The 45,105-nt window shown below is 62.8% G+C and carries 31 protein-coding genes and 1 pseudogene; 20 read left to right on the forward strand and 12 right to left on the reverse strand.

The features are described from left to right. Window positions 1–34 precede the first annotated feature (34 nt). Window positions 35–1,279, reverse strand: a complete 1,245-nt coding sequence (locus XcyCFBP4188_RS19030; RefSeq protein WP_104592645.1) for a Shedu immune nuclease family protein — start codon at window positions 1,277–1,279, stop codon at window positions 35–37. A gap of 7 nt (window positions 1,280–1,286) precedes the next feature. On the opposite strand from XcyCFBP4188_RS19030, the gene XcyCFBP4188_RS19035 reads away from it, so the two are divergent. After that, complete coding sequence (locus XcyCFBP4188_RS19035; protein ID WP_160113184.1) at window positions 1,287–2,222, forward strand: S41 family peptidase; 936 nt, start codon at window positions 1,287–1,289, stop codon at window positions 2,220–2,222. A 13-nt stretch (window positions 2,223–2,235) separates the two neighbouring features. Here XcyCFBP4188_RS19035 and XcyCFBP4188_RS19040 read toward each other — a convergent pair whose 3' ends face one another. Next, window positions 2,236–3,111, reverse strand: coding sequence for a LysR family transcriptional regulator (locus tag XcyCFBP4188_RS19040; RefSeq protein WP_104592646.1), 876 nt, complete (start codon window positions 3,109–3,111; stop codon window positions 2,236–2,238). 142 nt (window positions 3,112–3,253) lie between these two features. On the opposite strand from XcyCFBP4188_RS19040, the gene XcyCFBP4188_RS19045 reads away from it, so the two are divergent. From XcyCFBP4188_RS19045 to XcyCFBP4188_RS19070, 6 genes and pseudogenes are all read left to right on the forward strand, one after another. After that, window positions 3,254–4,123 carry an NmrA/HSCARG family protein gene (locus XcyCFBP4188_RS19045; RefSeq protein WP_006448775.1) on the forward strand — a complete coding sequence of 290 codons (870 nt, stop codon included), beginning with the start codon at window positions 3,254–3,256 and terminating at the stop codon, window positions 4,121–4,123. 270 nt (window positions 4,124–4,393) lie between these two features. Further along, a complete protein-coding gene (locus XcyCFBP4188_RS19050; protein ID WP_104592638.1) occupies window positions 4,394–6,655 on the forward strand; it encodes a methyl-accepting chemotaxis protein in 2,262 nt (753 codons plus the stop codon). A gap of 246 nt (window positions 6,656–6,901) precedes the next feature. Then, window positions 6,902–7,178, forward strand: a pseudogene (locus tag XcyCFBP4188_RS19055) (hypothetical protein). Between the two features lie 249 nt (window positions 7,179–7,427). Then, window positions 7,428–8,579 (forward strand): SPFH domain-containing protein, encoded by a 1,152-nt coding sequence (locus XcyCFBP4188_RS19060; RefSeq protein WP_006448778.1) that lies wholly within the window; start codon window positions 7,428–7,430, stop codon window positions 8,577–8,579. An 18-nt stretch (window positions 8,580–8,597) separates the two neighbouring features. After that, complete coding sequence (locus XcyCFBP4188_RS19065) at window positions 8,598–9,944, forward strand: membrane protein (RefSeq protein WP_043907276.1); 1,347 nt, start codon at window positions 8,598–8,600, stop codon at window positions 9,942–9,944. Beyond that, complete coding sequence (locus XcyCFBP4188_RS19070) at window positions 9,941–10,192, forward strand: hypothetical protein (RefSeq protein ID WP_006448780.1); 252 nt, start codon at window positions 9,941–9,943, stop codon at window positions 10,190–10,192. Before XcyCFBP4188_RS19065 ends, XcyCFBP4188_RS19070 begins: the two co-directional genes overlap by 4 nt. An 18-nt stretch (window positions 10,193–10,210) precedes the next feature. On the opposite strand, the gene XcyCFBP4188_RS19075 is transcribed toward XcyCFBP4188_RS19070, so the two are convergent. The 3 genes from XcyCFBP4188_RS19075 to XcyCFBP4188_RS19085 all read right to left on the reverse strand — a co-directional run bounded on the left by XcyCFBP4188_RS19075 (window position 10,211) and on the right by XcyCFBP4188_RS19085 (window position 13,400). Continuing rightward, on the reverse strand, window positions 10,211–11,254 hold the full coding sequence (locus XcyCFBP4188_RS19075; protein ID WP_104592639.1) for a Gfo/Idh/MocA family protein: 1,044 nt from the start codon (window positions 11,252–11,254) through the stop codon (window positions 10,211–10,213). Window positions 11,255–11,323: 69 nt separating this feature from the next. After that, a complete protein-coding gene (locus XcyCFBP4188_RS19080) occupies window positions 11,324–11,968 on the reverse strand; it encodes a LuxR C-terminal-related transcriptional regulator (protein ID WP_006448782.1) in 645 nt (214 codons plus the stop codon). Further along, window positions 11,961–13,400, reverse strand: coding sequence for an ATP-binding protein (locus XcyCFBP4188_RS19085; RefSeq protein ID WP_006448783.1), 1,440 nt, complete (start codon window positions 13,398–13,400; stop codon window positions 11,961–11,963). Before XcyCFBP4188_RS19085 ends, XcyCFBP4188_RS19080 begins: the two co-directional genes overlap by 8 nt. Before the next feature lie 200 nt (window positions 13,401–13,600). Here XcyCFBP4188_RS19085 and XcyCFBP4188_RS19090 point away from each other — a divergent pair, with 200 nt between their 5' ends. Continuing rightward, window positions 13,601–14,509, forward strand: a complete 909-nt coding sequence (locus XcyCFBP4188_RS19090; protein ID WP_043907278.1) for a bestrophin family protein — start codon at window positions 13,601–13,603, stop codon at window positions 14,507–14,509. A gap of 14 nt (window positions 14,510–14,523) precedes the next feature. Then, window positions 14,524–15,462: a universal stress protein gene (locus XcyCFBP4188_RS19095; RefSeq protein WP_006448785.1), complete on the forward strand. Its 939-nt coding sequence runs from the start codon at window positions 14,524–14,526 to the stop codon at window positions 15,460–15,462. A gap of 92 nt (window positions 15,463–15,554) precedes the next feature. On the opposite strand, the gene XcyCFBP4188_RS19100 is transcribed toward XcyCFBP4188_RS19095, so the two are convergent. The 3 genes from XcyCFBP4188_RS19100 to XcyCFBP4188_RS19110 all read right to left on the reverse strand — a co-directional run bounded on the left by XcyCFBP4188_RS19100 (window position 15,555) and on the right by XcyCFBP4188_RS19110 (window position 17,716). Beyond that, a complete protein-coding gene (locus tag XcyCFBP4188_RS19100; RefSeq protein ID WP_006448786.1) occupies window positions 15,555–16,904 on the reverse strand; it encodes a PQQ-dependent sugar dehydrogenase in 1,350 nt (449 codons plus the stop codon). Then, window positions 16,901–17,317 carry a hypothetical protein gene (locus XcyCFBP4188_RS19105; protein WP_104592640.1) on the reverse strand — a complete coding sequence of 139 codons (417 nt, stop codon included), beginning with the start codon at window positions 17,315–17,317 and terminating at the stop codon, window positions 16,901–16,903. Before XcyCFBP4188_RS19105 ends, XcyCFBP4188_RS19100 begins: the two co-directional genes overlap by 4 nt. A gap of 78 nt (window positions 17,318–17,395) precedes the next feature. After that, the gene (locus tag XcyCFBP4188_RS19110; protein ID WP_006448788.1) at window positions 17,396–17,716 is read right to left on the reverse strand and encodes a hypothetical protein; all 321 of its coding nucleotides are present in this window, start codon (window positions 17,714–17,716) and stop codon (window positions 17,396–17,398) included. A gap of 467 nt (window positions 17,717–18,183) precedes the next feature. On the opposite strand from XcyCFBP4188_RS19110, the gene XcyCFBP4188_RS19115 reads away from it, so the two are divergent. Beyond that, window positions 18,184–18,471 carry a hypothetical protein gene (locus XcyCFBP4188_RS19115; protein ID WP_043907281.1) on the forward strand — a complete coding sequence of 96 codons (288 nt, stop codon included), beginning with the start codon at window positions 18,184–18,186 and terminating at the stop codon, window positions 18,469–18,471. A 113-nt stretch (window positions 18,472–18,584) separates the two neighbouring features. Here the strand turns inward: XcyCFBP4188_RS19115 and XcyCFBP4188_RS19120 are convergent, their stop codons facing one another. Continuing rightward, complete coding sequence (locus XcyCFBP4188_RS19120; protein WP_006448790.1) at window positions 18,585–19,853, reverse strand: two-component system sensor histidine kinase NtrB; 1,269 nt, start codon at window positions 19,851–19,853, stop codon at window positions 18,585–18,587. Window positions 19,854–20,027: 174 nt separating this feature from the next. Here XcyCFBP4188_RS19120 and XcyCFBP4188_RS19125 point away from each other — a divergent pair, with 174 nt between their 5' ends. The 6 genes from XcyCFBP4188_RS19125 to XcyCFBP4188_RS19150 all read left to right on the forward strand — a co-directional run bounded on the left by XcyCFBP4188_RS19125 (window position 20,028) and on the right by XcyCFBP4188_RS19150 (window position 24,057). Further along, window positions 20,028–20,297, forward strand: coding sequence for a response regulator (locus tag XcyCFBP4188_RS19125; protein ID WP_428977248.1), 270 nt, complete (start codon window positions 20,028–20,030; stop codon window positions 20,295–20,297). A 109-nt stretch (window positions 20,298–20,406) separates the two neighbouring features. Beyond that, a complete protein-coding gene (locus tag XcyCFBP4188_RS19130; protein WP_043907283.1) occupies window positions 20,407–21,402 on the forward strand; it encodes an acyl-CoA dehydrogenase middle domain-containing protein in 996 nt (331 codons plus the stop codon). Beyond that, window positions 21,390–22,151: a PIG-L deacetylase family protein gene (locus XcyCFBP4188_RS19135; RefSeq protein ID WP_006448793.1), complete on the forward strand. Its 762-nt coding sequence runs from the start codon at window positions 21,390–21,392 to the stop codon at window positions 22,149–22,151. Before XcyCFBP4188_RS19130 ends, XcyCFBP4188_RS19135 begins: the two co-directional genes overlap by 13 nt. Next, window positions 22,148–22,744, forward strand: coding sequence for a class I SAM-dependent DNA methyltransferase (locus XcyCFBP4188_RS19140; RefSeq protein WP_006448794.1), 597 nt, complete (start codon window positions 22,148–22,150; stop codon window positions 22,742–22,744). Before XcyCFBP4188_RS19135 ends, XcyCFBP4188_RS19140 begins: the two co-directional genes overlap by 4 nt. Beyond that, a complete protein-coding gene (locus XcyCFBP4188_RS19145) occupies window positions 22,741–23,427 on the forward strand; it encodes a glycosyltransferase family 2 protein (protein WP_043889218.1) in 687 nt (228 codons plus the stop codon). The genes XcyCFBP4188_RS19140 and XcyCFBP4188_RS19145 overlap by 4 nt, the downstream gene beginning before the upstream one ends. A 54-nt stretch (window positions 23,428–23,481) precedes the next feature. Further along, window positions 23,482–24,057, forward strand: coding sequence for a MarR family winged helix-turn-helix transcriptional regulator (locus tag XcyCFBP4188_RS19150; RefSeq protein WP_228995975.1), 576 nt, complete (start codon window positions 23,482–23,484; stop codon window positions 24,055–24,057). 68 nt (window positions 24,058–24,125) lie between these two features. On the opposite strand, the gene XcyCFBP4188_RS19155 is transcribed toward XcyCFBP4188_RS19150, so the two are convergent. Then, the gene (locus XcyCFBP4188_RS19155; RefSeq protein WP_043907293.1) at window positions 24,126–25,643 is read right to left on the reverse strand and encodes an FAD-dependent oxidoreductase; all 1,518 of its coding nucleotides are present in this window, start codon (window positions 25,641–25,643) and stop codon (window positions 24,126–24,128) included. A gap of 139 nt (window positions 25,644–25,782) precedes the next feature. Further along, window positions 25,783–25,971 carry a hypothetical protein gene (locus XcyCFBP4188_RS19160; protein WP_006448798.1) on the reverse strand — a complete coding sequence of 63 codons (189 nt, stop codon included), beginning with the start codon at window positions 25,969–25,971 and terminating at the stop codon, window positions 25,783–25,785. Between the two features lie 121 nt (window positions 25,972–26,092). Here XcyCFBP4188_RS19160 and XcyCFBP4188_RS23695 point away from each other — a divergent pair, with 121 nt between their 5' ends. From XcyCFBP4188_RS23695 to XcyCFBP4188_RS19180, 3 genes are all read left to right on the forward strand, one after another. Continuing rightward, window positions 26,093–28,354 carry an ATP-binding response regulator gene (locus tag XcyCFBP4188_RS23695; protein ID WP_325176183.1) on the forward strand — a complete coding sequence of 754 codons (2,262 nt, stop codon included), beginning with the start codon at window positions 26,093–26,095 and terminating at the stop codon, window positions 28,352–28,354. Window positions 28,355–28,715: 361 nt separating this feature from the next. Then, window positions 28,716–29,390: a hypothetical protein gene (locus XcyCFBP4188_RS19175; RefSeq protein ID WP_006448800.1), complete on the forward strand. Its 675-nt coding sequence runs from the start codon at window positions 28,716–28,718 to the stop codon at window positions 29,388–29,390. A gap of 787 nt (window positions 29,391–30,177) precedes the next feature. Continuing rightward, complete coding sequence (locus XcyCFBP4188_RS19180; RefSeq protein ID WP_104592643.1) at window positions 30,178–33,033, forward strand: S8 family serine peptidase; 2,856 nt, start codon at window positions 30,178–30,180, stop codon at window positions 33,031–33,033. 214 nt (window positions 33,034–33,247) lie between these two features. Here XcyCFBP4188_RS19180 and XcyCFBP4188_RS19185 read toward each other — a convergent pair whose 3' ends face one another. Beyond that, window positions 33,248–44,284, reverse strand: coding sequence for an autotransporter-associated beta strand repeat-containing protein (locus tag XcyCFBP4188_RS19185; RefSeq protein WP_104592644.1), 11,037 nt, complete (start codon window positions 44,282–44,284; stop codon window positions 33,248–33,250). A gap of 282 nt (window positions 44,285–44,566) precedes the next feature. Between XcyCFBP4188_RS19185 and XcyCFBP4188_RS22695 the strand changes: the two genes are divergently transcribed. Continuing rightward, window positions 44,567–44,842, forward strand: coding sequence for a hypothetical protein (locus tag XcyCFBP4188_RS22695; RefSeq protein WP_152666631.1), 276 nt, complete (start codon window positions 44,567–44,569; stop codon window positions 44,840–44,842). Window positions 44,843–45,105 lie beyond the last annotated feature (263 nt).

Below are 45,105 nucleotides of genomic sequence, written 5' to 3' on the forward strand. Positions count from 1 at the left end.
GCGGGCTAACACCCGCCGAGTTCCATGAGCAACATCAACCGCAGACCTCTAGTTTTAGCTGGCATTGAATTGCGGGGAGTCGACAGAAGGAGCTGTACTTGTCATAGTTGACTCCGTGTTCGCCGCTAAATTCCGCGAGATCCCCACAGACAACGACCGATCTGGGACGTATTAGGAAAACGTCGGAGGACGTTGGATTGCCGAGGTTGTCAACGATCTTCAGCTGCCTCTGGATTGATTGCTCAGCCAGCTGGACAGTTCTATGTGCTTGCGTTACTGCAGAACTGAGCTCGTCTGAGACAGGCCACGTTCCAGGCCGATAAGGACGACCCGCTTTGCGCAACGTTGTTCTATGCGTTTTCAGCTCCACGAAGCAAAGCGCGCCAATTCTGCCTTTTGAGTTCAGAAGGGCATCCGCACGTTTTCCTGGTGCTGCAACCGATGCGCCTGCCACAGTTCGCTCAAGCTTGCCCTCATCAAGCGCGCCGGTTGAAGATAAGAAGAGTGCGCCGCCGAAGATCCACTGATTCTCTTCGAAGAAGGCCTGCCACAGGCGTTCGTCACTTAGGCCCGTATGCTCCTTCTCGCTGTCAAAGTACGATCCATCAAGGAGCAGACGCTCAAAACGTTTTATCTGAGCGCGGCGAAATGCAACCGCAACCATGTCATGCTGGGTTACTTCGGTCCGCAGCACCTCTTCCATCAAAGCAGAATTGCTTCCAACGAGGGCGCGAACGGCGTCAGAGGTCAAATCCAGACGCTGCAGCTGGTCCACACCAATTCGAAACTTCCCGCTGACTTGAAAGTCACCCTCTTTTGCCAAAGCTGCGATTTCCAGTAGATCATCTATCTCTGTACCGCTTAGAACGAAGTGGCTACGTCGGCTCGGAACATCTTTGCCGTCACTCATATCGAAGGACTGCAGGTAGAGCGATCGGACCTTCCGGGGATCTTCCACAACCAGTAGCTTTATTTGCCTCTTACCGGTCGGCGTAGCGCGAAGGACGAATTCCTCCTTTACGATTGCCAAGGCCTCACCTTCGACATCAGGGAAGACACGGTCTATGTACCTTGCGGTGCGAACTATGCGCTCTGGCTTTCCATCGATCATCTTGTAAGCGCCCACGTCGAATGAGCGTGAGCCGTAGAGTTTGCCCGGCACTTTGTTTGCAACATAGTTTGCGTCATCGTCTGACATGATCCCGCCCTCCTTGACAATCGTTGGACCGAGCTTATACGCGAAGCATAGCGCTTGCCTGTCTAGATACGTGTCAATCATTGCGAGCTTGTCTGATTTCACGAAGAGGAGCAGCTTAGCTGGCGACTGCGACCATATAGAAGATCGGTCGTTCCATGCTCTTCGTTACGTGCGGTCGATCCTGGCCGCTGCGGTCGACAAGCCGGATTTGCCGACGGTCATGCGTGTGGGCAAGCGGCAGATCGGTACGCTCCGCATAGGTGCCTTTGCACCCCAATACGATCCCGTTTTCACAGCCGCTGCGGAGGCTGTGGAGACGTCTTCCGCTGGCAGCGAGGAAACCGACGCTCCCATGCTCGCTGGATTTTGTGCGGTCACCCAGAAATTGATCGAACGCTATGACGCGCTGTCCAGCAAGACTGATTTCATCCTGATCGACTTGCGCGGCAACATGGGCGGCTTTGCGCGCGAGGTCAGGGGATTCGCCTGGGCATTGACGGGCAAAAAACCCGAGAAAACCTACGACATGGTGGTCTCCGGCCAGCCCGGCACCGTCCGCTTGCAGGAGCTGCCGGAGGATCCAAGCTGTGGCGTAGTCCGCACGCCCAAGCCCTTGCTAGTGTTGATTGATGCTGGCACGCGTTCCTCTGGCGAACTGCTCGCGACCTATCTCTGGGAGTCTGGAGCGACCGTTGTTGGCGAGCGGACCATAGGTGCTGGTGGCGGTCGCGACTCTCAAAGCAAAGGAATTCCGGTCGGCGACTCCGGCTACAACGCCTTGGTCAGCGAAGACTTTTACGTGTTCGATCCAACCAGCGAACTGCATCCTGGTGAAATCGACGAGCAACGGCTGATCGACCGTGTCGCTGCGGATCGCTTCGCCCCGAGCCACCTGCGGCCCTACATGACGCAGGCTGTGGGTGTGCTGCCTGACATCGTGCAGCTGATTGAGGCGAGCGATCTTGAGGATGGTGGACAGCGGCTTGTCGAGCGCAGCATCGCTGGCATGCGGCCTGCGCTTTGAACAGCGCGCCGCCCTACCCCTTCAGCACCAGCGACACATCCGGGTATCTGTCGCACATGAAGTCCACGAAGGCGCGCACCTTGGGTGCGGCCAGACGCCTGGAGGTGTGCAACACCCACAGCGCGGGCTCTACGCCCGCGATCGTGCCCCACTGCACCAGTTCGCCGCGCGCGAGTTGGTTCCATGCAATCGACTGCGGAAGCAGCGCCACGCCACCGCCTGCAATCGCCGCGTCGCGGACCATCAGGAATGAGGAAAACCGCAGACGTGGAATGGGTTCCAGGACCAGGCGCCCGTCATCGAGCACCCATGTGGTCGGCTGGAAGCTCGACATCACCACAGCGGGAACTGATGTGAGCGCGCCGCTGATTGGCATGGCGAAGCCGGGCGCAGCCACGACAACCAGCCGATCCTTGGCGAAGCAGCGCCCGACCAGGCTGCTGTCCGGGCTTGGGTTAATCCGGATGGCCACATCGAACTGCTCTTCCACCAGATCGACCGTGCGGTCTTCTGCAATCACCTCGAGCATGATCTCCGGATAGGCCGCGCAGAACTCTGCGCCAATCCGTCCCATCGCCAATTGCGAGAACAGCACGGGAGACGCCACCCGCAAGCGTCCGCGTGGTGTCGAAAGTCCTTCGCGCGCGGCGGCCATGGCCTCGGCCACCTCGCTCAACGGCACTTCGGTGCGGTCCATCAGCAACTGCCCGGCTTCGGTGAGCCTGAGCCCACGGGCGCTGCGCTCGACCAGTCGCACCCCCAGCTGCTCCTCCAGATCGGCAATGCGCCGCGACAAGGTCGCCTTCGACCTGCCGCTGGCACGGCTCGCCTTTCCCAGGCCCTGGTTCGCTGCGACCAGCGCGAAATCGATCAATGCATTCAGATCCATGGCGTTCCAGATTTGAAACCACGCGTCCACATCTTGGCGTCTTCGTATTGACGATGCAACGGCCTATCGTCTGGTCACCGCAACGTCAATCGCGGCGGAGATGTCGGACTGACGCCTCTTCCATCCACAGCAGGAGATTCACATGAGCATTCTCGTCACCGGTGCCACCGGCACCATCGGTTCTCTCATCACCCAGGGCCTTGCCGATGCAGGCGCAGCGGTGAAGGCATTGGTTCGCCAACCGGGCAAGCGCGTTTTCCCGGCGGGTGTGACTGAAGTTGTCGCAGACCTCACCGATGTTGCATCGATGCGTGCCGCGTTGTCGTCGGCGCACACGCTGTTCCTGTTGAATGCGGTCACTCCCGATGAAGTGACGCAGGCGCTGATCGCACTGAATCTGGCGCAGGAGGCAGGGATCGAGCGCATCGTGTACCTGTCGGTCATCCATGCCGATAAGTTCACCAACGTGCCCCACTTCACCGGCAAGCACACGGTGGAGCGCATGATCGAAAGCCTGGATATTCCTGCAACGATTCTGCGTCCTGCGTACTTCATGCAGAACGAAGCGATGATCCAGCAGACGATTCAGGACTACGGTGTCTACCCGATGCCGATCGGCTCGGCAGGTGTGGCCATGATCGATGCGCGCGATATCGCAGACATCGCGGTCGTCGAGCTGCTGCGGCGCGACCGTGCACCTGCCGCGCTCGCGCGTGTCACGCTCGAACTGGTTGGCCCGCATGCCGTCACGGGCAGCTCCGTTGCGAAGGTCTGGAGTGCAGCGCTTGGACGCGAGATCGCCTATGCGGGCGACGACGTTGCTGCCTTCGAAGCGCAGATGGCCGCGTACGGCCCATCCTGGCTGGCCTACGACATGCGCCTGATGATGGCCGGCATCCAGATATTCGGCATGCAGGCGGCCGACGGCACGGTGGAAAAACTGCAGGCCATGCTGGGGCGCCCGTTGCGCACCTATGAAGACTTCGTGCGCGAGGCGACGGCTCGGGCTTGATCGCATGCGACGCAACAAGCGTGGGAAACCCCGCTTGTTGCGTGCTGGAGGTGAACGGATCAGTGGTATCAGCATTCTCATGCACATAATCACTGCGCTGCCAGTCGGTTTTTTCCTGACGTACGTGAACGAAAATGCAAGCTAAATGCAGCCTGGAGCGCGCGGTTCAAGTTTCCGATTTTCGCGTCGTTATCACGTTGCCGAGGCACTCACGCGAACATCACGCGGCCTGCTAGCCGGTGCCACTTACTGGACATCAGGACGATTCGCATGACTGCCTATTTGCAACGCTATAACGTCGGTCGCCGTCTCGGCGTCGCCTTTGGAATTCTGATTCTCCTGTCGAGCCTGCTGGTGGCGACGGGCTTGATCACCATGGCCAACGCACGACAACAGTTCGATTTCATCGTGCTCGATCGTATGGCCAAGATCCAGATCGGCAACGGCATGCTGGATGCCAATTCATCGATCCTGATCGCGCTGGGCACGTATGCCATGGCCACCAGCGACGAACTCAACAGCGAAGCGGTTGCCACTATCAAGGCGCAACGTCAGCGTTACAACGCGTTGCGGGCCAAGCTGGACACATTGCCCAGCTCTGAGGAAGGCCGCAAGATTCGTTCCGAGATGGATGCGCGACGCGCCATTTCGGGAAAAATCAACGACCAGGTCATGGCGCTCGCTGCTCAAAACGACAACACGCCGGCGCAGACGTTGCTCAGCGAAAAAGCGCGCCCGGCGACGATTGCATGGCAGGACAAAATCCGCGAGCTGGTGACGCGTCAGGAAGGTCAGAGCCAGCAAGCCTATGCCGATGCAGTGGCGTCGATGAATCGCGGCAAGCTGCTGATCGTCTCCGGTGGCATTGCCGTGGTGGTGATCAGCAGCCTGCTTGCCTGGCTCATCACCCGCAGCCTGACCCAGCCGCTCGCACGTGCAACCAAGGCTGCAGAGGCAATTGCCAACGGGCAGCTGGACAACAACGTGGAAAGCGACGCCAAGGATGAAACCGGCCGCCTGCTGCGTGCCATGCGTGGCATGCAGACGCAGCTGCAATCCTTGCTCACTGCACAGAGCGACATGGCCAAGCGCCACGATGATGGCCAGGTCAGTTTCCGTATCGACGCCAAGGCGTTTCCCGGCGACTACGGCCGCATGGCCAAGGACACCAATACGCTGGTGGCCTCGCATCTGGCCGTGCAGACAAATCTGGCGCGCATCATGGGGCGTTACGCCATCGGCGACCTCAGCGAAAGCATGGACCGCCTGCCCGGCGAGAAGGCGGTGCTGACGCAGACCATGGACGAGGTGAAGGCCAACCTGTCTGCAATGAATCACGAGATCAAACAGCTGGCACAATCTGCGGCCAATGGCGACTTCACCGCACGCGGCGACGCCGATCGTTTCCAATACGATTTCCATGTGATGGTCGATAGCCTCAACCAGCTCATGGCCACGGCCGATGGCAACCTGCAATCGCTGTCGTCGCTGCTGCAATCGATCGCCGCAGGCGACCTGACCGCGCGGATGAGTGGCGAGTTCAAGGGCGTGTTTGCGCAGATGCGCGACGACGCCAATGCCACTGCTGCACAACTTGCAGAGATTGTCGGCCGCATCCAGCACTCGGCCATATCCATCAACTCGGCCGCCAGCGAAATCGCCGCCGGCAATCAGGACCTGTCGCAGCGTACCGAGCAACAAGCGGCCAATCTGGAAGAAACCGCCGCTTCGATGGAAGAACTGACCTCCACCGTGCGCCAGAATGCCGAGCACGCCCGTCAAGCCAACCAGTTGGCGATCGGTGCGGCAAGCGTCGCGTCACAGGGTGGCGAGATCGTGAGCAAGGTCGTGGGCACCATGTCTGGTATCGAAGCTTCGTCCAAGAAGATTGCCGACATCATCTCGGTCATCGACGGTATCTCGTTCCAGACCAACATCCTCGCGTTGAATGCCGCGGTGGAAGCCGCACGTGCCGGCGAACAAGGCCGCGGCTTTGCGGTGGTGGCGTCGGAAGTGCGCACCCTCGCCCAGCGTTCCACTGCTGCGGCGAAGGAGATCAAGAGTCTGATCGATGATTCGGTCGAGCGGGTTGCCGAAGGCTCGACGCTGGTGCATACGGCGGGCTCCACGATGGCGGAGATCGTTGCCAGCGTGCAGCGCGTGACCGACATCATGGGCGAGATTTCTGCGGCATCGCAGGAACAGTCGGCCGGCATCGAACAAGTCAACACCACCGTGACGCAGATGGACGAAACCACCCAGCAAAACGCAGCATTGGTGGAAGAAGCCACTGCCGCCGCACGCTCGATGGAAGAACAGGCTGTGCAGCTGACGCAGGCAGTGTCCGTGTTCAAGATCAGCGACGACAGCACGCGCACCCCGCGTTCGACAACGCCGGTTGCTGCAAAGCTCAGTGTGATTGCTGGACGAACTGTTGCCGCTGCCAAAAGCCCGGTACGCCCGGCGGCTGCACCGAAGCGCGCGGTGGCCGCAGGCGCCTCGCACGATGCAAGCGACTGGCAGGAGTTCTGATCTTGCGCGTCGCAAACGGCCCGGCTTGTCCGGGCCGTTTGCGTTTGAGAGGTGATCGAATCTGCAGATGGCCAACACGTTGAGGCGATCCGCTACGGCGCATACGCGCGTATGCACGATGCCTTAACTCGACCGGCCTACGCTGCGCCGGGCTGGACAGCTCGCGGCGCCCTGTTTCGCCAAGCCTCGATCGCCGCTGGCGTGCATGACCCCCGGAAGATCTAAAGACATCGCAAAGGAGATTGTATGAAGAAGCTGCACGCTCTTATGGTTGTTGCTGGCTTGTTGGGTATGAGTTCGCCGGCATTTGCCGAGGTCGCCAATCTGACCAACAGCGCCGACGGCGCCAATCGCGATGCTGGCATCGCGTCAGTCAAGAAGAAATTGCAGGATGCCTGCACGGGGGCGTCAGGGCACGCCGGATCCTGATTCGTTCGAGGTGGTGTTCGAAAAGACCAGCAAGAATCCCGAGGTTCCCAAGCCCTATTACGTGGACGCGAAACTCAAGTGCGATCTGCCATAAGGCTGATAGCGGCTGCTACGCCATTGTGCGATTGGCGGCGATAACACCGCGATAGAGCCCCGCGCATGCGGGGCTTTTTGTGTCTGTCGCATCGTGCGCTAGCTCGCACCGCGACACGTTGTTGCACCACCACCACGCCATGCCTGATGGGCAAGGCCATAACGCCAGTGCGCTGCTGATATAGTGCGGCGAACGCGATGGGCGCAACACCCATCATCAATATCTCGTCACCAATTACAGGGAGTTGTCATGGGTCTTTTGCAGGCGGTAGCAGGTGCAGTCGGCGGTGTGTTGGCCGACCAGTGGAAGGACTTCTACACCGTGCCGGCTGGCCTGCCGTCCACCGCCGCGCTGTTCGCTGCGGTGCCGAGTGGAAGCAACGCCGGGCGCGGCGCCAACACCAACGCGTCTTCGAACATCATCAGCAACGGCTCGAAGATCGTCGTGCCCGAGGGTTACGGACTGCTGTTGTTGCAGGACGGTGCGATTACCGGGTTTGTCGCCGAGCCGGGTGGTTATGAGTGGCGCTCCGACGATGTCAATGCGCAGTCGATCTTCGCTGGCGATGGCCTGGTCACGCCGCTGATCCGGCAGAGCTGGGAGCGCTTCAAGTTCGGTGGTCAGCCGGGCGCGCAACAGGCCGCATTCTTCGTGTCGCTGAAGGAGCTGCCCGACAACCGATTCGGCACGCAATCGGAGATCTATTGGGACGATGGTTTTCTTGGAACACAGGTCGGCGCGATCACGCGTGGCTCGTATACATTGAAAATTGTCGACCCCATTTTGTTCGTGAAGAACTTCGTGCCTGCGCGCTACATGCAGCCGGGTCAGGTGTTCGACTTCACCGATCTGGATAACGCTGCTGCCAGCCAGCTGTTCAACGAGGTGGTGAGTGCGCTTGCGCCGGCCTTCAGCCTGTATACGAACGATCCGGGCAAAGGCAACCGTATCGCGCGGCTGCAGCAGGATTCGCTGGGCTTTGCCAAGAGTCTGTCCGATGCGGTCGAGCAGGCGTATCAGTGGAACTCCGAGCGTGGTCTGGCCATCGTCAAGACGGCCATCGTGTCGATCGAATACGACGCGAACACGCGGGAACTGCTCAAGACCGTACAGCGCGCCGACGCACTGGCGGGCGCACGCGGCAACTCCAATTTGCAGGCGAGTGTGGCGCAAGGCATCCAGTCTGCGGGCGAGCATGGCGGCGCTGCAGGTTTGGTGGGCGTGGGCATGGCGACTGGCATGGTGGGTGGCGTTGGCGGGCTGCAACAGCCGGTCGCGCCAGCTGCACCCGCTGCCGACGACGCAATCGTCAAATTGAAGAAGGCCAAGGAAATGCTGGACCTCGGCCTGATCACGCAGGACGATTACAACGCGGCAAAAGCCAAGGCGTTGGGCCTGTAAGCGAGGCACGCTGCCATCATGTCCGACTCCCGCATCCCGCCGCCGTTGCCGGCGACACCTCCTCCGTTGCCGCCGCTGCCCGCAGCGCCTGCGACCGGTCCCGGTTCGCCGCAGGACGTACCGCCGTTGCCGGGTAGTTTCAAGCGCGACCCGGCCACCCTGCCCGCCCCAATCCGCAACGAGCTGCAGGCGCCCGACCCGCTGGCCATCGACACCGCCGCCGCCGAGCTCAAGGACGGTCTGAATCGCTGCCCGAAATGTGGCGCCAGCGATATCCGGCCCAAGCTCGGCACCGATCTATTGGTCTGCCAGTTCTGTCGTCACGAATGGCATGGCGCGCGGGTGGAAGAAGTGTTCGGATTCGGCGAAGGCATCAGCGAATTACGCGGCACAGTCATCGCTTCGGGCGCGCAGGATATTGCTGCAGACGCCGCCAGCCTGATGAGTTTCAAGTGCACTGGCTGCGGCGCCGAGGTGACCATCAATACGCAGAGCACGATGACGGCGCGTTGCCACTGGTGCCGGCATGTGTTCGGCGTCAACGAGCAGGTGGCCAATGGTGCGGTGCCCGACGCAGTGCTGCCATTCCACATCAACAAAGACGATGCCGTGGCGCGTATCCGTCAGTTCGTGGACAAGCGGCGCCTGTTTGCGCTCAAGGCCTTCAAGCAGCAGTTCACGCCGGAGAACGTGGTGGGCGTCTACCTGCCTTACATGATCGTGGACGGCAGCGCGAGCGCCAGCGTGAGCGGCATGGGCGAGATCAAGACGCGGCAGTACACGCAAGGCACCGAAAAGAACAAGCGCACCTATTACGACGCCGACGTGTACCAGGTGCAGCGGCAGGTGGAGTTCACGGTGGACGATCTGCCGCTGGAATCGTCCGCCGAGCGCGGCAACCTGGATAGCCGGGTCAACACCAACAACATCATCAACACGATCCTGCCGTTCGACACCAAGAATGCAGTGAAGTGGAACGCGTCGTATCTGGCGGGGTTCACCTCGGAAAAGCGCGACCGCGATGTCGCGCAGCTGCGGCCACGGCTGGAAGATCAACTGTTGTCGATCGTCCGTGTGCAAGTGGAAAGCTCGGTGCGCCGCTACGACCGCGGCGTGCGTTGGGAGGTGGAGCGGCTGGATGTCCATGGCACGCGCTGGGTATCGATGTATCTGCCGGTGTGGCTGTACTCGTACCACCAACCCGGACGTGGCGGCGGCATGCTGCACTACATCGCGGTGAACGGCCGTACCGGCGAGACCATGGGCAGCGTGCCGGTGCAGCAGTGGAAACTGTTGCTGGCCGCACTCACCGCCGGCACCGTCATCGAAGTAATTGCACTGTGGATCGTGGCGGTGACTGCATGAGCGACAACAACGGACTATGGTTACTGCTGGCCGGCCCGGTCGGTGCGTCTGCGCTGTATTGGGTGCTGTATCAGTACTACCGCAATACCGACCAGTCGCACGCCTTCGAACGGGAAACGACGGTCGATGCCAAGCCGGTGACCGGCTCGGACCGCAAGATCGATACCATCACCGGCACGCAAGCCAAGCACATCGATGGCGACAATGTGGCTGCATACCGAACGCGCGTACGCCGGGATGCAGATTAAGAGCGGCTGTTTGACGTCCTAAGCTGTGGTGCCAACGCCCAACTGCGCGCGCGCCACATCCAGGGTGGTCATGATCTGGACCACTTCGTCGAGTGGATGCAGTGGCGATTCCGTGCGCCCTTCGCCGATGTAGCGTGCGGCAGCAGTGGCTTGCCAAGACAGCCCGTCGTAGCCGTTGACGCCGGTCGGATCTGCCCACAGTGCTGTTTTGCTGGCGTAATCGTTGCCGACCAGATGCAGGGTTGTGGGGTTATGGAAGTCGCCTGGAAGGTCGATGCGGCCTTCGCTGCCTGTGACATAGGCGACCGAGCTGCTGCGGGCCACGATGGAGCTGATCAGGGTGGATTGCGCGGCTCCCGCATGCGACAGCACCACGGTCGAAAACGCATCCACGCCGGTATCGGTCAGCGCACCGGTTGCGGTGATGTCGGTGGGTGCGGCCAGGATCATCGATGAGAACTGCACGGTATACACACCCAGATCCAGCAGCGCTCCGCCGCCGAGTTCCGGTCGGCGTTGCCGATGCATCGGATCATTGGGGCCGATTTGACTGAGGTCTGCAAAGACATGCCGGACCTCGCCGATCGCGCCATCGGCCAGCAGTTTGCGCAGCACCGAGGTGTGAGGCAGATACCGGCTCCACATCGCTTCCATCAGGAAAAGGCCGCGTGCGCGTGCTTCCTGCACCAGCATGCGTGCGTCGGCGGCGCAGGTGCTCATGGGTTTTTCGATCAACACATGTTTGCCAGCGCGCAGCGCCAACAAGCCATGTTCCAGATGCTCGCTGTGAGGCGTGGCGACGTAGACGATGTCGATATCCCGATCGTCGACCAACGCCTGGTAGCTGTCGTACGCACGCTCTATCGCCCAGCTTTTGGCGAAGGTGTCAGCACGCGCGCGATTGCGTGAGGCGACCGCGAACGGCTGCTGCCTGGTGTGCTTGCGTAGCGCGCTGACGAATGCCGCTGCGATCAGCCCCGGACCCAATACGCCCCATCGCAGCGATGGCTCGCCCTGCCCTGGCAAGAACAGGTCAGGCTCGGGAAATGTGATTGGCGACATGCTGTTGCCTTCGCAGTTTCAGGTGGCTGCATGCTAGCAAACGGCGCACTTCCATCAGGGTGGCGAGGCTCAAACCAGATCGCGATAGTCCTGCAGGATCACCATCACCAGTTGACTGCGCGAGCGCACGTCCAGTTTGTTGAACAGTTGCTGGAACGTGGCCTTGATGGCGCTTTCCGAGCTGCCGAGTTGGCGGGCGATCAACTTGTTGGATTGGCCGCGCAACAGGCCGCGTAGCACTTCGCGCTCGCGTTCGGTAAAGCTGGGGCGGCTTTCCTGGGTGTCCTGGGCCACCAGCGATTGCAGGTAGCGCTGGTCGATCAACACGCGGCCCATCGCAACCGCGTGGATGCTGTCGATCAGTTCGTCGGTGGAGACGTCCTTGCGGCAGATGCCGGATACGCCGAGGCGTATCAATGCCAACGCATCGCGCTCGGGAAGCCCGGCGGTGACCACCAGGGTTGCCGGGCGCTTGGCCTGGTCGGCCTGCCGCCGCATGTAGTCCAGCGCGTTGTATTCGCCGATGTCGTAATCGAGGATGACCACGTCCGGTGCCAGCGATGCGATCTGCACGATCGCCTGCGCCAGGTTGCCGGACTGCCCGACCACATCGAAGCGCGCGTCGGCGCCGAGCAGGCGCAGCAGGCCTTCGCGAAACAGCGTGTGGTCATCGAGCAGATACAGACGCACCGGATTACGCCGCGACTCATCCATCCAGCGTCTCCGCCAGTGGTGCATGCGCAAGCGGCATGTGCAGCTCGAAGCAGGCACCCTCGCCTCCCGGTGCATAACGCAGTGAGCCCTCCTGGTTGCTCATCAAGGCGCGCGAGATGTAGAGCCCCAATCCGGACCCATCGCTATCGCTGCGAAACGGCTGGAACAAGCGCCCGGGCTCGGCGATGCCCGGGCCGGTGTCACGCACGCTCAACACCGCACTGCCCTGCTCCATGCGGGCGCTGACGATCAACTGGCGGCGCGGCTGCGGCAGCGGCTGCACCGCACGCAGCGCGTTGCGCGCCAGGTTGAGCAGCACCTGCAACAGCGCATGACGGTCGCCGTGCACGGCCGGGAAGTCCGCCGGTATCTGGATGACCAGCTGGCCATCGATGTCGTCCCAGTCCGAGCGGATGATGACGTCCAACTCGCTGCACAAGGTCTGCAGGCGGGTCTCGTGCGCCGCATGCGGTGTCTGCCGACGCAGGTTGAACGAGGCCAGTTCCATCAACGCGGCGACCAGGCTTTGCAGTGCGGCCAGGTCCGGATCGGCGCGGATGGCCGGATGACGGGCGAGATTGGAGGTCACCACGCCGGCGGCCGAGCACAGGTTGCGGATCTCATGCGAGACGGCGCCGGCGAGCAAGCGATTGTTCTTGAGCAGGTCATCGAAGTGCGCCGATTCGCGCGCGCGCACTTCTTCGCTGGTGTCGACCAGGATCGCGGCCAGATGGCGCTCCTCGCTGTCTTCGTAGACCGAGAACCAGGTGGTTGCGGGAAAGGTGCTGCCATCGTCGCGCCGGCCCCAGGTGCTGGCCGAGGTGCGCATGCCGTCGAGGTTGGCGCTCATGCTGAGCGCGTCGTCGAGCAGCGGCAGGAAGTCGCGCACGGCGCGCCCCTGCAGCCCACCCTCGTCGGTCATGTCGAGAATTTCGTGGGCTGCGCGGTTTGCCGCGACGATACGGCCATCGCCGGCCACAGTCAGCAATGCGGCGGGGCTGCTCTCGGCAAGCAGGCGCAGCTGGCGCTCCAGCCGCCGACGCAGGCGTTGTTCGGCACGCAGCTGCACGTAGTGCGAGAGGATCACCCGGCGGGTGCGGCTGATCTCGGCCACCAGCAGGCCGCAGCCGGCGTAGGCAATGGTGGCCATGAAGAAGCGCAAGGCCTGCTCGACCAGCGATTCTTCGGTGACGAACAGGCCGCGTAGCGCCGCACAGGCGACGGCGGCAATGACGATGTTTCGCCGCGACAGCACGGTTGCGGCCAGCACCACCGGCAGGATGTACAGCAGCCCGAGCGATACGCCCAGGTGTGAGTACCACTCGGCCAGCACCAGCAGCGCCAGCATGGCCAGCGACGCCCACAGCGTGGGAGCTCGATTGAGCCTGACCACCTGCCCGCGCCATTTGAACGGCAATCTCAGTCTGTCCATTGCTTCACCACGTTCCCAATCATCGACCAGCGTTGCGCATGTCACAGCATTGCGGCGGCGCCCGCTTATTGCATCCTATCGAAAGATAGCTGGACGGCATCGTTGGACGGCGCAGTGACCGTCCAACGCTGGCGCAAGGATGGCAGACACATCCGTGGAGGCTGGGTGTAATGGCAGCACCCACGTCGATGCTGCCTCTCATGATTCTTCGCGATACGTTTCCGCTGCGCCGTATCTGGCCAAAGACCTACAAGCGCTTGCTGGTGCTGTTGGCCTTCGATTGCGCGGTGGCCGCGCTCTACACATTTTTCGATTGGCACTGGCTGTCGATCGAAGCACTGCCGCTTGCGCAGCTGGGGTCGGCGCTGACGATCTTTCTGGCGTTCCGCGCCAATGCCGCGTACGGCCGTTGGTGGGAGGCGCGTCAGCTGTGGGGCTCGCTGGTGAACACCTCGCGTGCGATCGCCCGTCAGGCGCTGACCGCACTGGATGTGGACCCAGCCGATCCAGATCAGGTCACACTGCGTGACGACATCGTGGTGCATCAGGTGGCATTCGTCCATGCACTGCGCTGCCATCTGCGCAAGCAGAATCCGTTTCCGGAACTGGCCGGGCTGCTGGGCGCGGAGCGCGCCGACGCACTGCGCGTCTATGCCAACATCCCAAATGCCCTGACCTTGCGCCTGGGGCAACAGCTGCAGCAGGCGCGTGCGCTGGGCATGCTCGACAGCCTGCGTTGGTCGTCGCTGGATGCCAACCTGACCACGCTTGCCAATATCCAGGGCGCCTGCGAGCGCATCAAGAACACGCCGCTGCCACGCCAGTTCTCGTCGCTGCCGCGCACCCTGGTGAACCTGTATTGCTGGCTGGTGCCGCTTGGCCTGATCGCCGGCATGGGCCTGGCGATGCCGATCGCCTCGGTGCTGATCAGCTTCACGTTGATCGCGATCGACAGCGCCAGCAGCGCGATCGAGGACCCGTTCGAAAACACCGTGCACGACACCCCGATGACCGCGTTGTCGCGCGGGATCGAATTGACCTTGCGCGAAATGCTCGGCCAGCGCGTACCGCTGCGCGAAGTGCGCGCCATCGACGGTTTCATCTACTGACCAGGGACACAGCCATGCAGACCACGCCCACCCAGCTGATCTTTGCCACCAACTTTTCCGAGACCTGCCATGCCGCGATTCCGACGGTGGCGCAATTGGTCGACCGCCTGCGTGCACGCCTGACCATCCTGCACGTGCATGCCAAGGGCAAGCGTGCGCAGGCGCAACAATCGCTGGACTCCTTCTTTGCCGAAGCGTCCAACTACCCGGGCTGCGAACGTGCGCTGAGCAGCGGCCCGGCCGCCGCCGGTATCGTCTCGTTCTGCCGCAGCCGCAACGATGCGCTGCTGATCATGCCGCCCTCCGAACGCACCGGCCTGCCGCGGCCGTTGCACGTCTCCCTGCGTGCGCGGGTGCTGCAGCGCGTGGCCACGCCGATGCTGACCCTGCCCTACGCCGAGGCGTTGCCGCGCGATGGCGCAGTGGGTGGGCATGTCGCCTGCTGGATCACCGGCCGCGAAACCAGCCTGGACTCCTTGCGCGATGCGGCGGCGCTGGCCCGTCGGCGCGGCGCCGACCTGCATCTGCTGCATGTGATGCCAGACATCAGCGAAGGCTTGCTGATGGACAGCCTGTTCAACGACCAACCGTTGACCGAATCGGCAGCCAGCCATTGGCTGAGCGAGCTTGCCGCACAGTTGCAGGACGACGACTTACGCGTGCGCATCCACGTGGCCGTGGGCAACCCGCGGCGCGAAATCGCCGGCCTGCTCAAACGCGCGCGCGCCGATGTGCTGGTGGTCGAACACGATGCCGTGGTGCGTCGCGGCGTCTGGCGCTCCTCGCTGCATGCCGCATTGGCGAAGACGCCGTGCGTGTTGATCTGCCTGCCACCAGGCCGGCTGCGAGCTCCGGCATTGCGGGTCACGATGGGGCCGTCGCTTGAGGGGCAAGCGACTGGTCTGGCGAGCCGGCTGCTTGCACGCGTGCAGCGTCTTCAGCTGTATGGGTGAGGATCGCAACACGCCAGCTGTTTTGCGGTTCCAGACACGCCAATGCCCGGCTCCTTGCGGAACCCGGCATTGGCGGTGAGTCGCTGCGCCGCTTAGTTTGGTGAAGCGGGCGCCGCCTCAGGTGCGGGATTCGGCACGGCGTTGGACGCGGCATCGGGCGTGACCCGCCAGATGGTATTGGCCAGGTCGTCGGCAACGATCAATGCACCACGTGGGTCGACGGTGACGCCGACCGGACGGCCGCGAGTCAGGCCATCGTCGCCATGGAAGCCGGAGACGAAGTCGATCGCATCGCCTGCCGGGCGACCATCGCGGAACGGCACGAACACCACTTTGTAGCCGACCGGCGGGTCGCGGTTCCAGCTACCGTGTTCGCCAACGAACACACCGTCGGCAAATTGCGTGCCCATCGCCGCTGATGAAAATGCAACGCCGAGTGCGGCCACATGCGAGCCCAGTGCGTAATCGGGAGTGATGGCCGATGCGACCTTTTGCGGATCCTGCGGCATCACCCGTGTGTCCACATGCTTGCCCCAGTAGCTGTAAGGCCAGCCATAGAAGCCACCTTCGCGCACCGAGGTCAGATAATCGGGAACCAGGTTCGGGCCGATTTCATCGCGCTCATTCACCACGGCCCACAACGTGCCGCTTCCCGGCTGGATCGCCAGTGCGGTGGGGTTGCGGATGCCGGTGGCGTAGGGCTTGTGCGCACCGGTTGCCGGATCCACCTGCCAGACTTGCGCACGATCGATCTCCACCGCCATGCCGCGCTCGGTGATGTTGCTGTTGGAACCGATCGCCACATACAGGTAGCGCCCGTCGGCACTGGCGGTCAGCGCCTTGGTCCAGTGATGGTTGATGGCCGAGGGCAAGTCGGTGACCTTGCTCGGTGCGCCGCTCGCCTTGGTCTGCCCTTCGCGATAGTCGAAGCGCACCAACGCATCCTGGTTGGCGACATACAGCGCATCGCCGATCAGCGCGAGCCCGTAAGGCGCGTTGAGGTTTTCGGCGAATACCGTCTTCAGTTCATAGGTGCCGTCGCCATTGGCATCGCGCAACAAGGTCAGCCGGTTGCCGCTCTTGACTGATGTATTGCCCTTGGCCTTGATCGCGCCGGCAATCACGTCCTTGGGCTTGAGATTGGGCGCGCCGCCGCCGCGACCTTCGGCCACCAGAATGTCGCCATTGGGCAACACCAGGGTCTGGCGCGGAATGCCCAGATCGGTGGCGATCGCAGCGATGCGGTAGCCGGATGGCACGGTCGGACGCCGGTCGCCCCACGCGGTGGGCTTGGCGATGGTCATGTCGGGCATCAGGCCGCGGTCGGGCTCCGGCAGCTCCGGAGTGGCGCCACGCTGATTGAGCTCGGGCGCCTTGCTGCAGGCGGCCAGTGCTGCAGCGAGTACGGACACTGCAATGATCGTGACGGTTTGACGCTTCATCGTGCACCTCCTACGCGCAGGCCGGACAATCCCGCCCAGGTTGCGACCAACGCAAACGCGGTTGCGATCGCCGAAAACACCAGTGCCGCCGGCATCACTGCCCAGGCGTCACGCGCATGATGCAAGGCATCGAAAAAGCCCACGATCCACGCCGCGCCGAGCGCGATGATGTAGATGACGTTGCGGCTTCCACGCGCGAATCCGACGATCGCGCACCCCAGAGCAATGCTGGTCAGCACCATCGCCGCGACCAGCAGCCAGGAGGCAAAGTTGCTCCACTGGATCTGGTAAGTGCTCCAGTAGGCGTAGTCGCTCAGTAGCGCGCCGAGAAACAGTGGCCACACGCCACCGAGCACGGCGGCATGGAATGGGTGGATTGCCCAGGACCGGGCGGGAAGCGCAGTTGAATTCATGGCGGGCTCATTGGGGGCGAGGTCTGGACGTGGCTTGATGCTGCCAGCTGGCATGTGATGAGAAGCGCAATGTAGATGCTAGCGGCTGGCGTCTTTGTTGGTCTGGGCACGCGCAAGGGCGCTTGCCGCTGCGATGAGCTCCGGCAGTTCCTGCCGGAAGGAATCCGCGTATCCGGGCAACAGGGTCGCCTTGAAGCTCGCGTGGTCGAACACCGGCTTGTCCTGCAGGTACGCGATCTCCCGGCCTTGCAGGACAAAGTTGAAGCAGGCACGCCAGCGCGGATCCGGGCTGCTGGACAGATGCACTTCGATGAGACTGCTGGCATCGCTCGCGGTGTTCTTGGGTGCAGCGGAAAACGCGCGCACCGAGATCTGGCTACTGCTGTTCATGCGCACCATGATCGTCTGTGGACCGTCGCGGTGTTGTGAGTCGATGGCAGCTCACGCTTTGCGTGCCGGTTGGGTGGCGTCAAGCTTGCACCTAGCTGGCTCTGCAAGTTTCAAAGATTTGATGTCAGCCATCTCACACAACGTGCACACGCCTCGAGCCCGGATTCACGTCAGCAATGATGCGTGGTGAGTAGTTTTTGTTGATCGAGGTTCGCTGCGTTTTGCGATTCTATTTGCGGTGGATTGCTTTCGGAACACCATTTGGTTGATCAATTTCTGACCGCCACCGCTGGCTGTATCGAGTAACAAGCCCGGCAATGAAATCGTTCCGCTGCTCTATGAATCCTTTTATCTAAGAGCGACCTGTGCAGTATGCGATCTGCCGTGTTTAAAGCTTCACTGCAAACAGTAGCAATGAATCCCGTTGATTCCTTGCAAGTTGCAAAATTAGCGCCCAATCTGGAATCGACAACTTCTTGCTGGGCAAGCCTTACTGGTTCAAGCCGCTCAATGCAGGCACTGAGGTGTGTATGGGGCTCACCATGATCCGGAACATCGGTCACTACCGATTGACGGCGCACACGGCGCCGGCAGGTGCCTTGTACGCTCCGGAAATTCTCGTCTCTTTCGAAGATGGCATCACCCTGCGCGGTTATAAACCGCCGGATGTCAGATTCGACACCCAACTTGCTGCGAGGCATTACGCCAGGCAATGGATGGGCAGATGCAAGCTCTCGGCGTTGGGCATTCTTGAAGACAGCTGACATGGGTGCGCCGTTCGAGGCATCGTGTCGATCGATGAAGACCTACCCAAGCTCGATTCTGCAGATGTACGGGAGTCTTGCCCGGTAGCGATGCCTCAACCTGGCCAGAGCAGTCAAACTGCAGGGAACCCCAACGTGAAGCACGCGCCCTGCCCGGGCCCGGATGCCACATCGATGAACCCATTGGCCTGCCTCACTGCGCCGTCGACTTGCGCCAAGCCCAAGCCGGTGCCCTTCCCCGCCGGCTTCGTTGTGAAGTAGGCATCGAACAAATGCTCACGTACCTCGGGCGTAATACCGCTGCCGTTGTCGCTGACAGCGATGGTGACGTAGTCGCCACTGCGGCGAGCGCTTGCCTCGTCGACATCGGCAAGCGAGCACTGTGCCACGGCAATACCGACCTTGCCGTGCTCGCCACAGACATCGCGTGCATTGATCACCAGATTCAAAAGCGCGCGTTCCAATGTGTGCGGATCGACCAACACCACGCTCCTGATCGCTGCCGGTGTCCACTCGATAGACACCTTGTTACCCGCTGCCTGTTGCAGCAAGGGCAGCAGCCGTGCGACCAGCTCGTTGAGATCCACCTCTTCGGGTGCGTACGGGTGATTGCGCGCGAACCCCAGCAGCCGCTGCGCCATGATCGAGCCCTGCTGCAAAGCGCCCTCGGCCATGCGCAGAATCTTCCTGTCTTCGGCGATGACAGCGCCGCGAGACTGAACCACTTCGATGGCAGCGCCCGCAGTTTGCAGCACGTTATTGAGGTCGTGGACCACCCCTGCCAGCAATTGCCCAACGGCCTCTCCCTCCTGCGCCCGCTCGGCTACGGTCTCGGCCAGTCGCTGGGCTGCGCGCGCGATATCGAGTTCACCTTCCACATCGCGGCCGCTACTGTCGTTGCTGTTGAGCTCGTAGCCAATGGTGTTGGACAGTTCGCTTTGCCTGATCAACGGGTCATTGCGTGCGCTCAGCGTCTGGTTGAGCGTGCGTAGCGCTTGCTGCGATTGCCGGCGCTCGGTGATGTCGCGATTGACCGCCAGCACGCCTTCGATGTTGCCGTATGCATCGCGCAGCGGGCTGGTGGACACCAGCCAGAACTGGCGTTGGCCATCGGCGCCGGTGCACTCGGTTTCGAATTGCTGGGACAATCCTTGACCAGCAGCTGCAAGCGCATCTTCCACGCGCTGTCTGAATTCTTCCGGCCACAACGACGACCAGCGCTCGCCCACGATGGACCTGGCATGCTCTGCCGCCACACGTGCCAGACCATGCGCATTGACGAATTTGACGCGCCCATCCAACGAAATTTCCTTGATGGAATCCAGCGAGAGTTCGACCACTTGCCGGTAGCGATGATCGGGGAAATCTTGCGTCGTGTTCATCGTGCTCAAATCGATCACATGCCTTTCGCGTGGGAAACGTAGTGTGGTGCGGGCATCCTCAGAACACCTGCTTTATGGAATTCAAGAACGAAAAACTGATCCTCGTGGTCGACGACGATGTTGACACCCTTGAGGTCGCTGCGCTGTTGCTGTCGGATATTGGATATGCGGTTTGTGACTGCTGTAGACGCCCAGGAAGCGCTCGAACATATCGACAACCATCCGGGCATCGACCTGCTCTTTACCGACCTTCAGATGCCGGGCCTGCTGGACGGCTATGGTCTCATCTCCTACCTGCGCTCCAATGGCAACAATGTGCCAGCCATCCTCACCTCCGGTCTGGGCCGCTCGCCCAACGGGTTGCCCGAGCGCACCATCTTCCTGAGCAAACCCTACACGCGCCGTGGTCTGGTGCAACAGATTGAGGCGTTCGTGGGGCACTAGAAACAGGGCGGCTGCAGCGCGACCCCCAATTGCACGGTCCGCTTCACAGCGATGTCATCGATTGAGCGCATCACACGCTTTGCACCACTTGCTGCTTAGCTTCCTTGCGATGAGCGCACGCATTACATCCAACGATCCAGTTTTTTTATCGCCTGACAACCACGATGCAAAGAACGGGCTCAACCAATCAATGCTGCAACGTTGGTTGCGCGATCACCCTGTGCTCCCTTTACCAGGGCGCGGCCGAACTGCCGAACGCTGGCAGCTGCTCGCCGATATCGCTGCGGACGATTTGTGTGTCGCCAAATTTCTGGAAGCGCATTACGACGCGCAGGCCATCTGTGCCGATCTGGCTGTCGATGTCATCGAACCTGGGCAACGCTGGGCTGTGTGGGCAGCGGAGCCACCGGGTTCGGACATGCGATTTACCGGCAATACGCTCGAAGGAACCAAGGCGTGGTGCTCTGGCGCGGCCCAGGTCACGCACGCGTTGGTGACTACGCAGCACGCCGGTGCCAGCTGTCTGTTTGCGGTGGCCTTGAATCAACCCGGTGTGCAGATCGATGCAAGTGGCTGGCAGGCGATCGGCATGCGCGACATCGAGACCGCCAATGTCACCTTCACCAGGGTTCCCGCGCAGCAGGTTGGAGCGAGCGATGCGTATCTGACACGGCCAGGGTTCTGGCATGGTGGTGCCGGCATCGCCGCATGCTGGTTTGGCGCAACCATCGCCGTTGCCGATGTGCTACGCACAGCGTCTCGGGTACGCCGCGATCCGCATGCCGCTGCGCACCTGGGCGCCATCGACGCAGGCCTGGCCGCTGCTGGTGCGTTGTTGCGTCAGCTCGCGCAGCAGATTGACGCACAACCGCAGGATCCGCAGATGCGCGGCGTGCTGCAGGTACGCAGTGTTGTCGAGGCAGTGGCGCGCGACACGCTCGATCGGGTTGGCCGTGCACTGGGCCCTGGCCCGCTTTGCGGCGACCGCGTGCATGCACAGCGCTGCGCCGACTTGTCGGTCTTCATCCGACAACACCACGGCGAACGTGATCTGCAAGCCTTGGGTGAGCTCTGCCATCAACAGGATCTCGCATGGAAGATTTGACCGGCCAGCCAATCGAAGGCGCAGGCACACCCGAGTCGGTGTGGCGCGATGCAGCGTGTCTAAGTGGCATGCCGCGCAGCTCGCTATCGCAACTGCTGCAAGGCAGCCCTCGGCTGGTCGTGGTCGCGCCCCACCCCGACGACGAAGTGCTTGGCTGCGGTGGGCTCATCGCAGCTGCACGCGCGGCTGGTGTATCTGTGCTGATCATCGCGCTCACCGATGGCGAGCTGGCGTATCCGGACGAACCGGGCTGGGCGCCGCATGTGCTTGGCCCTGCGCGTCGGCTGGAGCTCGAGGCAGCCGTTCGATATCTGGGTCTGTTGCCAGGCGCATTGGTCCATCTTGCATTGGGTGACGGCGCACTGGCTGCGTGCGAGGCGCGCATTGCAGAGGCCGTGGGCGGCTTGCTCGATGCGAACGATACGGTGCTGGTGACCTGGCAGCGCGACGGCCATCCCGATCACGAAGCCGCATCGCGCGCCACCAAGGCTGCCTGCGACACCCACGGTGCGCGCTTGCTGCAATACCCGGTGTGGGCCTGGCATTGGTCGCAACCGGACGACGGCGTCCTTACCGACGAGGGTGCTACCCGATTCGAGTTATCTCCTACGGTGATGGAGGCAAAGCGGCAGGCCATCCAGTGTTTCGCAACGCAGATCGGTCAGTGCACGCCGGCGGTTGCGGCGCCGATCCTGCCATTGCACGTGTTGGAACGGTTCGATCGCTCTTTTGAGGTGTTCATCCGATGACGGCCTTGAGTGTCGCGCATTTCGAGCAGCTGTATGCCGACGACGACCCGTTCGGCTACCGCTCGCGTTGGTACGAGCAGCGCAAACGCGAGATCCTGCTGGGCACCCTGCCCTATCGACGCTTTGCAAAAGGCTGGGAATTTGGATGTTCGAACGGAGAACTCACTGCAGCACTCGGGCAACGCTGCGACGCGTTGCTGGCCACCGATCTCTCTCAGCAGGCGGTGGACCTGGCAAGTGTGCGCGTCGAACAGATGCGCCATGTGACCCTGCAACAGGCGACGCATCCTGCGGATTGGCCGGATGGCAGCTTCGATCTGATCGTGTTCAGTGAGGTCGGTTATTACCTGGAAGATGCCGCATTCGAAAAAACCGCTGCACTGTTTGCCCAATCGCTCAGCGAGCGCGGTTGCCTTGTCGCCTGTCATTGGCGTCACGACTTCCAGGGCGCGCTGCGCAGTGCAGAGCGGGTACATGAAGGATTGCACGATGCATTGGCGCTGGAAACGCTGTGCACATATCAAGACCCTGATTTCGTGCTGCAGGCATGGATGGCCGGACCATCGATTGCGCAACAGGAGTGCCTGCGATGATTGCGGTGACCATTCCGGCGCATAACGAAGCAGCGCTGATTGGGCAGTGTCTACAATCCATCCTGGTGGCGGCCCGGCATCCGCAGTTGTATGGCGAGCGCGTGGAAATCCATGTCGCGCTCGACCGCTGCACCGACCTCACCGGCAGCATTGCCCGTTCGCATGGCGCCATGACGCTCAAGACCAGCGGCGGCGTCGGCATTGCGCGTGCGGCAGCGGCTTCTGCGGCAATCTCTCGCGGTGCGCGCTGGCTTGCCTTTACCGACGCCGACACCCGCGTGCCACCGGACTGGCTGTCGGCACAGCTTGGCTGTGCGGCCGATGTGTTCTGCGGCGTCGTGGAGGTCGGCGATTGGCGCGACTTTCGGCCGGAGACGCGCAAAGCCTTCATGGACACGGAAATCCGCTGTGACGGCCATCCGCATGTGCATGGCGCCAACCTGGGCATGAGCGCAGCCGCCTACCTGGCCGCCGGCGGTTTTTCCACGCGCACCTCCAGCGAAGACGTCGCCCTGGTCTGCGCACTGGAAGACGCCGGCATGCACATCGCGCGCCTGGTCACCCCGGTCGTCAACACCAGCGCCCGCCGCGACGCCCGCGCCACCGGCGGATTCAGCGATTACCTGATCCGTCTGGAAGCCGCCGTCATGGCGATGAGCCCTGTGCCCAGCAAGAACGCGTAGCAAAACAGCCATCGGTTCAACAGCGACACGTGATCGAGCAACGACAGATCGAACATGCAGGCACAGGTCCTGCGGTCTCCACCATCGTCATTCATGACAGGCGGTTGCCAATCATCAGTGGGTGTAAAATGCACCCATTGGACGCAAAGCCCGGCCCTGATGAAGAAAATCAAAGACACGCCTGAAGGTGCACGACTGCGTGAGCTGCATGGCGCACTGCTTGAGATCGTTGGCGTCATGAACCAGCCGCAGCGCGATGCAGCGATGATTCTGGAGGCTGGGATCTCCCTGGAGCGCGCGCAATTTCCGTTGCTGGTATTGGTGGAACGGTTCGGGCCGATCGGCGTGGTCGAACTTGCCGATCGCGTGGGGCGCGACTACACCACCGTCAGCCGGCAAGTTGCAAAGCTGGAAGAACAAGGCCTGGTCAGCCGGCGCGAGAGCGCTGCCGACCGTCGTGTGCGCGAGGCGGTGATCACCAGGAAGGGAAAGACGATGACCGACAAGGTCGATGAAGCCCGCAAGAAGATCGGGTTCGCCATCTTTTCCGAATGGAAAGAGCGCGATCTCGATGCACTGGTGCGTCTCATGTGCAAGTTTGCGGACGATCTCAAACGCGGCGTTCCATAAGACGCCCAGTCATCTCTGCGACCTGAAGGAGACGTACGCGGGAGCTTCACACTTGTCGATTCGAATGATCACATCAACTCGAATTCGGCCTGCTCTGCCGCAACAACACCTGCCGTGTGCAGGTAGTCGGTGATGCGCTGCGTTGCCTCGATGCGGCCGGTGAGGGCAACGTAGCCGTCCGGTCGCACCAGCACCAGATCGCCCGCTACCATCCCATAGGCGCGTTCGATCTGCTGGCCCGGATCCTGCAGATCGCCGTTGCTACCGATCGAATACCTGCGAACACCCGGATAACACGGCAGCGTGTGTGCAGCGATCTGGTAAGCCAACAACGTCCAGTGCGGTCCCTTCAACAGCTCGAACAGGCGCGTTGCCTGCCCTGCCGCGCCAAGCAAGGGTGCATCCGGTGCGCGCCAACCGGAGGCGATCGCGGTCGTAGAGGTGGTCGGCCACACCAATGCAGAGGCGTTGTAGTGCAGGTCCAACTGCTGCGTCTGCCGACCGCGGCGCAAGTCGCCCTGTTTGGCTGCGTCGAGCAGCTTGACCGACAGGCCCAGCATTGCGGCAGCGATTGGTCGGCGTTCCTGCTCGTAGCTGTCGAGCAGGCTCTCGGATGCACCGCGCACCACCGCAGCCAGTTTCCAACCCAGATTGTAGGCATCCTGCACGCTGGTATTGAGCCCTTGCCCGCCGGTCGGTGGATGGATGTGTGCGGCGTCGCCAGCCAGCAAAATACGTCCAACGCGATAACGGTCTGCCAGTCGCGCGTTCATCGCATATGCCGATGCCCAGAACACCTGCTCGACGCGGATGGCGGTGTCGCCGATGCGCGCGGCGATCATCGCATTGAGGCCGCCGACCGACAGATCGATGTCGCCTTCCAGCTGCACCGGTGCCTGGATCTGGAACCAATCGGTCCCCGCCAGCGGGCAGAACGAAATCTGGGTTTGCATCGACGCCTGGTTGAAGCGGTGCCAATACGCGCGATCCAGACCACGGATGACCACGTCGGCCACGATTGCGCGCACGCCCAGCGTCTTGCCGGGGAAATCGATCGCGAGTGCCTGCCGCACAAAGCTGCGGCCGCCATCGGTTGCCACCAGATATCGGCAGCGGATCACCTGTGGCCCGCTGCCATCGCTTACCTGCACGCTCACGCCGGTGGCATCCTGCTCCAGTCCGACCAGCTCGCATCCATAGTGCGGGGCGTGCCCGAACTCGGCGAGACGCTCGCGTAACACGCGCTCGGTCAGGAATTGCGGGGCCATCAATGGCTGCGCAAACGGCTCGGTCATGGTCGGCTCCGCACGATCAGGTTCGGCGTCCGTGTAGCTGCCGTCCTGAGCATAAGTACGCTCAGGCGGATACGGGCCGCCCACGGCTGCCAGGCGGTTTGCGATGCCCAGGTCTTCGAAAATCTCCAGCGTTCTCGGTTGGATGCCCTTGCCGCGCGAGCCACCGAACGGCTCGCTGATCTTGTCGATCAAGCGGAACCGGATGCCCCGGCGCGCCAGCTCCAGCGCCAGGGTCAGGCCAGCGGCACCGGCGCCGCAGATCAGCACATCGAGGTCTTTGTCGTCGTTCATGGCCATCCATATATGTGCAATATGCACTTAATTTGGCGGCAGCTTAGGCCTATCGAAAAAAGAGTGCAAGTAGCACATATTCAGCCGGCGCTGCCGGCTTGGCTTGGCCGGTGTGCAAGACCCGCGCTCTGCATCTTTTTCAGTCGCGTTCGCCGCGCAGAACCGACTGCAGAAACCTGACGACCTGGGCGGAATGACCTCGCGCGGCGAGTTCGGCTGCCGTCTTACCTCCCAGCTCGCGAATCGGGTCGTGATGAAACCAGGCTGCCGCTTCGGCAACAGGAACAATCTTCAGCGCCAACGTCAGGATCGCCGCCTCATCTCGCATACGGCGGTATCGGCGATGAAGTCGATGGGCAACTGCAGAAAGCGGTCATGGCGAACTCCATAGGCGAAGCAGCGTGGTGGCAAGCAAGACGGCGTGATCGGTGCCGGGCGCTGGCTACTGCATGTTTGAGCATTTCCCTGCCCTGCTGGCATCGATCGGCCGCCTGTTGCGCGAGCTGGTCGAGTGCATGGAGACGATGCTGCGTATGATGTTTCCCACCCTGAAAAGCACCGATGCGATGACCTCCAGCTCGATCCAGCCTGCGCAGGTATTGCAGGTGCTCATCATCGAAGACAACCGTGCGCTGGCGGCCAATATCTTCGATTATCTGGAGGCATGCGGACATCAACCCGATGCTGCGCCCGACGGCAACTCCGGCCTGAATCTGGCGATCAGCAATCGCTACGACGCCATCATTCTGGATTGGATGCTGCCGCGCATGGATGGCATGAGCGTGCTGCGCACGTTGCGCGAAGACCATGGCTGCCGCACGCCGATCATCATGCTCACCGCCAAGGATCAGCTGGAGGGCAAGCTGCTCGGGTTCGAAAACGGCGCCGACGATTATCTGGTCAAACCGGTCGCGCTGCCGGAGCTGGAAATGCGCTTGCGCGTGATGGTGGGCAGAGCCAGCGCGAATGCAGCAACAGCGGGTCACTTGCTGCAGGTCGGCGATTTGCGCTTCGACCTGGACAGTCTGAAGGTCTCGCGCGGCGCGCGCAGCGTGGTGCTCTCCAGCACCTTGCGCAACGTGCTGGAATTGCTGATGCGCGAATCCCCGAGAATCGTGCGCCGCGATCGACTGGAAAGCCTGATCTGGGGCGACGCATTGCCCGAAGGCGATCTGCTGCGTTCCCACATGCATGTGTTGCGGCGTGCCCTGGATCAGGGCGGCGAACACAAACTGCTGCATACCGTCACCGGTGTCGGCTATCCGCCTGGGTGGTGGGACGCGATGAGATTGGGCGGGCGCCTGGGAAGGCTGCAGTGGTTGATCGGCAGCAGCCTGATCGTGTCCGGCGCGATGCTTGCCCTGGGGCTGGCGGTTCAAGGGTTTTTGAGCCAGGAGTTGATCGAAGCTCCGATCTGGAAGCAGCTGCTCACCTTGAGCACGCAAAGCATTGCGCACCTGCCTGTGGCCGAGTTGCAAAGCGCGCTTCCCACCGATGGCCCGGTGCAGGGCTGGCTGGTGTCAGATCCTGCGCGAATCCCCGCAGGATTGCCTGCCTTCTTCGCTGCGCTGGCGCCTGGCTACTACGGCGAAGGCGATCTTGAAGCCGCCAAAGGAGCCCCCTTTCTGACCAGGAAGTTCATCAACATCCTGCAACCGCATTGGGGGCCGTTCGCCGAACCCCCGGGCCAGACACGACCCGATCGCAGTTACTCGTTATTGATCACCACGTTGCCGCAAGGGCGATTGGTCATGAGCATCGACATGACCGAGCTCGAAGACAAGCAGAACGAAAGCGTTCAAGTGAGCGTGCTGTTCATGCTGTTGAATCTGGCGATGATCGCGTTGGTCATCTGGTGGCTCTTCATCAGTCTGACCCGGCCGGTCACCGACCTGGCACGGCGCATGCGGCAGCTGGACCCGCTGCAGCCCGCGCAACGGCTGCCCACCGACTACCGCAAGAGCGAGCTCAATACGATTGCGCGTGAGGTGAACGCGCACCTGGAACGTGTAGCGCGCGCGATCGAACGCGAGCGCAGTCTGCTGGACCAGGCCAGCCACGAATTCCGCACGCCGCTGGCGGTCATCTCCGGCGCGGCCGATGTGCTGCACAAGCAGCAGTTGCCGGAGCGCGCGCAGCGGCCGTTGCATCGCATCGACGAGGCCGTGGGCAACCTCAGGCAGATCATGGAAGCGCTGCTGTATCTCTCGCGCGAACCAACCCCTGCCGAGCGCGAGGAGATCACCGTCCTGCACGGACTGCTTCCCGATCTGGTCCAGGACCATCTGTATCTGGTCTCGGCAAAGCCGGTGCAGTACCACATCGACGTGCTGGAGCCGCTGGTCTTGCATGCGTCCGAATCGATGGTGCGTATTGCCGTGGGCAACCTGCTGCGCAATGCGGCCGACCATACCTATGCCGGCGACATCCGCGTCTCGCTGGTCAAGCACAGGCTCTGCATCCGCGACTCGGGCGAAGGCTTCGATACCGCGCTGGCGGCAGCGTTACACCGCCTCATTGAAACACTCGGTCAAGCAAGGCGGCGGTTCGGGGCTGGGCCTGTTCCTGACTCAGCGTATCTGCGAGCGCTTCGGCTGGCGCCTGCATCTGGAGTCGACCATCGCCGAGGGAACCCTGGCGATGATCGATTTCAATCCGTAACCGAGAGCCGCTGCAGACCTCGCGTTCGTGCGCTGTCAGCGACGCATTGAACTGATGCTCTGCCAGGCGGCGCTGCTACCGCAATTCCCCGATAGCCGGGAAGCCGGTGCAGGCGCTTACCAGATCGCCACGCGGTCCTTGTCCGATGCGCACCACCGATTGCGCTCGTCACGGCCTTGCAGGCATCATGCGCCACGTTTTTCGTCCCCCACCCCAGAGGCCTGCTCCTTGGACAGTCATAGTCGATTGCGTCGCGGCACCTGCGCCGACGGATCCTGACCCAAGGTCGGCTCCGTCCGCACAGGGCGGGGCTCATCGCGTGCGCTTGCGCCCACGCATTGCCTGCATTACCCACACAATCCAGCTAGACCCAAAGCGCGGTCTTTGGCGCTCCGACCCTGGAGAGTGCCGATGTCCCTGAAGCTGTTCCCCGCCCTGCTGCTGGCAGCTGCGTCCGTGCTTGCGTTCCGTGCGCAGGCCGCCGCCAGCCTGACCACCGACGATGCCGCCCTGACCCCTGAAGGACGCTGCCAGGTGGAAACCTGGCTACGTGGCTCCCGCCCGGGGCGCGAACTGACCGCCGTGCCTGCCTGCACCTGGGCCGGCAGCGAAGTCAGCCTGGGGCTGTCGACATTCAGTGACCAACCCCGGGCCGGTATCGCCGCTCTGGGCGTGAAGCGGCTGTTTCGCGACCTGGACCAGCAGCGCTGGGGCGTGGGTGCCTCGCTGGGGGCGAACTGGGACCTGCGCCGGCAGCGGCTGGATGGGCTGATCCTCAATGTGCCGGTGAGCATCGCGCTGGATGCGGACCGGCGCAGCCTGCTGCATCTGAACGTGGGCGCAAACACGCCCCGCGGCGCGGCGATGGCGCTGACGGCGAGTGTGGGCGTGGAGCACACGCTCGGCCCCGCCTGGACGGTGCTGGCCGAAGCCTTCGGCGATGACCGCGGCGGTTTCGGCCAGCAGGCTGGGCTGCGGCGCCTGTTTGGCGACCGTGCCAGCGTGGATCTGCTGGCCGGATATCAGCATGGTGCAGACCACACGCCGTGGGTCACCCTGGGCTTCAATCTTTTATTGCCCGATTGATCGCTGGACTAAAAAAGCGCCCATTCGCTAACAGCAACGGCGTTTTTCCTGCCTGAAGAGACTCGGCTTCTATCGAGCAAACACCCGAATCACCTTAGTAGCCTATACAGAAATCTAGGCTGATTGGCATACCAAAACCATTGAATTTTGCACAATCGATTTCATTGGTTGTGGCTGCTTAGTATAAATTCAGATGGATATACTAATTTAAACATTGACCGGCGATAAAGATCCCGCTGCTTTTATATCGCGAAAAAAATCATTCGCCGCTCATACGGCAGAGTCCGTTAGATTCGCTAACTTACGGTCGAATCCGCTACAGCATGTGAGGGATTCACCGACAGCTTGAGGTATATCCCTGATTCACCGCGATAGCGATCGCATTTAGGATTGCGGCCCCTTGAGAAATGTGATGTTTTACGGTCGCGTTCGCTCCGACTTTTCTCTGTACTAGAGCTCGCTAGTGGCGTTCTAATCCTTTCTGGCTATGGATTAGTTCGCAAATGTCTATTGGCTCGGTTTTTCTCTGAATTGCAACTGACCATTCAGGTTTTAGAGTTTCTGGATAGCGCCGTTAAACAATCTCGCAAGCACACGATTGGATGCATCACTGCATTCCCCGTGTTCTAAGCGGCGCTTATCCGAAGGGACGGATCGGCGACGAATAAAGTGAATAACCCGTGAAATTAAATGCCTCCGTCGGCATCAGCGCCGACGTGGGAAACCTTTGCGCCAAATTCAGATATTCAGCAGTAGCGGCGCGCCAAATGACCGGATTAAACAAACTATGAATCGCTCGCTACTCGCCACGACCATCGCATCCTGCCTCGTCCTGACCGCCTGTGGCGGCGGTGGCGGTGGCGGCAACGTCCGCAGTGACCCGCCACAGACCACGGTCGTGGCCCCGACGCCGTCCACGCCTGCACCTGCGACTCCGACGACACCGGCGCCGGCGCCGGCTCCGACGCCCATGCCGACGGCGCCTGCCACCCCGACGCCCCCCACAACGCCGGCGCCGCCGGAAACCTCCACGGCCGACCCGCTGCCCAAGACCGCTCCCGCTCCGACACCGGTGCCCTCGCCTGCTCCTGCACCGGCCCGTTACCAGGGCCTGGGCAGCAACCTGCTGGTGCCGACCAATGCGGATCTGGCACAGCAGGCCGGTGCCCGCGGCCAGGGCGTGAAGTTGGCCGTGCTGGACGACAACCTGGTGCCGAGCTACGCGCCGATCAGCGGCAAGGTCGACAGCTTCAATGACTACACCGCCAGCCCCGGCACGCCGGAGTCGTCTGCGAACCCGTTGCGCGGCCACGGCACGGTCATCTCGGCACTGGTGCTGGGCTCGGCGCAGGACGGCTTTGCCGGCGGTATCGCGCCGGATGCAGACCTGTTCTATGCGCGCATCTGCGCCGAAAATTCCTGCGGCACCCAGCAGGCTCGCCGCGCCGCGGTGGATCTGGCGGCTGCCGGCGTGCGGATTGCCAACCTTTCGATCGGTGCCTCGTATGCAGATGCTGCCAGCAGCGCGAACGCCGCGCTGGCCTGGAAGTTCGCACTGGCTCCGCTGGTGCAGGCCGATGCGCTGATCGTGGCATCGACCGGCAACGAAGGTGCGTCCGAGGCGTCCTACCCGGCGGCCACCCCGGTGCAGGAAGCCAGCCTGCGCAACAACTGGCTGGCAGTGGGCGCAATCAATATCGACAGCGCCGGCAATGCCGCCGGCCTGACCAGCTATTCCAACCATTGCGGCGCCGCTGCGCAGTGGTGCCTGGTGGCGCCGGGCAGCTACTTCGCCCCGGCCCTGGCCGGCACCGAGTTGCAGGGCCAGATCGCCGGCACCTCGTTCTCCACCGCTGCCGTCACCGGCGTGGCGGCGCAGGTGCTGGGCGTGTATCCGTGGATGAGCGCCTCCAACCTGCAGCAGACCTTGTTGACCACTGCCACCGACCTGGGCGACCCGGGCGTGGATGCGTTGTACGGCTATGGCCTGGTCAATGCGGCCAAGGCGATCAACGGCCCGGCGCAGTTCGTCAACAACTGGTCGGCCAATGTGACCTCCGGCTACGACAGCACCTTCAGCAACGACATTTCCGGCGCGGGCAACCTGACCAAGAACGGCGCCGGCAAGCTCACGCTCAGCGGCAACAACACCTACACCGGCGGCACCAGCGTCAGCGACGGCGTGCTCGCACTGTCCGGCAGCCTGCGCTCGGATGTGATCGTGCTCAACTCGGCCACCTTCGAATCGCACGGCGGTGTGATCAACGGTAACTACAGCCTGGTCAACAACACCGGCACCACCGCACTCGAATTGGGCAAGGGCTTGACCGTCACCGGCCAGGCCAGCCTGAAGGGCAATCTGCTGTTACTGCCGGAAGCGGCTGGCTACACCGTCGGCAGCAGCGAAAAGATCGTCCAGGCGGGCAACCTGCAGGGCACCTTCGATCGCGTGCAGTACGCCAACAATTTCTTCTGGACCGCCTCACTCGCCTACGACCCCACCACCGTCACCGCCACGCTGACCCGCAATGCCTCCGCTGCCAGCGCGCAAGCGGCCGGTGCGCCGCAGTCGGTGGTCAACGGTGCTGCGCAGGCCGATACGCTGGTCAAGGTGCTGGATACGCGTGTGGCGTCGGGCGACACCGACAATCTGGGTGGTTTGATCAGCGCTACCGGCTCGCTGCTGGCGGCGACCGATGCGCAGGTTGCCGCATCGCTGCCGACCCTGGCTGGCCAGGTACACGGCATCGAGCGCACGCTGGGCTTCCAGTCCGCGCTCAACGATGCGCGCGTAGCTGCCGATCGCCTGCCCTACCTGGCCGACACCACCACGCTGACCACCTGGATGCAGGGCAGCTATCTGGACGGCAACCTGGGCGGCAACGGTTTCGACTCGGCCGATTACACCCAGCAGTCCACCACCTTCGGTGTGGATCTGCCGGTGGGCAGCGCCGGCACGGTGGTGGGTGCGGCGGTGAGCTCGGGTCAGGACCGTGCAAACATCGATGCCTCGGCCAGCCGTCTGCGCTCGGACCGTTATGCGATGACGGCGTATCTGTATCAGCCGATCGGCCAGGCCTACCTCTCGGGCATCGGTTCGTATGGCATGAGCAATGTGGAAACCGAACGCAGCGTGCAAGCGGGCAGCATCGGCGAGCGTCTGCAGGATCGTCGCCACGACACCAACTGGTCGCTGCGCGCCGAACTCGGCCTGCTGCCGCACGCGGGTTTGTCGCCGTTCGTCGCCGTCGGTGTGGTCAGCCAGAAGCAGGATGCCTTCAGCGAAGCATCGGCCACCGGCCTGGGCTTGAGTGCCAATAGCGACACGCTGCGCGCGGGCTACGGCGAAGTGGGCGTGCGTGGCCATCTGACGCGCGGCAAGTGGGGCTTCGATGGTCTGGTTGCTTACCGCTCGCTGTTCGGCAACCCGAACTCCGACTTCACCGCATGGTTCACCGATTTGCCGGAAGCGCGCTTCAACGTCGCCGGCGAGCCGGTGTCCAAGCAAGCGCTACGTGCCTCGGTGGGTGTGCGTTACCAGCTGAACGATGCGTTCTCCATCTACGGCAACGTGGGTGCCGAGCGTGGTCGGTCGGATGCCAACAGCATCAACGCCAATGTCGGCCTGCGCTGGCAGTTCTAAGCGCCGTCTGCAGACCGGCAGTGTGGCCGCAAGGCTGCATGGCCGGTACGCGGAGTCGGCATGCACGACGCCCACGCTGCGGCTGCCGACGCGGCCGACCAGCGATTGCGGGTGCGCTGCAAGTGCAAGTGCAAGCATGACGCTGTACGTGCGTGCCTTTGTATCGGCCAAAAAAAAGCCCCGGCAGTGCCGGGGCTTTTTGGTCTGCAGTGAATCAGAAGTTCCAGCCCCAGGTGACCTGGCCGCCGTACGCGGTCTGGCCATCGCCGTTGAGTCCTTGCAACGACAACGACAGGCGACTGGCAGGCGAGGTGATCAGGCTCACGCCCAACTCGCCGACCACCGCATTTTTCGCCAGGGTGACGCTCTGCACCGAGAACTGCGAGCCGGTGCCGATGAAACCGGCCGAACGTTCCACAGCGCGGTCGCCGAACGCGTGCCGCCAACCCACCGACGCATACAACCCGGCCGCCTGGCCCAGCTGCCAACGCCCACGCACACCCACCGTGCTGGTGGTGTACTCGTCCTTGGCGCTGTCCACCGACAGCCCGGCAATGCCGCCACGCTCGTTGAAACCATCGGTCTTCAGATGCGTGTAGTCGGCTGCGATGAAGGGGCTGTACACCGCGTTGCCGGTGCGCAGATTCCAGGCCGCTTCCAGCGACACGGTGATGGCTTTGGCATCGTAATTGCTGCTCAGCTGCTCTTCGAGCACGCCGGGCAACATCACCCGACGCGTGCTGTCCACGCTGTAATCGGCATAGTCGACCGAGGCTTGCAGCGCGAACGCGGACCAATCGGCCTGGCCGTAGATACCGGCATGTGTGCCATCGATATCGGAGCGATCAAAGGACTCGCGCGAGCGGGTTTCGATGTCCTGATTACCGACTGCGATACCGAGCACGCTGCGCTCGCCGATGCGCCGTTCTGCACCGGCCATGATGCCGTTGTCCTCGCGCCGTACCGAGGCCGCATTGGCATCGCCATCGACACGATTGGGCAGGCTGCGACCGGTGATCCACACCGTGGTGTCTCCCACGCGCGCGTCCTGGCTATCGCCACGCAGATGGTTGCCGACACCGCTCAGCAGGAAGCGGCTATCCAGCAACGCAGTGGCCGTGCTGGCATGGCTTTCGCCAGACAGCGAGGCAAACGCGGTGCTGATCGCCTGCGGATCGTCGGGCAAGCGCACCACTGCCTGATAGACCGGGTTGGTGGTCGGCAACCCATCCACGGCAGCTGCGGCAGCCTGCTGGTTTGGCACCGTGACCGCATCGACCATGGCCACGGTGTTGCGACCAAACGAGACCGACAACGCAGTGGCGCTGGTGCTGACGTTCGGCTCGACGAAGGCGTAGTCGGAAACAACGTTGCTGAACTGCCCGCTGAGCCCGCCAGCGGCGTTGATGACCGGAATTTCGGTAAACAACGGCAGATCCGTCGCACGCACCAGTTGCAAAGTGCTGCCAGGTGCCAGCGTGGCCGCACCGCCCACGCTGATGGGTGTGACCGCGCCACCTGCGCCGGGCGTGACCTGCAAGGTGGAGCCATTGCCGAGCGTGGCATTGCCGCCGACACTGATCGTGCCGGCGGTGCCGCCGATCACCACGGTGCCGCCCGAGCTCAGGCTGCCAACGCTGCCGCTGCCGGTGAGCGTGCCGCCCGGACCCACCGTCACCGGCCCACCCAACGCGGCGCCCGGGTTAGCCGGATTGCCCACGCTCAAGGTGCCTGCCGCGACCGTGGTCGGCCCGGTGAAGCCACCGCTGTTTGCAGTGACCAGCAAGGTGCCTACACCATCCTTGAGCAGGCTACCGGTGCCCGACAATGTCCCTGCGTAGGTGCCATTGGTGGTCTGCTGGAACACCAGCGCGCTGTTATTGGCGATGTTGCCCTGCAGGCTGTCGGTATCGCCGATCAGCGTACCCGCGGCGATGGTGGTGCCGCCGAGATACGCATTCACGCCATCCAGCGTGAGCGCACCGGCCCCGGTCTTGATCAACGCACCGCTACCGGTGATGTTGCCGGCAAACGTACCGGCGCCAGCCTGATCGAACACCAGCACCGCGTTGTCGAGGATGTTGCCTTGCAGGCTGGTGGTGTTGCCGATCAGGCTGCCGCTGGCAATCGTGGTACCACCGCTATAGGTGTTGGGAGCGACCAGCGTCAACGCGCCCGTACCCTGCTTGATCACACTCCCCGTGCCGCTGACTGCACCGGCGAATACGCCATCGGTGGCCTGATCGAACACCAGCGTGGCGTTGTCCACCACGTTGCCCTGCAGGCTGGTGGTGTTGCCGATCAACGTGCCGGCACTGACCACCGTGCCGCCGGTGTAGCTGTTGGGACCGATCAACTGCAACACCCCAGTGCCGGCCTTTTCCAGCGAACCAGTGCCGCTGACCGTGCCTGCATACACGCCGCCGGTGGCCTGGTTGAAGACCAGGGCCGCGTTGTTGGCGATGTCGCCCTGCAGGCTGGTGGTGTCGCCGATCAACGTCCCTGCCGCGATCGTGGTGCCACCGGTGTAACCATTCGCACCGTTAAGCAGCAGAGCGCCGGCGCCATCCTTGATCACAGCGCCAATGCCGGTGATCGAGCCGGTGAACACACCATCGCCCACCTGATTGAATGCCAGGGTCGCGTTGTCGACGATCGCGCCTTGCAAACTTGCGCTATCGCCTACCAGTGTGCCGGCGTTGAGCGTGGTGCCGCCGGTATAGCTGTTGCTGCCATCGAGCGTCAGCGTGGATGCACCGTTCTTGATCAAACCACCAGCGCCCGTGATCGCGCCGGTCAACGCGAGATCGTTGCTGCCTGCCAGCGCAAGTGCACCTGCACCTGTCAGATTGACTGCATTGCTCACCGTCAATACCTGATCGGTATCCAAGGTGGTGCCTGCTGCCGCAGTCAAGCTGCCGGTACCCAATGCCTGCGCATCGCCAAGCACCAGCGTGCCGCTGGCAAGCGTGGTGCCACCGGCATGGCTGTTGGCGACGTCGAGCGTCAGCGCGCCAGCACCTTGCTTGATCACGCTCCCGGTGCCGCTGACGGCGCCGGCAAACACGCCATCGGTGGCCTGATCGAACACCAGCGTGCCGTTGTCCACCACGTTGCCCTGCAGGCTGGTGGTGTTGCCGATCAACGTGCCGGCACTGACCACCGTGCCGCCGGTGTAGCTGTTGGGACCGATCAACTGCAACACGCCAGTGCCGGCCTTTTCCAGCGAACCAGTGCCGCTGACCGTGCCTGCATACACGCCGCCGGTGGCCTGGTTGAAAACCAAGGCCGCGTTGTTGGCGATGTCGCCCTGCAGGCTGGTGGTGTCGCCGATCAACGTCCCTGCAACGATCGTGGTGCCACCGGTGTAACCATTCGCACCATTGAGCAACAGAGCGCCGGCGCCATCCTTGATCACAGTGCCAGTGCCGGTGATCGAGCCGGTGAACACACCATCGGCCACCTGGTTGAACGCCAGGGTCGCGTTGTCGACGATCGCCCCTTGCAAACTTGCGCTATCGCCTACCAGCGTGCCTGCGTTGAGCGTGGTGCCGCCGGTATAGCTGTTGCTGCCATCGAGCGTCAGCGTGCCGTTGTTGGTCTTGATCAGCGCACCGCTGCCGTTGATGTCGCCGGCCAGGATCAGATCCGCCGGATTATCGACAGTGAGCGCAGCGCCCAGCGTGACCGCGTTGCCCAGTGTTGCTGCAGCCGCATTACTCAACACCGCATCGCCCGTCACCGACAAACCGCCGCTACCCAGCGCGGTGTTGCTGTCGACCGCCAGGGTGCCATCGCTGAGCACGGTGCCGCCGGCATAGCTGTTGTTGCCGCTGAGCGTCAGCGTGGTCGCACCGTTCTTGATCAAGCCACCGGCACCGCCAATCGCACCGGTCAGGGTGAGATCGTTGCTGCCCGCCAGCGTGAGTGCACCGCTCAGATCCAGCGCATTGGCGACCGTCAGTGCCTGATCGGTATCCAGCGTGGTGCCCGCTGCCGCCGTCAGCGTACCGGTACCCAATGCCTGTGCATCGCCCAACACCAGCGTGCCGCCACCGAGTGCGGTGCCGCCGGTGTAGGTGTTGGCGGCGCCCAGGATCAATGTACCGGTATCGAGTTTCTGCAGCGTGCCGGTGCCACCGATGCTCACATCGATGGTGCCGGTGGCGCCCGGATCGACGCGTACGATGGTGGTTGCCGCATTGGCGCTCAGCGCACCGGCGCCGGCATCGCTCAGCACGTAGCCGTCGCTGGCGAACTGGATCCCGGTGATGCCTTGTGTACCCTGCACGCCTACGTTACCTGCCGGGCCGGCGAAGACGGCGAAGCTGTTTTGCCAGTCGCTGTTGAGCAAGCCATCGGCCGTGGTCCAGTTGGTCGGACCCGCTGTCCACACGCCTGTGCCGCCATCGATGCTGCCGTTGGCCAGCGTCTGCGCACCATCCCAGAACTGTACGTTGGTGCCGGGTGCGGAGACCACCACGTTGACCTGCTGCGACAACCCGGTTTGCAGCGTCAACTGGGTGAGATCGATGGTGCCCGGAATGGTGCCGAAGCCCAGCCCGTTATTGGTCAGTGCGCCGGTGTAATCGATCAGGCGATACACGCCATTACCGAAACCACCGATGTCAGTGATGTTGAGCGTGCCGTCCAGGGTGAGATCGCCGTTGACCGCCAACACACCCGTGGTGCTGGGCGTACCGAGGAACGCATCGATGCTGGCATTCGGCGCCAGATTCAACGTGCCCGTGGTCAACACCGCACCGCTGGTCACCACCAGACGGCCGCCATCGTTGACGGTGACCGGTGCAGCGACCTCGCCGCCACCGCTCAACGTGCCGCCCGTTGCGACGGTCACACCGCCAGTGCTGGCCAGAACGCCATCCACATCCAGCGTCCCTGCAGTGATCTGCGTGGCGCCGCCGAGCGTGCTGGTGCCGGTGAGCTGCACCGTGCCTGCGCCCACCTTCTCCAGGTTGCCGGCATCGTTCAGGCTACCTGCAAAGGTGCTGCTGACGTTGTTGACGCCCAGCTGCAGCGTATTGCCGCCAAGAATCGCGACATTGCCCTGCCCGGTCAGCGCACCCAACGCCGTGTTGCTGCCCAACGAGAGCCCGGCGCCTGCCGCGACATCCACTGCGCTGGCGTTGCCCAACGCACCAGGTGCAGCGGTCGCCAGCACGCCGGCCTGCACCGCCACCGGGCCGGTGAAGCTGTTGGGGCCGGACAAGGTCAGTGTGCCCAACCCGTTCTTGGTCAACGCACCGGCACCGCTGATGGCGCCGGTCAGTGCCAGATCGTCTGCACTGGCGATGGTCAGATCGGCACCGAGATTGACCGCATTGCCCAGGGCCAGCGCAATCGCATTGCTCAAGTTGGAATTGCCCAGCACCGACAGGCTGCCGAGACCCAACGCGCTGTTGCTGCCAACCGCCAGGGTGCCTGCATTCAACACGCTGCCGCCGACATAGCTATTGGCGCCATCGAGCGTGAGCGTGGACCCACCGTTCTTGATCAGACTTCCCGCACCGCTGATCGCACCGGACAAGGTCAGATCGTTACTGCCCACCAGATTGAGCGCACCGCCGAGAACTACCGCATTGCCCACTGCCAATGCTTGATTGCTATCGAGGTTGGTGCCGGTTGCCGCAGTCAACGTGCCGGTGCCGAGTGCCTGCGCATCACCGAGCACCAGGGTGCCGCCGCTGAGTGCGGTACCGCCGGTGTAGCTGTTGGCCGCGTCGAGCACCAGCGTGCCGGTGTCGAGTTTCTCCACGCCACCAACGCCGGAAATCGCGACGTCAATCGTGGCAGTTGCCCCCGGGTCCACACGCACTGCGGTCAACGGTGCGACCACGTCCAGCGCACCGGCGCCGGCGTCGGTCAACTGATACCCATCGGTGACGAACTGCAGGCCACCGATGCTCTGCGTGCCCTGCACGCCCACCGCACCTGCGGTACCGGCAAACACCGCAAAATCGCCCTGCCAGGTGCTGTTGGCGGTGCCGTCCTGGCTGGTCCAGTTGGTGGCCGCGCCCCAGGTGCCGGCGCCGCCATCGACGGTGCCATTGGCCGTGGTCTGCACGCCGTCCCAGAACTGCACGATGCTGCCCGGCGCGGTGACCACCAGATTGAGCTGCTGGCCGATGGCGGTCTGCAAGGCGAGCTGGCTCAGATCCACGCTGCCGGGAATCACGCCGAAGGCCAACCCGTTGTTGGTGAGCAAGCCGGTGTAGTCGATCAAGCGATACACGCCGGTGCCGAAACCGCCGATATCGGTGATGTTGAGCGTACCGTCCAGGGTGAGATCGCCATTGACTGCGAGCAGACGCGTGTTGCTCGGCGCTGCCAGTGCGACATCGAGAAACGCGCCCGATGCCAGCGACAAGCCACCCACGCTGAGCGAGGAGCCACTGGTCAACGCAAGCCGGCCGCCATCGCCGATGGTCACGCCACTGGCCACGCTGCCGTTGGGGCCGGTGCCCGTCAGCGTGCCGCCGAGCGCAACGTTCAACGCGCTGGTGCCGAGACTGCCGATCACATCCAGCGTACCGCCGCTGACCTGGGTGGCGCCACCGATCACGCTGGTACCCAGCAAGCGCACCGTGTCCACGCCGACCTTGTCCAGATTGCCGCCACCGCCCAGGCTGCCGGCAAAATCGCCGCCGCCCAATTGCAGCGTGCCGCCGGCATCGGTGTCGACATTGCCGGCACCGCTGAGTGCGGTGATCAGGCCACCGTTGGTCAGATTCAACGCTGCGCCCGCCGCGACATCGACGTTGCTGGCATTGCCCAACGCCGCGCCGGTGCTGGCCACCAGCGTGCCGGCCTGAATCGCCAACGGGCCGGTGTAGCTGTTGCTGCCATTCAAGGTCAGGGTCCCGGCGCCGGTCTTGATCAAATCGCCTGCACCGCTGATGTTGCCGCTGGCCAGCATGTCTGCGCCGTTGTCCACGGTGAGCGTTGCGCCAAGCGCGATGTCGTTGCCCAATGCCACCGCGATCGCATTGCTCAATGCCGCGTTGCCGACGACCGACAGACTGCCGGTACCGAGTGCATCGTTTGCACCGACCGCAATGGTGCCCGCAGCCAATGTGGTGCCGCCTGCGTACGTGTTGCCTGCATTGAGCGACAACGTGGTGGCGCCATTCTTGATCAAGCTACCGGTGCCGCTGATGGCACCGTTCAAGGTCAGATCGTTGCTGCCGATCAGGGTGAGCTGATCATTCAATTGCACCGTGTTGCCCAGCGTCAGCGCTGCATTGGTATCCAGTTCCGCAGCACCGCCGACCAGCAGACCACCCACTCCCAACGCAGTGTCGTTACCCAGCACCACACGCCCTGCATCCAGCGCAACGCCGCCGCTGAAGGTGTTGGCGTTGTTCAAGGTCAGCGTGGCCGTGCCTTGTTTATCCAGACTGCCGATGCCGCTGATCACGCCATTGAGCGTGGTGTCCTGTGTGCCGGGCAGCGTCAATGCGCCGTTCAATGCGAATGCATTGCCCAGTGTCACTGCAGTGGTGGCATCCAGCGTGGTGCCAGCCGCCGCAGTCAGCGTGCCTAATCCCAGTGCGGTATCGCTGCCGACCAGCAACGCGCCGCCCTGCAATTGCAGGCCGCCCACCCAGGTATTGTTGCCAGTGAGGGTGAGCGTCTGGGGGCCGTTCTTGACCAAGCTGCCGGCGCCATCAATCACGCCATCGAGCGTGAGGTCCTGGCCATCGATGCCGAGCTGACCGGCAACGTTGAGCGCGTTCTGCAACGTCACTGCAGTGCTGGCAGTGAGTTGCGTCCCATCGGCAGCAGTGAGTGCGCCGGTGCCCAGTGCAGTGTTGCTGCCGACCACCACCGTACCGGCGTCCAGCACGGTCCCACCGGTGTAGAGGTTGTTGCCGGTGAGCGTGAGCGCACCAGCGCCCTGCTTGATCAGGCTACCTGCGCCGCTGACGATACCGGTCACACCAAGATCGTTGTTGCCGGTGAGCGAGAGCGCGCCGTTCAGGGCGACATCGTTGCCGATCGTGGTTGCGGTGGTGGCTTGCAGTTGCGTGCCATCGGCTGCTGTCAGCACGCCGCTGCCCAGTGCAGTGGCGTTGCCGATCAGCAACGCGCCTGCATTGAGATCCACGCCGCCGGCAAAGGTGTTTGGTCCACCCAGGGTGAGTGTGGCGCCGCCGTCCTTGATCACCCCACCCACGCCGCTGACAACGCCGTTGAGCGCAAGATCCTGGCTGCCGCCAAGTTGCAGATCCGCTTCCAGTGCCACGTTGTTATCGACGATGCGTGCTGCGGTGCTGTCGAGCAGACCGCCGCCGATGGTCAGGGTGCCTGTGCCCAACGCCGTATCGCTGCCCAGTACCAGACTGCCTGCAGACAAGCGCGTACCACCGGCATAGGTGTTGTTGCCGGCCAATGTCAGACTGGCCGGACCGAGCTTGTCGAGACTGCCGGCGCCGGTGATCGCACCATTGAGCGTCAGCGCATTGCTGCCACCCACATTGACCAGGCCAGCCAAGGCGATGGCATTGGCGAGCGTGCTCACCGTGGCGTTGTCCAAGGTGGTGCCGGCGGCGGCGCTGAGTGCACCAACGCCAAGTGCGGTGTCGCTGCCCACCGTGAGGCGACCGGCATCGAGCGTGGTGCCGCCGGTGTACAGACTGTTGCCGCTCAACGTCAGGTCGCCGCTGCCGGATTTGATCAGGCTGCCCGCTCCGCTGATATCGCCACTCAGGGTCAGTGCCTGCGTGCCATCAAGGCTGAGCGCGCCGGTGGTCAGCGCAATATCGTTGGCCACCGTGGTAGGCACCGTGCCCTGCAGACTGGCATTGCCGGTGACGGTCAATGCACCGCTGCCGAGTGATCCGTCGTTGGTCACCTGCAGGACGCCGGCATTGAGCAGCGTGCCGCCGGCATAGGTATTGAGCCCACCGAGCGTGAGTGTGCCGGTGCCGAGTTTGTTCAACGTACCGCTGCCGCCAATCGTGCCCGTCAAGTTCAAGGCGGTGCCGTTGCTGCCCACGCCCATGGTGTCGGTCAACGTAATGGCATTGCCGAGCGTTGCCGCTGTGGCCGCATCGAGCACGCCGCCACTGGCGGTCAACGTACCGGTGCCCAGCGCCGCGTTGGAGCCGACCACCAGCCGCCCGGTGCTCAGCGTGGTACCGCCGGTATAGGCATTACTGTTGGTCAGCGTGAGGTCGCCCGCACCGCTCTTGATCAAACTGCCGCCGCCAGTGATGGCACCGCTGAGCGTGAGCGCCTGCGCGCCTGTCCAGTTCAACGGACCTGCGAGGTTGATGCCGTTGGCCACCGTCAACGCAGCGCCGGTGCTCAGGTTGGCAGGGCCGGTGACATTCAATGCACCCGTTCCCAGTGCGGAGGCCGTCCCGAGCTGCAACGCGCCCGACGCCAGCGTGGTTCCGCCGGTATACGTGTTGGTGCCGTTGAGCGCGAGCGTGCCGGTGCCGGTCTTGTTGATGCCACCGGCACCGGCAAGCGTGCCGCTCAAGGTCAGCGCGTTGCTGCTGGCACCCAGGCCCAGGGTGTTGGTCAGCGCAAACGCGTTGCCGAGCGTCAGCGGAGCCGTGGTATCCAGTAGCCCACCCGCTGCGGTCACCGTGCCGGTGCCGAGCGCACCGGGGGTTTCCAGCAGCACGGTGCCAGCACCCAGCGAGGTACCACCGGCGTAGGTATTGGTGCCGCCGAGGGTCAGTGTGCCGGTGCCGACCTTGGTCAGCGCGCCTGTTCCACTGACAACACCGCCGAGCCGCACGTTGTTGGCACCGCCGATGCTGACGTTATTGCCGAGTACGAACGCATTCGGCAAATTGACTGCAGCACTTGAAAGCACGCTGCCGCCGGTTGCGTTGACGGTGCCACTTCCCAGCGCGCCGTTGTTGCCGACGGTCAGCGCGCCACCGAGCAGGTTCACGCCGCCGCTGAAGGTATTGGCACCGGTCAAACCCAACGCACCGGTGCCGGTCTTGGTCAACGCACCGGTGCCGGTGATTGGGCTGGCAACGGTCAAGCCGTTGGCGCCTTGCAAGGTCAACCCACCTGCACCCAGCGCAATGCCGCCAGTGGGATTCAACGTCAACCCTGCGGCAGTGGCTTCCAGTGCACCGCCATTGGCAGCGATGCTGGTGCCGAGCTGGGCTGGGTTTGCGAACTGCAACACGCCGCCATTGAGCGCGCTGCTGCCGAAGTTGCTGCCGCCACCGACCGACCAGGTACCGCTGTTGACGCGCAAGCTGCCGAAATTGATGTACTGCGCCGTGCTGAGCGATCCAACGCCGGTGCTGCCAGTGCCGGTGCCGATCGCCGAATTCTGCAGGATCAGCGTATTGGTGCCGCCTGCACCGCCATCCACCACCCCGGTCTGCGCGAAACTCAGCAAGCCGCCGGGCCCCAGCAGTTCAAGCGCCAATCCACCGCTGCTGTTGACGCTGCCGCCGGTCACTGCAGTGAAGCTGTTGGTGCTGCCCGCCCCCATCGACACGCTGCCGTTGATGGTGCCCGAGTTGACGAAGGTATTGCCGGTGGCCGAACTCTGAAAGCCCACGCGTCCGTTGATGGTGCCGGTATTGACGGCATTGACGGTACCGCCGCCGCTGACCGCAATCACCGGCGTATCGGAACTCAGGACTGACAGATTCAACAATGCACGGCTATCGATCAGGCCTGCGTTGTTGATCTGCACAACGCCATTGCTGGCCGAGGTGATGCCCAGCGCCATGCCGTCGAGATTGAGCAGGTTGGCACCGAGCAAACCGCCGGTACCGTAAATCGTGCCGGTAGCAAGATTGTTGGCGATCACCGATGTGGAGGTGGCATTGCCCATGGTGACGCCGGTGCTTAGTACCGACAGCAAGCCAAGCACCGACGGATCGACCGTGCCGCCGTTGTTGAGCGTGGCGTTGGTGCCGCTGAGCGCGATGGCGGTGCCGCCGAGCAACCCGGCGGTCATCTGCGAGCCGGCCGCGACGTTGACGGTCAGGTTATTTGCACTGCTGGCAAAGCTATTGCTGGTGATCGGCAATCCAGTGCAAGTGACGGTTGCGCCCGCCGCAGGTAGCGCCGGTGTACATGCTCCCCAGGCCAGACCGGGTGCGGCGGCCCCCACCGCCAATACGACCAGGCTCGACAAACAACGACGGGTTGCCCCGGACTTGCGCCGCCGACGCACCAACTCATGCGTGACGACCCAATTGCCAATCGCGGCGTTCCAGACCAGCGCAAATGCACGATTCATTTCATTTCCCCCTGATTGCCGTACAGAGACCGACGTGTGCCCATGCACGCGCCTTCAAAGACGAAAGTTGACTAATGGTTGAGTCGGTTTAAAGCAGGGCGTGCTGCTCCAGACCTGGGTAGTTAAAGCGTGACGGCGTTTAATACCAATACAGATAACGAACCTGATGCGATTAATAGGCGAAGCGGCACATATGAAACTGTGCGGAATATCACTAACCATAAACTCATCCGTTACACAAACAAAATCTGTCGACTGGTTTGCTCGGGCTCGCTAGAGTCGGTGACGAGCCTCATCCGTAAGGACGCACGCCCCTTGCACCACCTGCCTCACTGTGGAAATGAGAATTTATCCACGATCTATGCGGTATTTGATTGGATGAGCCTGGTGGATAAAGGCGGACCGATGCACTCGACCAGCCTCGCTAGCGAACCGAACAATAAAGATCAAATTTTATTAAAGGATGTTGCGGTGCAAAAAAATGTATATGCAGCAGGCGTTACGGTCGGATTGTATTGCAATCGTTTGGAGACGCATTGCAATCGTTTTCTTGATTAATACCAATGCCCGTTTCCGAAATCAGCCTGCCAAAATGAGTATGTGCATTCACGAAAATAGTTGAAGCAGAGCTTGCAGAGCCTGCTGATGTGATACCGTTTTTTCGTGCATTACATCGGGCGTGGCATGTGGATCAGATCCCAGATGTTCGTCACCTGCCGATGACTCCGGTTTGTTTCTAGGGCCTGTTAACACATCCGAAGCCCATCAACGACTAGGACGAAGCTGAGGAATCCAAGGAACATGACATCTAGCTTCTCGAA

It is taken from the genome of Xanthomonas hortorum pv. cynarae, from assembly GCF_002939985.1.
GTDB classification, from domain to species: domain Bacteria; phylum Pseudomonadota; class Gammaproteobacteria; order Xanthomonadales; family Xanthomonadaceae; genus Xanthomonas; species Xanthomonas hortorum_D.

Bases quoted from the DNA above. Each gene is read 5' to 3' on its own strand.
- XcyCFBP4188_RS19030 (WP_104592645.1), bottom strand. From the start codon at position 1,279: ATGATTGACACGTATCTAGACAGGCAAGCGCTATGCTTCGCGTATAAG.
- XcyCFBP4188_RS19040 (WP_104592646.1), bottom strand. From the start codon at position 3,111: ATGGATCTGAATGCATTGATCGATTTCGCGCTGGTCGCAGCGAACCAG.
- XcyCFBP4188_RS19045 (WP_006448775.1), top strand. From the start codon at position 3,254: ATGAGCATTCTCGTCACCGGTGCCACCGGCACCATCGGTTCTCTCATC.
- XcyCFBP4188_RS19050 (WP_104592638.1), top strand. From the start codon at position 4,394: ATGACTGCCTATTTGCAACGCTATAACGTCGGTCGCCGTCTCGGCGTC.
- XcyCFBP4188_RS19060 (WP_006448778.1), top strand. From the start codon at position 7,428: ATGGGTCTTTTGCAGGCGGTAGCAGGTGCAGTCGGCGGTGTGTTGGCC.
- XcyCFBP4188_RS19065 (WP_043907276.1), top strand. From the start codon at position 8,598: ATGTCCGACTCCCGCATCCCGCCGCCGTTGCCGGCGACACCTCCTCCG.
- XcyCFBP4188_RS19070 (WP_006448780.1), top strand. From the start codon at position 9,941: ATGAGCGACAACAACGGACTATGGTTACTGCTGGCCGGCCCGGTCGGT.
- XcyCFBP4188_RS19075 (WP_104592639.1), bottom strand. From the start codon at position 11,254: ATGTCGCCAATCACATTTCCCGAGCCTGACCTGTTCTTGCCAGGGCAG.
- XcyCFBP4188_RS19080 (WP_006448782.1), bottom strand. From the start codon at position 11,968: ATGGATGAGTCGCGGCGTAATCCGGTGCGTCTGTATCTGCTCGATGAC.
- XcyCFBP4188_RS19085 (WP_006448783.1), bottom strand. From the start codon at position 13,400: ATGGACAGACTGAGATTGCCGTTCAAATGGCGCGGGCAGGTGGTCAGG.
- XcyCFBP4188_RS19090 (WP_043907278.1), top strand. From the start codon at position 13,601: ATGATTCTTCGCGATACGTTTCCGCTGCGCCGTATCTGGCCAAAGACC.
- XcyCFBP4188_RS19095 (WP_006448785.1), top strand. From the start codon at position 14,524: ATGCAGACCACGCCCACCCAGCTGATCTTTGCCACCAACTTTTCCGAG.
- XcyCFBP4188_RS19100 (WP_006448786.1), bottom strand. From the start codon at position 16,904: ATGAAGCGTCAAACCGTCACGATCATTGCAGTGTCCGTACTCGCTGCA.
- XcyCFBP4188_RS19105 (WP_104592640.1), bottom strand. From the start codon at position 17,317: ATGAATTCAACTGCGCTTCCCGCCCGGTCCTGGGCAATCCACCCATTC.
- XcyCFBP4188_RS19110 (WP_006448788.1), bottom strand. From the start codon at position 17,716: ATGGTGCGCATGAACAGCAGTAGCCAGATCTCGGTGCGCGCGTTTTCC.
- XcyCFBP4188_RS19120 (WP_006448790.1), bottom strand. From the start codon at position 19,853: ATGAACACGACGCAAGATTTCCCCGATCATCGCTACCGGCAAGTGGTC.
- XcyCFBP4188_RS19130 (WP_043907283.1), top strand. From the start codon at position 20,407: ATGAGCGCACGCATTACATCCAACGATCCAGTTTTTTTATCGCCTGAC.
- XcyCFBP4188_RS19135 (WP_006448793.1), top strand. From the start codon at position 21,390: ATGGAAGATTTGACCGGCCAGCCAATCGAAGGCGCAGGCACACCCGAG.
- XcyCFBP4188_RS19140 (WP_006448794.1), top strand. From the start codon at position 22,148: ATGACGGCCTTGAGTGTCGCGCATTTCGAGCAGCTGTATGCCGACGAC.
- XcyCFBP4188_RS19145 (WP_043889218.1), top strand. From the start codon at position 22,741: ATGATTGCGGTGACCATTCCGGCGCATAACGAAGCAGCGCTGATTGGG.
- XcyCFBP4188_RS19150 (WP_228995975.1), top strand. From the start codon at position 23,482: ATGCAGGCACAGGTCCTGCGGTCTCCACCATCGTCATTCATGACAGGC.
- XcyCFBP4188_RS19155 (WP_043907293.1), bottom strand. From the start codon at position 25,643: ATGAACGACGACAAAGACCTCGATGTGCTGATCTGCGGCGCCGGTGCC.
- XcyCFBP4188_RS19160 (WP_006448798.1), bottom strand. From the start codon at position 25,971: ATGCGAGATGAGGCGGCGATCCTGACGTTGGCGCTGAAGATTGTTCCT.
- XcyCFBP4188_RS23695 (WP_325176183.1), top strand. From the start codon at position 26,093: ATGTTTGAGCATTTCCCTGCCCTGCTGGCATCGATCGGCCGCCTGTTG.
- XcyCFBP4188_RS19175 (WP_006448800.1), top strand. From the start codon at position 28,716: ATGTCCCTGAAGCTGTTCCCCGCCCTGCTGCTGGCAGCTGCGTCCGTG.
- XcyCFBP4188_RS19180 (WP_104592643.1), top strand. From the start codon at position 30,178: ATGAATCGCTCGCTACTCGCCACGACCATCGCATCCTGCCTCGTCCTG.
- XcyCFBP4188_RS19185 (WP_104592644.1), bottom strand. From the start codon at position 44,284: ATGAATCGTGCATTTGCGCTGGTCTGGAACGCCGCGATTGGCAATTGG.